Source organism: Paragemmobacter amnigenus (assembly GCF_009908265.2).
GTDB lineage: Bacteria > Pseudomonadota > Alphaproteobacteria > Rhodobacterales > Rhodobacteraceae > Paragemmobacter > Paragemmobacter amnigenus.
This window is the reverse complement of sequence record NZ_JAAATX020000004.1, coordinates 1-55,775: the sequence shown is the minus strand read 5'-3', so window position 1 is coordinate 55,775 and position 55,775 is coordinate 1. Positions and strand designations below refer to the sequence as shown.

The following is a 55,775-nucleotide window of genomic DNA, read 5'->3' as shown; positions in this document are numbered from 1 at the left end:
TGCCCTGCCGATGGGGTTCACCACTCCACCCTTTCGCCCTTCCAGTCAAAGAACAGCCCCGACTGCGCCGCGCCGATCCCGTCCAGCACGGCCAGCAGGTTCCGCGCCGCCACATCCGGCGTCACCGTCGGATACCCGCCCGCATAGGCCGCCGTCAGGGGCGTGGCCACGGTCCCCGGATGCAGCGCCACAAGTGCAGCCTGCGGATGGCTGCGCGCCAGTTCCACCGCGCAGGTCCGCACGATCTGGTTCAGCGCCGCCTTGGCCGCGCGATAGCCGTGCCAGCCGCCCAGTCGGTTATCCCCGATCGACCCCACCCGCGCCGACAGCACCGCAAGTTTCGCGGGGCGGTCCTTCGGGATCAGCCGCCAGACATGTTTCAAGACCAGCGCCGGCCCGATCGCGTTCAGCGCGAATTGCGCGGCCATCGCGCCCGCATCCAGCGCCTTCACGCTTTTCTCGGGGCGTGCGCCCCCGACCTCCAGCCCGCCGGTCGCCACGAAGACCAGATCGAAGGCCCCGTCCAGCCCGCCCAGCACCCGCGCGACCGATGCCTCGTCCGTCACATCCAGCCCGTCAGCCGACCGCGACAGGCCGACCACATCCCACGCCTGCGCCGACAATGCGGCGCCGACCGCCCCGCCGATCCCGCCCGATGCCCCGATCACAAGTGCCCGCATGTCCCCCCGCTTTCCGCGCCGTGACCTAAGGCGCGAAAAACCGCAGGCAAGGCGCGTTTTTCGGGGTTGCGCTGCGGCAATTCCTGCGTATCGTCGCGCCCCATGACAGGGAACCGGCATATCGCTTCGATTTCGGGTGCATTTCGCGCCCCCGCCGCCCTTGGCCTGCTTCTCCTTAGCCGCCTCTGAGCGTGCCCTTGGGCGCGACCGCTCGGAGGTGACCAGCGCCCGCAGGAAAAGCAGCAGACGGCACAAGGAACAGACCCATGACCGATACCAGCACGCAACCCCGCGTAATGATCTTCGACACCACGCTGCGCGACGGCGAACAGTCGCCCGGCGCGACCATGACGCATGACGAGAAGCTGGAGATCGCCGGACTCCTCGACGAGATGGGCGTGGACATCATCGAGGCGGGGTTTCCCATCGCCTCGGAAGGTGATTTCAACGCGGTGAGCGAGATCGCGAAGCGGTCGAGGAATTCCACCATCTGCGGGCTGGCGCGGGCGAATTACAAGGATATCGACCGCTGCTGGGAGGCGGTGCGCCACGCGAAATCGCCGCGCATCCACACCTTCATCGGCACCTCGCCGCTGCACCGCGCCATTCCCAATCTGGACATGGACCAGATGGCCGAACGCATCCACGACACGGTGACCCATGCCCGCAACCTGTGCGACAACGTGCAGTGGTCGCCCATGGACGCGACGCGGACCGAGGCCGACTATCTGTGCCGCGTGGTGGAAATCGCGATCAAGGCTGGCGCCACCACGATCAACATCCCCGACACGGTGGGCTATACCTACCCCTTCGAGAGCGCGAAGATCATCCGCATGCTGCTGGAGCGGGTGCCGGGGGCCGATACCATCACCTTCGCCACCCATTGCCATAACGACCTTGGCATGGCGACGGCCAATGCGCTGGCCGCGGTCGAGGCGGGCGCGCGGCAGATCGAATGCACGATCAACGGTCTGGGCGAACGCGCGGGCAATACCGCGCTGGAAGAGGTCGTCATGGCGATGAAGGTTCGCAATGACATCCTGCCGTACCGCACGGGCATCGACACGACGAAGATCATGAACCTGTCGCGCCGCGTGTCGACCGTGTCGGGCTTCCCCGTGCAGTTCAACAAGGCCATCGTGGGCAAGAACGCCTTTCTGCACGAATCCGGTATCCATCAGGACGGTGTGCTGAAGAACGTGGAGACGTTCGAGATCATGCGCCCCGAGGATATCGGCTTGACCGCGAAGAACATCGCGATGGGCAAGCATTCGGGCCGCGCCGCGCTGCGCGCGAAGCTGAAGGAGCTGGGCTATGAGCTGGCCGACAACCAGCTGAACGACGTCTTTGTCCGCTTCAAGGCTTTGGCCGACCGCAAGAAAGAGGTCTATGACGACGACATCCTCGCACTGGTGGCGGACGAGCAGACCAATGACGCCCATGACATCCTTGTCCTGAAGAAGCTGCGCGTGGTCTGCGGGACCGAGGGGCCGCAGGAGGCGGACATGGTCCTGTCCATCGACGGGGTGGACCACCACATCGACGCCACGGGCGACGGTCCGGTGGATGCGGCCTTCAACTGCATCAAGATGCTCTTCCCGCACAAGGCACGGCTGCAGGTCTATCAGGTGGCCGCCGTGACCGAAGGCACCGACGCGCAGGCGACCGTGTCGGTCAGGCTGGAGGAGGACGGGCGCATCGTCACGGGGCAGTCGGCGGATACCGATACCATCGTGGCGTCGGTGAAGGCCTATGTGAACGCGCTGAACCGTCTGATCGTGCGGCGGCAGAAGACCGCGCCGGGCGAGGATGTGAAGACCGTCACCTATCACGGCGAATAAGGGCCGGAGCGTCCGGCAGAGGGGGGGCGGCCCGTGCCGCCCCTTTCGCGTTCAGACCACCCCGAAGCGCGCCGTGACCGCCGCCGCATGGGCGGCAAGCGCGGGCGTCCCCGCCCATTGCGCCAGAAGGTCCGACCAGCGCAGGGGGGCGAAGACCACATCCGACCCCTTCACCCGTGCGGCGAAATCCGCGATCTCGGCCGCGTGGGCGCGGATCGCGCCCGCATCGACCGGCTTGCCGCTGGCCCATGCCGCGGGGGCGGCGTGCAGGTAGACCAGCACCGCACCGCGCCCGCGTTTCACCGCCTGCGTCCGCAGCGCATAGGCGTCGCGCAGCAGTTCGACCGCGTCCAGATGCCGGTAGCGGACTGCACCCGACACCAGCGCCGCCCGCAGCGCGTCGATCCGCGCCATGCCCGCGCCCCAGTCGCGGCTGTCCAGCGCGGCGTCAAAGGCCGTGGCCTTGCCCGGACGGAAGGGGTCATAGCGCTTGACCTCGATCCCCACGAGCGAGGTGGGGGTCGTCACCACGGCGTCGAGCCACGGATGCCGCCCGCCCTTCCACGGCAGGCGCAGCTCTTCCATGATCGCGACCGTTTCGGGGCGGCCCATGGGCACGGCGGGCAGCGGCGGCAGAAGGGCAGGGCGCGACAGGAAAAAGCCTATGGCATTGGCCGAGAGGGCCTGCGTGGATTCGGGGCTGTCGAAGCGGCCCGAGGACAGCTCGTTCCCCGGCGCGCGGGACAGGGCGGCACGGACGGCATCGGCGGGGAGTTCGGGCAGGAATTCAGGCACGGCGCACCCCTTGCGGTTCCGGATGGACCGCCCCCCTTACGCCGGTTCCGCGCCGGACGGAAGGCGGGACCGCCGCGCGCCCTGTGCTGCTGCGGGCCCGAGGGGGGCGATTTTTCTGCGAAAAATCCCCGCCCCGCCCCGACGATTGCGCGAAATGTCCAATCTTGTGGGACGGGGGGCCACGGAGCGCCCGATTTTTCGCAGAAAAATCGTAAGCCCCGCCCGCACACGCGGAATTGCGCGCCGCGCCTGCCTGCGGGCTTTCACTGGACTGTGGCTGTCTTTATATGGGGGCGCCCGCCTCGGCCGTGTCTGAGTCGCGGGTAAATTCCGTTTTGCGCTTCAATCAGGATCACCCCAGCATGTCGGTACTCTCGGGCATCTTCTCGTCGGACATGGCGATCGACCTCGGCACGGCGAATACGCTCGTCTATATCCGCGGCAAGGGGATCGTGCTGAACGAGCCTTCGGTCGTGGCCTATCACGTCAAGGACGGGAAAAAGCAGGTTCTGGCCGTGGGCGAGGATGCCAAGCTGATGCTGGGCCGCACGCCCGGCACGATCGAGGCGATCCGGCCCATGCGCGACGGGGTCATCGCGGATTTCGACAGCGCGGAAGAGATGATCAAGCATTTCATCCGCAAGGTGCACAAGCGCACGACCTTTTCGAAGCCCAAGATCATCGTCTGCGTGCCCCATGGCGCGACGCCTGTGGAAAAGCGCGCGATCCGGCAGTCGGTCCTGTCCGCCGGCGCCCGCCGCGCGGGGCTGATCGCGGAACCCATCGCGGCGGCGATCGGGGCGGGGATGCCCATCACCGACCCCACGGGGAACATGGTCGTCGATATCGGCGGCGGCACGACCGAGGTGGCGGTGCTGTCGCTGGGTGACATCGTCTATGCCCGTTCCGTCCGAGTGGGCGGCGACCGGATGGATGAGGCGATCATCTCCTACCTGCGCCGTCACCAGAACCTGCTGATCGGGGAATCGACGGCCGAACGTATCAAGACCTCCATCGGCACGGCGCGGATGCCCGATGACGGGCGCGGCGCGTCGATGCAGATCCGCGGGCGCGACCTGCTGAACGGCGTGCCGAAAGAGACCGAGATCAATCAGGCGCAAGTGGCCGAGGCCTTGGCCGAACCCGTGCAGCAGATTTGCGACGCGGTCATGCAGGCGCTGGAAGCCACCCCGCCGGACCTTGCCGCCGATATCGTGGACCGTGGCGTGATGCTGACGGGGGGCGGCGCGCTGCTGGGTGATCTGGACCTGTCCTTGCGCGAACAGACCGGGCTTTCGATCAGCGTCGCCAACGAGTCACTGAATTGTGTGGCGCTGGGCACCGGCAAGGCGCTGGAATATGAAAAGCAACTGCGGCATGTGATCGACTACGACAGCTGATCCCGTCGGACAGGCCATCGGAGAGGTTCGCCGTGGCGAAGGCGCGCAGCACAGGTCCGGAAGATTACGCCCGTCCCCTGCGGCGGCTGCTGGTGGGGCTGTTGGTCCTGCTGCTTCTTGGGCTGTTCCTGCTGTGGCGCATCGATTCCCCGCGCGTCGAACGGTTCCGCGCGGCGCTGGTGGATCGGGTGGTGCCGTCCTTTGACTGGGCGCTGCTGCCCGTGACGAAGGCCGCCGCGATGATCGACGAATTCCAGAGCTATGCGAGCCTTTACGAACAGAATCAGGAACTTCGCCGCGAATTGCAGCAGATGAAGGCGTGGCGCGAGGCGGCACTGCAACTGGAGCAGAAGAACGCGCGCCTCCTCGACCTCAATCAGGTGCGGCTGGACCCGAAACTGACGCATGTCACGGGCGTGGTGCTGGCCGATAGCGGGTCGCCCTTCCGGCAATCGGTGCTGCTGAACGTGGGCGCGCGGGACGGTATCCGCGACGGCTGGGCCACGATGGACGGGATCGGTCTGGTGGGCCGCATCTCGGGTGTGGGGGAGCGGACGGCGCGGGTGATCCTGCTCACCGACTCCAACAGCCGCGTGCCCGTCACCGTGCAGCCCTCGGGGCAGAAGGCGCTGCTGGCGGGGGACAATTCCGCGCTGCCGCCGCTGGAGTTTCTGGAGGATGCCGATCTGGTCCGCCCCGGCGACAGCGTGGTGACCAGCGGCGATGGCGGGATGCTGCCTGCGGGCCTGCCGGTGGGGCGGGTGGCGATGGGCACCGACCGCCGCCTGCGGGTGATCCTTGGCGCCGATTACGAGCGGCTGGAATTCCTGCGCGTCCTTCGCAGCCATGACCTGCAACCGATCACCGATCCCGGCGCGCTGGTCGCCCCGCCCCCCGCCCCGCCCGAACCCGAGGCCGAGACGGGCGAGGGCAGCACCCCGTCTGACGATCCCTCGGCCGGCGGGGGAACGGGGGATGTGACCGACGGCTCGCCGGGGGTGGAGGCGGGCGATGGTTGATCCCGTCCGCTCTTCGGTCTGGCTGTATCGGGGGGCCTTCGTCGGGCTGGCGCTGCTTCTTCTGTTCCTGCGGCTTTTGCCGCTGGGGTCGGTGGCGGGCGACTGGCCGGGGCCGGACCTGCTCTTGTGCCTGATCTTCGCCTGGGTGGTGCGGCGGCCAGATTACCTGCCCGTGGCCCTGATCGGTGCGGTGATCCTGCTGGAGGACCTGATCCTGATGCGCCCGCCGGGGCTGTGGTGCGCGCTGGTGATCCTTGCCACGGAATTCATCCGCGCCCGCGCGGTGCTGACGCGCGAGCTGGGCTTTCTGACCGAATGGCTGCTGGTGGGGGGGATGATGCTTGCGCTGCTTCTTGCCTATCGGCTGGCCTTCTCGCTGGCCTTCCTGCCGCAGCCGGGTTTCGGCTTTGCGCTGTTGCAGGTTTTGTGGTCCATCCTGTGCTATCCGCTGGTCGTGGCGGCGTCGCGCTTTGCCTTTGACCTGAGGAAGCCCGCGATGGGAGAGGTCGACGCCTACGGACGGCGCCTGTGAGGATGGCATGAGACGGACCGCCCGCGACACCGAGGAGAGCGCCCGCCGCGTGAACCGCCGCACCCTTCTGATGGGCGGGGCGATGGCGGCGATGTTCGCCGTCCTTGGCGCGAGGATGCGCTATCTGTCGGTGGAGCAGGCCGACGAATTCCGCCTGCTGGCCGAGGAAAACCGCATCAACATGAGCCTGATCCCGCCGGAGCGGGGGCTGATCCTTGACCGCAAGGGCGGGCTGATCGCGGGCAACGAACAGAATTACCGCGTGACCATGACGCGCGAGGGGGCGGGCGATACCGAGGCGGTGCTGGCCCGCCTGACCCGCCTGATCCCGCTGACGGCCGAGGATCTGGAGCGCATCGCGCGGGATCTGGACCGCAACTCGCCCTTCGTGCCGATCATCGTGGCGGACCGCCTGTCATGGGAGGATTTCTCGAAGGTCGCGCTGAACGCGCCCACCCTGCCCGGGGTGACGCCCGAGGTGGGGCTGTCGCGGCACTATCCGCTGGTCGAGGATTTTTCCCATGTCGTGGGCTATGTCGGCCCCGTGTCGGAGAAAGACCTTGCCGAACGCCCCGACCCCGACCCCGTGCTGCGCATCCCCGAATTCCAGATCGGCAAGATCGGGGTGGAGCGCTGGATGGAGGACACGCTGCGCGGCACGGCCGGCAACAAGCGGATCGAGGTCAACCATGTCGGCCGCGTCATGCGCGAGCTGGAGCGGATCGACGGCACGCCGGGGCAGGATGTGCAATTGACCATCGACGCCGATGTGCAGAACTTCATCCAGGCCCGTCTGGGCGAGGAAAGTGCCGCCTGCGTGGTGATGGATGTGCAGACGGGCGAGATCATCGCCTGCGCTTCGGCCCCCGGGTTTGACCCGAACCTTTTTGTGCGGGGGATCAGCCAGCGCGACTATTCCGCGCTGATGGAGGACGATCACCGTCCGCTGGCCAACAAGACGGTGCAGGGCGCCTATCCGCCGGGGTCCACCTTCAAGATGGTCACGGCGCTGGCCGCGTTGCAGGACGGGCTGATCACGCCGGAAACCACCCATTCCTGCCCGGGCTACATCGAATTCGGCGACCGCCGTTTCCATTGCTGGAAGCGTGGCGGGCACGGGCGGGTGGATCTTGCGCGTTCGCTGTCGGAAAGCTGCGACGTCTATTACTACGAGATCGCGCAGAAGGTCGGCATCGACAAGATCGCCGAGATGGGGCGCAAGCTGGGCCTTGGCATCCGCCACGACCTGCCGATGTCCGCCATCACCGATGGCATCATGCCCACCAAGGCCTGGAAGAAAGAGCGCTGGGATCAGGACTGGCGCATCGGGGATACGATCAACGCCTCGATCGGGCAGGGCTATGTGCTGGCCTCGCCGCTGCAACTGACGGTGATGACGGCGCGCATCGCCTCGGGGAGGGCGGTGCTGCCGCGTCTGGTGCGCGCCATCGGCGGCCAGCAGGTCGAATTCCCCGAGGCAGAGCCGCTGGACATTCCGGCAGAGGGGCTGCGCGCCGTGCAGTCGGGGATGTTCGAGGTGATGAACTCGCAGCGCGGCACGGCCTTCAGCTCGCGCATCGCGGACGAGACGATGGTGCTGGCAGGCAAGACGGGCACCAGCCAGGTCCGCAACATCAGCGCGGCAGAGCGGGCGCGGGGCGTGGTGTCTAACGACCAGTTGCCGTGGAACCGCCGCGACCATGCCCTGTTCGTGGGCTATGCGCCCTATGACAACCCGCGCTATGCGGTGACGGTGGTAGTGGAACATGGCGGCGGCGGATCGGCCGCGGCGGCCCCCATCGCGCGCGACGCCATCCTGCGCGTGCTGCATGGTGACATCCCGCCCCTGACCGCCTATCCCGCCAACCAGCGCGGCCGGATCGAGACCGACCTGAACGCCCTGCGCGAGAAGCTGCGCAGTGGCGGCGGCGCGGCCAAGTCGCGCGCATGACGGGGGCGGGGGCATGAGTTTTCTGGAATACCGCGTCAAGACGGTGCCGGGCGGGCTGCGCAAGGTGCTGTATCTGAACTGGCCGCTGGTCGTGCTGGTCTGCGCGGTGTCGGCGGTGGGGTTCCTGATCCTGTATTCCATCGCGGGCGGCAACATGGAGACATGGGCCGAGCCGCAGATGAAACGCTTTGGCGTCGGGCTGGTCCTGATGTTCGCCATCGCCTTCGTGCCGATCTGGTTCTGGCGCAACATGGCGGGGCTGGCCTTTGGCATCTCGATCCTGCTGCTGCTGGCGGTGGAATTCTTCGGCGTGGTCGGCATGGGCGCGCAGCGCTGGTTGGATATCGGGCCGCTTCGCATCCAGCCGTCCGAGCTGGCGAAGGTCACGATGGTGATGCTGCTGGCGGCCTATTACGATTGGCTGGACATCAAGCGGGTGTCGCGCCCGCTCTGGGTGCTGATCCCCGTCCTCATCATCCTGCTGCCGACCGCGCTGGTGGTGATCCAGCCGAACCTTGGCACCTCGCTGATGCTGCTGATGGGGGGGGCGGCGGTGATGTTCGCGGCCGGTGTGAGCATCTGGTATTTCGCCGCCGTGGCCGCGCTGGTCGTGGGCGTGGTGGTGGCCGTCTTCACCACGCGCGGCACGCCGTGGCAGTTCCTGCATGACTACCAGTACCGCCGGATCGACACGTTCCTCGACCCGTCTGCCGATCCGCTGGGGGCGGGTTACAACATCATGCAGGCCAAGATCGCGCTGGGGTCGGGCGGCTGGGGCGGCAAGGGGTTCATGCAGGGCACGCAGTCGCGGCTGAACTTCCTGCCGGAGAAACACACCGACTTCATCTTCACCACGCTGGGCGAGGAATTCGGTTTCGTGGGCGCCTTCTCGCTGCTGATCCTGTACGGGCTGATCCTGTTCTTCTGCTTCACCTCGTCGGTCCAGAACAAGGACCGTTTCAGCCAGTTGCTCATCATCGGGCTGGCTGCCAACTTCTTCTTCTATCTGGCCGTCAACCTGTCGATGGTGATGGGCATGGCCCCCGTCGTGGGGGTGCCGCTGCCCTTCCTCTCCTATGGCGGATCGGTGATGATGGTCCTTCTCGTGGCCTTCGGGCTGATCCAGAGCGCACATGTCCACAGGCCCCGCTAGATGACCCTGACCGTCCTTTTCGCCGCTTCCGACGCCAACTGGCAGGACTATGCCGCCCCCCTGCGCGCGGCGCTTGCAGATGCGGGGATCGACGCCACCCTGACGCGCGAGGCGGACCCTGCGGGGGTGGATTACATCGTCTATGCGCCGTCCTCGCCCGTGCAGGACTTCGCGCCCTTCACCCGCTGCAAGGCGGTGCTGTCGCTCTGGGCGGGGGTGGAGCGGATCGTGGGCAACCCGACGCTGACCCAGCCGCTGTGCCGCATGGTGGACCCTGCCCTGACCGAGGGGATGGTGGAATGGGTGGTGGGCCATGCGCTGCGCCACCATCTGGGAATGGACCGGCATATCGTGAATCCGGGCCGCGTCTGGGACCCGACCTGCCCGCCGCTGGCGCGCGAGCGGCCGGTCGCCATGCTGGGCATGGGCGAGCTGGGTACCGCCTGTGCGCGCGCGCTGGCCGCGCTGAACTTTCCTGTGACGGGGTGGAGCCGGACGCCAAAGGATGTGGCGGGCATCCCTTGCCTCTCAGGCGAGGCGGGGCTGGAACAGGCGCTGTGCGGGGCGGCGATCGTGGTGACGCTGCTGCCGAGAACGCCCGAGACGGAGAATACGCTGGACGCGCGCAGGCTGGCCCTGCTGCCGCAGGGCGCGGTGATCCTGAACCCCGGCCGCGGGGCGCTGATCGACGATGCGGCGCTGCTGGCCGCGCTGGATGCGGGGCGGGTGGGGCATGCGACGCTGGATGTGTTCCGCGTGGAGCCGCTGCCGCAGGACCACCCGTTCTGGACCCATCCCCGCGTGACCGTGACGCCCCATATCGCCGCCGATACCCGTGCGCCTTCGGCCAGCCGCGTGATCGTGGAAAACATCCGGCGGGCCGAGGCGGGCGAGCCGCTGTTGAACCGTGTCGACCGCCAGCGCGGCTACTGAGGCGGGCGCGCGTTCCGCCTGCCTTGCCTGCGGGGCGGGGGCGGCATAGCGTCCGGCGCAAGCCTGATGGAGTGTCCCATGCCCGACGACCGCCCGCTGATCCTGTCCTGCCCGCTGCCGCGCACGCTGCCGCTGATCTTTGCGCCCGACCGTCTGGAGGAGTTGCGCGCCCGCTACCGCATCGTCGAGACGACGGACGGGGACCTGCCCGCGCTGCCCGACGCGGTGCTGGCAGAGGCGCGCCACATCATCGGCCAGCCGCCGCTGGATATGGCGACGCTGGGGCGGCTGTCGTCGCTGCGCTGCATCTTCAACGTGGAATCGAACCTGCTGAACAACATGCCCTATGACGAGGTGTTCCGCCGCGGCATCCATGTCGTCACCACGGGCGCGGTCTTTGCCCAGCCGGTGGCCGAGATCGGGCTGGGCTTCGCGCTGTCGCTGTTGCGAAACATCCATGGCGCGGATGCCGATTTCCGCGCGGGGCGCGAGCTGTGGGGGGGCGAGGGGAACGCCACCGCGCGGCTGCTGACGGGGGCCGAGGTGGGGATACTGGGCTTTGGCGATCTGGGGCGGGCCTGCGCGCGGGTGCTGGCGGGGTTTGCGCCGCGCCTGCGGGTCTATGACCCGTGGCTGCCTGCGTCGCGCATCCGCGAGGCGGGCGCGGAACCCGCGACGCTGGATCAGGTGATGGCGCGGTCGGACGTGGTTTTCTGCACCGCCGCCGTCACGTCGGAAAATCGCGGCTTCCTTGGCGCGGCGGAATTCGCGGCGATGCGGCGGGGGGCGATCTTCCTGCTGTTGTCGCGCGCCGATGTGGTGGACTTCCCCGCGCTGATGGAGGCGGTCAGGTCGGGCCATATCCTTGCCGCTTCGGACGTCTTCCCGCAGGAGCCGCTGGCGCCCGACCATCCCGTCCGCTCCATCCCCGGCTTCCTTCTGTCGGCGCATCGGGCGGGGGCGCTGGACGTGGCTTTCCGGCGGATGGGCGAGATGGTGCTGGAGGATCTGGCGCTGGTCGACCGTGGCCTGCCCCCCATGGTCTGCAAAAGGGCCGAGCGCGAGACGGTCGCGCGCTTCCGGTCGAAACCCGTTTCGGTGAACTGACCCGCCTATCGGCTGCGGCCCGCCTTGCGGGCGCGGGGGGCGCGGGCGTAACCTTGGCGCGATGGCGGGCGGGGGGATGTGATGCGCTGGTTGTTCCGTGTCGTGGGGGGGCTGGTGGTGCTGGCGCTGCTGGGGATGGCGGCGCTGGTGCTGATCCCGTCGGATCGCGTGGCCGCGCTGGCCGTGGGCCAGTTCGAGAAGGTCACGGGGCGCAAGCTGGTGATCGAGGGCGCGGTGAAGCCCACGCTCTGGCCCGTGCTGGGGGTCGAGACGGGGCGCATCACCATCTCGAACGCCGACTGGTCCGACGAGGGCGCGATGCTGACCGCCGATGCGCTGGCGATCCGGATCGACGCGCAGGCGCTGTTCGGGGGGGCGGTGCGGATCACGGGGCTGGAACTGACCCGCCCCGAAATCCTGATCGAGAAGGCCGAGGAGGGGACCGGCAACTGGGTCTTTGGCGGCGATCAGGGCGGGACGGCCACAGCGGACATGGCGGGGGCGGATACGCCCTTCACGCTGGATCAGGGCGTGATCCGCGACGGCAGCATCGGTTATATCGACCATGCCACGGGGCGCACGGTCATGCTGACCGGCGTCGATCTGGAGATGCGGCTGGCCAGCTATGACGGCCCGCTGGAGATGTCGCTGACCGCCGAGACGGGGGGCGGGGAAATTGCCGCCGACCTGACCCTTGGCGCCTTCCGCACGGCCTATGAGGGGGGCGTGTCCCCTGTCACCCTGTCGGCGCGGGCGGGCAAGGCGCAGGTGGATTTTGACGGGCGGGCGGGGTTCATGCCGCTGGTGGCCGAAGGCACGCTGGACGCGGACCTTGCCGATCTGGCCGCCGTCTCGGCGCTTCTGGGGTTGGAGCGGCCCGCGCTGCCGCAGGGGTTCGGCGCGGAGAGCGTGCAGGTGGCGGGGGCGCTGACGCTGACCGCGGAAGGGTCGGCCCATCTGCGGGGCGGGCGGATCGTGCTGGATGGCACGGCGGTGACGGGCGATCTGGACCTGACGCAGGGCGAGGCGCGGCCGAAGCTTGTGGCGCGGCTGGAAACCGGCGATCTGGCCGTGGCGCGCAACGTGGCGGGGGGCAGCGGCGCGGGCGAAGGCGGCGGGGCGGTGGCGACGGCGGGCTGGTCGGACCGGCCGATCGACCTGTCGGGTCTGGGGGCGCTGGATGCCGATCTGGGCCTGCGCGCGGCCTCGCTGGCGCTGGGTCCGGTGACGATGGGCCCCGTGGCGGGGCGGGTGACGGTGGACCGCGCCCGCGCGGTGGTGACGCTGGACCGCGCGGGGGCCTATGGCGGCACGGTGACGGGCGACTTCGTGCTGAACGCGCGCAAGGGCCTGTCGGTGGGCGGCAATCTGGCCTTCCGCGAGATCAGCCTGCAACCGATGCTGACCGACCTGACCGGTTACGGGCGGCTGGTGGGATCGGGCGACCTGACGCTCGACTTCCTCGGCTCGGGCAATTCGGTCGATGCGATCATGCGCAGCCTGTCGGGATCAGGGGTGCTGAACCTTGGCGCGGGCGCGATCGAGGGGCTGGATATCGCGGGGATGATCCGCACGCTCGACACCGGCTATGTGGGCGAGGGGCAGCGGACGGTCTTCGACAGCCTCTCGGCCAGTTTCGACATGGACGGGGGCGACCTGTTCAACCGCGACCTGCTGATGGCGGGACCGGTGGTCAGCGCCGAGGGCGCGGGGCGCATCGGCCTTGGCGCGCGCGATCTGGAATACCGCATCCGCCCGACCGCCCTGCGCGGGGCCGATGGCACGGGCGGGATTTCCGTGCCGCTCTGGATCACCGGATCATGGGCCGCGCCGAACTTCGCGCTGGATCTGGAGGCGCTGGCGCAGGAAAATCTGGCCGACGAGGCGGCGGCGCTGGAGGACGGGCTGAAGGCCAAGGCGGCCGAGGAGCTGGACCAGCAGGAAGGCGAGTCGCTTGAGGATGCCGCCAGGCGCAAGTTGCAGGAGGAGCTGGGGCAGGAGGCGGGGGATCTGCTGCTGGACCTGCTGGGTGGCGGCGGGAACTGAGGGCGAAGGATTTTCTGGCGAAAATCCTTCGGCGCGATCCTTCTGGCGAAGGATCGGCACCACAGGACGGCACGGGGGGCTGGACATCTTTCGCCAGAAAGATGTGGGCAAGGAATTTCGCAGAAATTCCTTCCGCGCGGGCGGTCAGCGGCGGCGGTCGCGCCGTGCGCTCATCGGCTGGAAGGCCACGCCCACATGCGCCTCGCAATAGGGTTTGCCGGGCAGCGAGGGCAGGCCGCAGAACCAGAAATCATCCGTTGCGGGATCGCCGATCGGCCATTTGCAGGTCCGTTCCGTCAGTTCCATCAGCGTGAGCTTCCTCGCGCGCTTCTCCACCTCGCGCACCGAGGCCAGCGCCTCGGGGCTGATCTCGTTGGCGGAAGGCTGCGGCGGCAGGGGCTGGCCTGCGGGCACGATGGCCTTGCGGATGGGCAGGGGCGTGACGTTCGACGGCGCGGCTGCGGCGGCGGGCGCGGGGCGTTCCGGCGCGGGGCGCGCAGCGGCGGGTTCGGCGCGGGCGGCGGGTTCCGGCTTCGGCTCGGCGCGCGGGGCGGCGGCTGCGGCGGCGGTCGGGGCGGGGCTTGCCTCGTCCTCGTCCTCGCGCCCGCCGGCCACGCGGTTGGACAGGCCCAGACGGTGCACCTTGCCGATGACGGCATTGCGCGTCACACCGCCAAGTTCCTTGGCGATCTGGCTGGCGCTCTGGCCTTCGGCCCACATGCGCTTGAGCGTCTCGACGCGCTCGTCGGTCCAGGACATGGCAACCCCTTCGGTGGATTTCTCGCCGCCATTCTAGACGGGACGGTGCGGGATACAAGCGGGGGGCGCGAAGTTCAAGCGGGGAAGGGCAGGGCCGGGCCCGATCCGCCGCGCCCTCTCCGCTTGCCCCCGCCCCGCTTTCGCGATATGTCACGGGGCATGAGCACCCGCACCGCCCTCTTCGCGCTGCCCCGACGCCGACGCTGACCGCCGGCAGCTCTGCCATGACCTGCGCGCGCGGGTCGCCCCTTCCCTCGTTGACTCCCCCCGCCTGCCGCCTTTACGGCTAGGGCTTCGCATCCCAAGGACCCATGCCCATGATCCCCCATGTCCTGCCGACCTACAACCGCGCCCCCATCGCCTTTACCAAGGGCGAGGGTTCCTGGCTGACGGCCGAGGACGGGACGCGATACCTCGACCTTGGCGCGGGGATCGCGGTCAACGCGCTGGGCCATGCCCACCCCGCGCTGGTCGCCACGCTGACGGAACAGGCGGGCAAGCTGTGGCATGTCTCGAACCTCTACCGCATCCCCGAACAGGAACGGCTGGCCGACCTTCTGGTCGCCAACACTTTCGCCGACACCGTCTTTTTCACCAATTCGGGGACCGAGGCGGCGGAACTGGCCATCAAGATGGTCCGCAAATACTGGTCCGAAAAAGGCCAGCCGGAACGGGTGGAGATCATCTGCTTCGAGGGCGCCTTCCACGGCCGGTCGACCGGTGCCATCGCGGCGGCGGGGTCGGAGAAGATGGTCAAGGGCTTCGGCCCCCTGATGCCCGGCTTCACCCATCTGAAATTCGGCGACCACGACGCGCTCCGCGCCGCCGTCACGGACCGCACCGCCGCCATCATGATCGAACCCGTGCAGGGCGAGGGCGGCATCCGCACCCTGCCCGACGCCTGCCTGAAGGGGCTGCGCGATCTGGCCGACAGCGTGGGCGCGCTTCTGGTCTTTGACGAGGTGCAATGCGGCATGGGCCGGACGGGGCGGCTGTTCGCGCATGAATGGGCGGGTGTCACGCCCGACATCATGATGGTGGCCAAGGGCATCGGCGGGGGCTTCCCCCTTGGTGCGGTGCTGGCGACCGAAGGCGCGGCTGCGGGGATGACGGCGGGAACGCACGGGTCGACCTATGGCGGCAACCCGCTGGGCTGCGCCGTGGGGGCGCGGGTGGTGGAGATGGTGGCCGATGACGCCTTCCTCGACGCCGTCCGCCAGAAGGGCGCGCGCTTCCGGCAGGGGCTGGAGGGGCTGGTCGCCACCCACCCCGAGGTGTTCGAGGGCGTGCGCGGGCAGGGCCTGATGCTGGGCCTGAAATGCAAGGCCGCCAATACCGATGTGGTCAAGGCCGCCTATGCCGAACACCTGCTGACGGTTCCGGCGGCGGACAATGTCCTGCGCCTGCTGCCCGCGCTGAACATCGATGACGCCGACATCGCCGAGGCGCTGGCGCGGCTTGACCGGACCGCAAGCCGGGTGAAGGCCGATGCCGCATGAGGGCTACACCTTCCCGCGCCTGACCCGCGCGGATTACCCGCTGATGCGGGGTTGGCTGGCACAGCCCCATGTCCGCGCCTGGTGGGGCGATCCCGACGAGGAGATCGCCATGATCGACGAGGATCTCGGGACCGGCCCGACCGACATGCGCCTTGTTGCGCTGGACGGCCAGCCCTTCGCCTATGTGCAGGATTACCCCGCCCATCACTGGCCCATGCCGCATTACGCGGCCTTTCCGCCGGGCACACGGGCGGTGGACACTTTCCTGGGCGATCCTGCCTTCCTCGGTCAGGGCCACGCGCCGCGCTACCTGCGCCAGCGCTGCACCGACCTTGTCGCGCAGGGTGCGACGGCTGTGGTCATGGACCCCGACCCCGACAACGAACGCGCCGTGCGCGCCTATCGACGAGCGGGCTTCGTCCCGCGCGGCATCGCCCCGAACGAAGGGGGCGCGCCCGCGCTGGTGATGGAATTCGACCCCGCCTCTTCATCTTGGTGAAAATACTCTCAGGGGGGTGCGGGGGGCAGAATGCCCCCCGGCTCCGCCAGCAAAGCGAAATGACATGAAACACTTCCTTGATATCCACAAGACCGACGCCGCCGACCTGCGCGCCATGATCGACAGCGCGCATGCCATGAAATCCGCCCGCAACGGCCGCCCGCGCGGCGCGCCGGATGATGACCAGCCGCTCAAGGGCCGCATGGTCGCGCTGATCTTCGAAAAGCCCTCGACCCGCACGCGCGTCTCTTTCGACGTGGGCGTGCGCCAGATGGGCGGCGAGACGATGGTGCTGTCGGGCAAGGAGATGCAGCTCGGCCATGGCGAAACCATTGCCGACACCGCGCGCGTGTTGTCGCGCTATGTCGACCTCATCATGATCCGCACCTTCGAGGAGGCGACGCTTCTGGAGATGGCCGAACACGCCACCGTGCCGGTGATCAACGGGCTGACCAACCGCACCCATCCCTGCCAGATCATGGCCGATGTGATGACCTACGAGGAACATCGCGGCCCGATCGCGGGGCGCAAGGTGGTCTGGTGCGGGGATGGCAACAACGTCTGCGCGTCCTTCCTGCATGCGGCGGGGCAGTTCGGTTTCGACTTCACCTTCACAGGGCCCGAAACGCTCGACCCCGAGGATCGCTTCGTCCAGTTCGCCCGCGAGAAGGGGTCGAAGGTCACGATCCAGCGCGACCCCTTCACGGCGGTCGAAGGGGCTGACCTTGTGGTGACGGATACATGGGTGTCGATGCACGACCCCGAATCCGCCAAGGAACGCCGCCACAACCAGTTGCGCCCCTATCAGGTCAACGAACAGCTCATGTCCCGCGCCAAGCCGGACAGCCTGTTCATGCACTGCCTGCCCGCGCACCGGAATGACGAGGCGACGAGCGCCGTGATGGACGGCCCCCATTCGGTCATCTTCGACGAGGCCGAGAACCGCTTGCACGCGCAGAAGGCCGTCATGCGCTGGTGTCTGGGGGTCTGACGGGCAGGCGCCCACCGCCCGGACAATGCGACGGGCCGCGCATGATCCGCCGGGCGGGTTCTGCACGGCCCGCCTTTCTCCGCCCCCCCGTTGACACCCTGTGCGAACCTGTCAAACCTGCGGCCCTTGGTAAGGGGTTGCCTGCATGTATCACCGTTCCGTCACCGTCTATGACCGTTTCCTCGGCAACCTGTCGACCCTGTTGGCCAAGGCCGAGGCGCATTGCACGGCGCGCAACATCAAGCCCGACGCGCTGCTGGGTTTCCGCCTTTACCCCGACATGTTCCCGCTGATCCGGCAGGTGCAGCTTGCCTGCGACTTCGCCGCCCGCGCCTCGGCCCGTCTGGCGGGAGAGGAGCCCAAGACCTTTGTCGACACCGAAACCGGATTTGTCGAATTGCAGGCGCGCATCCGGTCGGTCCGCACCTATATCGCGGGCTTCGATCCGGCGGTGATCGAAGGGGCAGGCGCGCGCATGGTCAAGCTGCGCATCAGGGGCGAGGAGGTGGCGCTGAACGGCGAGACCTTCCTGAACTACTACTCGCTGCCGCAGTTCTATTTCCACATCACCACGGCCTACAACATCCTGCGCCATAACGGGGTGGAGGTCGGCAAGGGTGATTACATGGGCGGCTGAGGGCAGGGGACGGGACCGACGCGCCGCCCCCTCTGCCCGCCCCTCACTCCGCCGGTTTCGCCGTCCCGCCGCGCAAGGGACGCAGCCCGTCCGCCGCCGCCGTCCGCCCCGCCAGCGCCGCCACCACCAGCAGCACCAGCGCCAGCGCGCCATAGGTCCAGCGGAAGCCCACATGTTCGGCCACGAAGCCGATGGTCGATGGCGCGACGAGGATGCCGGAATAGCCGAACATCGTCACCGCCGCGATCCCCGCCCCCGGCGCAAGACCCGGATGGTTTCCGGCGGCCGAGAACATGATGGGCACCATGTTCGCCACCCCCAGCCCCGACACCGCGAAAGACGCCACCGCGATCAGGTCTGTGGGCGCCAGCGCGCCCCCCAGCATCCCCGCCGCCGCGATCACCCCCGACCAGCGCAGCGTCCTGACCGCGCCAAAGCGGTTCCGCACCCCGTCGCCCGCAAAGCGCATCACCGCCATCGCGCCGGAAAAGAAGGCGAAGGCCAGCCCCGACCGCGCCACATCCGACCCCAGCTCCTGCTGCAGGTAGAGCGCGGCCCAGTCCAGCACCGCCCCCTCGGGCACCATGGAAAACAGCGCCAGCACCCCCAGCAGCCAGATCGCCGGATCGTGCGGGACCAGCGCGGTCTTGGGTGCCGCCTCGCCCGCGGCGCGCGGGGCGGGCGTGTCCTCCATCACATGGGGCATCGCCACGATCACCATCACAGCCGCCACGGTGGCCGCCCAGAGCGCCTGCCCCCCGGCGCCCCAATGCGCGATGATCCATCCCCCCAGCGCCCCGCCGAAGAAACCGCCGAGGCTCCAGAACCCGTGGGAGGAGGACATGATCGCCCGCCCCAGCCGCCGCTCCACCTCGACCGCGCTGGCATTCATCGCCACATCCATGCAGCCGATCAGTGCGCCCAGCAGCATCATCGCGGGTGTGAGCAGCCAGAGCGAGGGCGAGAAGACCACGGCGGGCAGCACCGGCACGATGGACAGCGCGAAGGCCCGTAGCACTTTCTGCGACCCGAAGCGGGCGATCAGCCGCCCCGCGAAGAGCATCGCCCCCACCGCGCCAAGCCCCAGCGCGAGGATCAGCAGCCCCAGCGTGAATTCGCTGATGTCATGGCGCGGCAGCAGGAGCGGAATCTGCGGCGCCCATGCGCCCATGGTAAAGCCGTTGGCAAGGAACATCGCCGCCACGGCCCAGCGGCCCCGGCGCGCGGCGCGAAGATCGGTCATCAGACGGGCTCCGTAAACGTTACAGATGCATAAGGCTTTGCCCGCAAACTGGAAAGGGGGGCGCGTTTCAAGGGGGCACGAATTTCTGCGAAATTCGTGGGCGCGATCTTTCTGGCGAAAGATCGGATCAGCGCGTCCGAATACCGTCCCGCCGCGATCCTTCGCCAGAAGGATCGTTGCGAAGATTTTTCGCCAGAAAAATCTTGCCCCCTCAGGTTCCGCGCGGTTTGGCGCGCAGCGTGGGTTCCGCCTGCGTCGGGTCTTCGGGCCATGGATGGCGCGGATACTGCCCGCGCATGTCCTTGCGGACATCCGTATAGGAGGTCGCCCAGAATCGCGGCAGGTCCATCGTCACCTGCACCGGCCGCTGCCCGGGCGACAGCAACGCGATCCGCAGCGGCCGCCGCTCGGCCCCCACCACGGGATGGACGGTCACCCCGAACATCTCTTGCAACCGCACCTCGATGGACGGGGCCTCGCCCTCGTAATCGATGGGCACGCGGCGGCCCAGCGGGGTTTCGAAATGGGCAGGTGCCACGCGGTCCAGCGCCTGCATCTGGTCCCATGACAGCATCGCGCGCAGCGCCTCGGTCACGTCCAGCGCGCGCAACTCCGCTTCGGTCCGCGCGCGGCCCATATGCGGCAAAAGCCAGTCCTCCAGCCCCTCCATCAGCGCGCCATCCCCCATGTCGGGAAAGCCGTCGCCTGTCCCCCGCGCCAGCATCACCCGCGCGCGGAAGCGGCGGGCGGAGGCGCTCCACGGCAGGCCGATCTGACGGATGCCGTCCAGCGCGGCGCGCGCCACGGCTTCCTCCGGCGCGTCGGGCCATGTGCGGTCATCCAGCACCAGCGCGCCCAGCCGTTCCTGCCGCCGCGCCAGCACCCGCCCCTCGCGCCGCGACCATTCGCAGACATCCTGCCAGCGGATGCGATCCGCAAACAGCGCCCGAACCTCGGCCTCGGTGATCGCCACCGCCTGCCGCACCTGCGCCTCGCGCGGGTCGCCGTCCAGATCGGTCGCCACGATCAGCCGCGCGCCCGACAGCGGCAGCCCCGCCGCCATCGCCGCCCCCTTGCCCCCCGACAGCACCCAGCGCGGCGCATCGCCCTTGCGGCGCAGCCCGATCCGGTCGGGATAGGCCAGCGCCGCCATCTGCGCGGGTGACAGGTCGTCCCGCTCTCCCTTTGTCACGGCGCGGGCCAGACGCCGCGCCTCGTCGCGGATGCGTTCGATGGTCGGGCGGTGCGCCTGCGGCGGGGGGCGGTCCACCGCCTTCTGCCGCTGGATCAGGTCCGCAGGCTCCCCGCGCAGCGGGTCGCGTTCCGCCAGCAGCGCGGCAAGGGCTGCTGCCCCCGGCCCCGCCACGGCCAGCATATGCCCCAGACGCGGATGCAGGGGCAAGGCGGCCAGCCTGCGCCCGTGATCGGTGATCCGCCCCCCCGCATCCAGCGCGCCCAGATCGGCCAAGAGCGCCCGCGCCTCGGCCAGCACGCCCGCATGCGGTGGCGTCAGGAAGGGCAGGTCCGCCGACCCCCACAGTGCCAGTTCCAGCGCAAGGGGCGTCAGGTCCGCCGCCTCGATCTCGGCGGGGGGGAAGGGGGCCAGACCGCCCTCCTCGCCCTTCGTCCACAGCCGGTAGCACAGCCCCGCTGCCACCCGCCCCGCGCGGCCGCGCCGCTGTTCCGCCTCGGCCTTCGTCACGCGTTCGGTCACCAGACGCGACATGCCCGACGGCGCATCGAACCGCGCCCGCCGCGCGCGGCCGCCATCCACCACCACCCGCACATCGGGAATGGTCAGCGAGGTTTCGGCAATCGACGTCGCCAGCACGATCTTGCGACCTGCCGCCACGGGGGCCAGCGCCGCGCGCTGGGCGGCGAAGTCCATCGCGCCGAAGAGGGGCCGCACCACCCCCCCCGCAGGCAGCGACCCCAGCGCCGCCTCCACCCGCCGGATCTCTCCCTCGCCGGGCAGGAAGCACAGGATGCCGCCTTCCGTGGTCTCCTCCAGCGCCTGCCGGATCAGGTTCGCCACCGCCGCCTCGTACCGCAGCGACGCATCGGGCGGGCGCGGCAGCCAGCGGGTTTCCACCGGAAAGGCGCGCCCCTCGGACGTGACCAGCGGCGCATCCCCCATCAGCCGCGCCACGGGGGCGGCAGCCAGCGTGGCCGACATCGCCAGAAGGATCAGGTCCTCGCGCAGCGCGCCGCGGATTTCCAGACACAGCGCAAGGCCCAGATCGGCATTCAGGCTGCGTTCGTGGAATTCGTCGAAGATCACCGCCCCCACGCCCTCCAGTGACGGGTCGGACTGGATCATGCGGGTCAGGATGCCTTCGGTCACCACCTCGATCCGCGTGGCGCGGCTGACCTTCGCCTCGCCCCTGATGCGATAGCCGACGGTTTCCCCCACGGGCTGGCCCAGCGTCTCGGCCATCCGCTCGGCCGCTGCGCGCGCGGCCAGACGGCGGGGTTCCAGCATGACGATGCGCCCCGCGACCAGCCCCGCCGCCAGCAGGTCCAGCGGCACCCGCGTCGTCTTGCCCGCGCCGGGGGGGGCCTGCAACACCGCCATGCCCCGCGCGGCGATGGCGGCGCGCAGCGCGGGCAGGGCGTCGTCGATGGGCAGACGGGCGGGGAAGGGCGAGTCGGTCATGCCTCCCTTATCGGGGGGGCGGTTGGGATGGGCAATATTGCCCATCCGACGGGTGGCATCCCCCGTGCGGGTCGGTCTAGATAGGGCAGGACGACCGGAGGCGGGCATGACGGCACGGGAAACGGATGTGGCGGCACTGGCCGCAGGGGTCGCGGCGGGCGAAAGGCGGGCGCTGGCCCGCGCGATCACGCTGGTGGAAAGCGGCCGCGCCGACCACCGCGCACAGGCGCTGGACCTGCTGGAACGCCTGCGCGCCGATGGCAGCCCCGCGCGGGGGCGGCAGGCGCTGCGCCTTGGCCTGTCGGGCACGCCGGGGGTGGGCAAATCCACCTTCATCGAAAGCTTCGGCCTGATGCTGACGGCCAGGGGCCTGCGCGTGGCGGTCCTTGCCGTCGACCCTTCCTCGGCCCGCTCCGGCGGGTCGATCCTTGGCGACAAGACGCGGATGGAGCAGCTTTCGCGCGATCCCCGCGCCTTCATCCGCCCCTCGCCCTCGCAGGCGCAGATGGGCGGCGTCGCCCGCCGCACGCGCGAGGCGGTGGCGCTCTGCGAGGCGGCGGGGTTCGACATCATCCTGATCGAGACGGTGGGCGTGGGCCAGTCCGAAACCGTGGTGGCCGAGCTTTGCGACATCTTCCTCCTCCTCCTCGCCCCCGCCGGCGGGGATGAATTGCAGGGCGTGAAACGCGGGATCATGGAGATGGCGGACCTGATCCTCGTGAACAAGGCCGATGGCGACCTGAAACCCGCCGCGCTGCGGACCATGGCCGATTACGCGGGGGCGCTGCGCCTTTTGCGCCGCCGCCCGCAGGACCCCGAGGGGTTTCCCAAGGCGATGTGCGTCTCGGCCCTTGCGACCGAAGGGCTGGCCGTGGCCTGGGACGAGATGCAGGCGCTGACCGCGTGGCGGCGGCAGAACGGTCACTGGGAGGCCCGCCGCGCCGCGCAGGCCCGCCACTGGTTCGAGGAAGAAGTGCGGCAGGGACTGCTAGCCGCGCTGGGGCGCGATCCGGCGCGGGGGATGCTCGAGGATCTGGGGCAGGCCGTCACCGCAGGCAGCCTGACGCCCGAGGCGGCGGCGGTGCGGCTTCTGGCGTCGCTGGCCTGATGCCCCGCGCGCCGCTGCGGTCAGGGGGGAATCGCCGGTGCGGGCGGCAGGGCAGGACAGCATCGCCCCGTCCCGCGGCGCGGACCCGACAAAGGGGCCAGAGGCGCCCCCGCGGGGGAGGGCGCGGATTTTTCGCAGAAAAATCGCCTGTTCCGGCCCCGATTTTTCTGCGAAAAATCGCCCCCCATCCCCGCCGTCGCGCCCAAGGGTCGCTTGACGCGGCCCGGCTTTGCGCTTACACGCCCCCAATCGAATTCGGACTCCCCGGGGTGACTCGGGCCTTGTCCCGTATACACACGAAGGAACACGACGATGTCGCGCGTCTGCGAACTGACGGGCAAGGGCCCGATGACCGGCAACACCGTGAGCCACGCGAACAACAAGTCGCGTCGCCGCTTCCTGCCGAACCTGAACGAGGTCACGCTGATCTCGGACGTTCTCGGCCAGTCGTTCAAGCTGCGTATCTCGGCCGCTGCCCTGCGGACCGTGGACCATCGCGGCGGTCTGGACGCCTTCCTCGCCAAGGCGAAGGATGACGAACTGTCGGCGGCCGCGCTGAAGATCAAGAAAGAGATCGCCAAGGCCCAGGCTGCCGCCTGATCCCTTGCGTCCTTGCCGAAAGGGCCCCGCAGCGCGCGCCGCAGCGGGGCCTTTTCGCTTGTCCGGCCGGTGCCACCGGCCAAGGGACTGTGGGGCAGCGACCTTTGGCCCCCTTCCGCCCGCGCGCCGGACCGCCTAGATATCGGTGCATGACCCTGCGTGTGCTCTGTGGCCTTCTCCTTGCGCTTGTCCTGTCGCTGACCTCGGTCACGATGGCGGTGGCGCGCGGCCAGATGACGGGTGCCATGACGCTGGAGCTTTGCGACGGGCATGGCGGCACCGCGACCGTCACGCTGGATGCAGACGGCAACCCTGTCGACAGCGCGCAGCACTGCCCCGACTGCCTTATCGCCACACCCGCGCCTGCGGGCGACCCCGTCATGGCCCCCGCCCGCCCGCTGACCCGCAGCGAGCCGCATGTCTGCGCCCTGCCGCTGGACGCGGACCAGCCCGCCGCCCCCGAACCTGCCGCGCGCGGCCCCCCGCCCTTGCTCTGATCCGGACGAAGCCTTCTTCCAACCTGACAGACAAGGACATGATCATGTCGTTCCAATCGAAACTTGCCGCCACGGCGGCTGCCCTGTTCCTCTGCGCCCTGCCCGCCATGGCCGAAGAGCATCCCGATGGGATGCATATCCACGATGTCTATGCCCGTTCGAACGGCGCCGAGGGCGGTTCCGGCGCGGTGTTCTTCATGCTGCACAACAACACCGGCACCGATGACGTGCTGGTCGGCGCGGCGGCGGATGTGGCGGCCAAGGTCGAGTTGCACACCCACAAGGAAAGCGCCGATGGCGTGATGCAGATGATGAAGATCGAGGGCGGTATCGCCCTGCCGGCGGGCGAGATGCACGAACTGGCCCGTGGCGGCGACCATGTCATGCTGATGGGCCTGACCCGCGCGCTGAAGGATGGCGATACCTTCCCGCTGACCCTGACCTTCGAACAGGCAGGCGAGATCACGGTCGAGGCCGTGGTGGACAATGCCCGCAAGCCGGGCGCGGGGATGATGGACCATTCCGCCCATGGCAGCATGGACCATTCCCAGCACATGGACCACGGCGCGGGCGACTGATCCGCCGTGCCTCTCGGGGCGCAGGGGGCTTGCGCCCCCGCCCCCATCGCCGCTACCCAAGGCGCATGACAACCCGCATCCTCTTTGTCTGCCTTGGCAATATCTGCCGCTCTCCCACGGCCGAGGGCGTGTTCCGCGCCATGGCGCAGGCGGCGGGCCTGCAGGTCGAGGTCGACAGTTGCGGCACCGGGCGCTGGCACGCGGGCGCGCCGCCCAATCCCCCCGCCGTCGCCGCCGCCCGCAAACGCGGCTATGACCTGAGCGCCTTGCGCGCGCGGCAGATCACGGTGGCCGATTTCACCCGCTTCGACCGCATCCTCGTGATGGACCGCGCCAACCTGCGCGATGTCCGCGCCCTGTGCCCCGCAGGCGGGACCGAACCGGAGCTTTTCCTGACCCATGCCCCACAGCATGGCGAAGAGGTGCCCGACCCGTGGTATACGGGCGAATATGACCGCACGCTCGACCTTATCGAGGATGCGGCGCGCGGTCTGGTTGCCGCGCTGGCCGTGCGGGGATAGCGGCGGGTCAGCCCGCGCAATAGGCCTCGGCCGTGGCGCCGAAGTTCTTGTAACGCTCCCAGAAGGCGTCGTCGCTGGCGCGCTTGGACATCCAGGTTTCATGCGCGCGGTCGGGATCGGCAAAGAATTTCGCCGCGCGGCGCTGGTCGCCGCCGCGCAGGGTCATGTCCGCCACCTGCTGGATGCAGGAACAGACCCGCCGGTTCGCCGCGTCGCGGTCCGACCGCAGACAGGCGCGTTCGATGGGGCCGGCCAGGGCCAGCGTGGGGATCGCGGAAAGGACGAGCGTGGCAAGCGCCGCGCCGAACAGGGTGGTTTTCATGTCTCTGCCTCTTGCCGCGCCGCCGTGGCGCGCGGTCGTCTTTTGGCGCGCAGTATGCCGATTGCCCGCGTTTTTTCAACCATCCGAAGCGGCAGGTCCGATCACATTTCGCCCCCCGTGGCCCGCAGGGCGGGGCTTGCCGTGCGGCGGGCCTTTGGGGAAGGATGCAGCAGGATCAGGGACAGGGAAGGGGACGGAAGATGCAGGAACGCTATTGGCCGGCCTCCTCGTCCCATCTGCCGCGCTATGCGGGGGCGGTCAGCTTCTTCCGCCTGCCCATGCTGGCGGATCCGGCGGCGGTGGATATCGCGCTGCTCGGTCTGCCCTATGACGGCGGGACCACCAACCGCGCCGGAACGCGCCATGGCCCGCGCGCCATGCGCGAGATGAGCATGTTCATCCGCCCCTTCCATCACGTGACGCGCCGCTCGCCCTATCAGGTGGCGCGGGTGGCGGACCTTGGCGACGCGCCGATGAACCCGATCGACGTGCCCGAGGCGCTGTCGCTCATCACCGCGCATTATGCGGGGCTCCATGCGGCGGGGGCGGTGCCGCTGACGGCGGGGGGCGACCACCTGATCACGCTGCCCATCCTGCGGGCCATCGCCAAGGACGGCCCCGTGGGGCTGATCCAGTTCGACGCCCATTCCGACACGAATGACAGCTATTTCGGCGGCCACCGCTATACCCACGGCACCCATGTCCGGCGCGCGATCGAAGAGGGGCTGATCGACCCGAAACGGACGGTGCAGATCGGCATCCGCGGCACGCGCTATGCGCCGGACGGGACCGATTTCGCGGAAACGGCGGGGGTGACCACGCTTTACATCGAGGATGTCTACCGTCTGGGCATCGCCGGGGTGGTGGAGAGGGCGCGGCAGGTGGCGGGGCAGGGGCCGACCTACCTGACCTTCGACGTGGACGGGATCGACCCCGCCTTCTGCCCCGGCACCGGCACGCCCGAGGTGGGCGGCTTCACCGTGCACGAGGCGCAGGCAATGGTGCGGGGGCTGGCGGGGCTGAACCTGATCGGCGCGGATGTGGTCGAGGTGGCGCCGCCCTTCGACCCTTCGGGCAACACCGCGCTTGTCGGGGCCACGATGATGTTCGAGATCCTGTGCCTTCTGGCCGATGCCCATGCCGCGCGGGCGGCTGCCTGAACCCGGATACGGGCTGGCATCGGCCCCCCCCCCCCCCCCCCCCCCCCCCGATTCCCCGGCTTTTGACCTGTGCGCGGGGCGGTTTTCCCCGCATGGGTCTCCGGGCCGGTGCGAAGGGGCAGGGCGCGGCTCCGCAGGGGCTTTCCGACCCAACTGGGACAGGCTATATGGCGCGGCATGACCCAGCTTGACCTCATCCGCAATTTCTCGATCGTGGCCCATATCGACCACGGCAAATCCACCCTCGCCGACCGTCTGATCCAGATGACGGGCACGGTCGCCGCGCGGGATATGAAGGCGCAGATGCTCGACAGCATGGATATCGAGCGTGAGCGGGGCATCACCATCAAGGCCAATACCGTGCGGATCGAATATCCGGCCAAGGACGGGCGGACCTATATCCTCAACCTGATCGACACCCCCGGCCACGTCGACTTCGCCTACGAAGTCTCCCGCTCCATGCGCGCCGTCGAAGGCTCGCTGCTGGTCGTCGACGCAAGCCAGGGGGTGGAGGCGCAGACGCTCGCCAACGTCTATCAGGCCATCGATGCGGGGCACGAGATCGTGCCGGTGTTGAACAAGATCGACCTGCCCGCCGCCGACCCCGACCGCGTGAAGGAAAATATCGAGGACGTGATCGGCCTCGACGCCTCGGACGCCATTCCGATTTCGGCCAAGACAGGCCTCGGCATCCCCGACGTGCTGGAGGCGATCGTGACCCGCCTTCCCGCCCCCAAGGGCGACCGCGACGCGCCGCTCAAGGCCATGCTGGTGGACAGCTGGTATGACGCCTATCTCGGCGTCGTCGTCATGATCCGCGTCATGGACGGCGTCATCCGCAAGGGCGACCGCGTGAAGATGATGCAGACCGGCGCCGTCTACGGCATCGACAAGCTGGCGGTCCTGAAACCGCAGATGGTCGACATCGCCGAACTCGGCCCGGGCGAGATCGGGGTGCTCACCGCCTCGATCAAGCAGGTCCGCGACACCCGCGTGGGCGACACCATCACCCATGAACGCAAGGGCTGCGACACGCCCCTGCCGGGCTTCAAACCCGCGCAGCCCGTGGTCTTCTGCGGCCTCTTCCCCGTCGATGCCAACGATTTCGAGGCGCTGCGGGACGCGATCGAGAAACTCGCCCTCAATGACGCGAGTTTCAGCTACGAGATGGAAACCTCCGCCGCCCTCGGCTTCGGCTTTCGCTGCGGTTTCCTTGGCCTTCTGCACCTCGAGGTGATCCGCGACCGGCTGGAGCGGGAATATGACCTCGACCTCATCACCACTGCGCCTTCGGTGGTGTTCAAGCTGCACATGAAGGATGGCGAGGTGCGCGACCTGCACAACCCCGCCGACATGCCCGACCTGACCTATATCGACCACATCACCGAACCGCGCATCAAGGCCACGATCATGGTGCCGGACGAATATCTGGGCGACATCCTGAAGCTGTGCCAGGACCGCCGCGGCATCCAGCTCAACCTCACCTATGCCGGCAACCGCGCCATGGTGGAATATGACCTGCCGCTGGCCGAGGTGGTGTTCGACTTCTACGACCGCCTGAAATCGGTGACCAAGGGCTATGCCTCTTTCGACTACCAGATTTCCGAATACCGCGAAGATTTCCTCGTCAAGATGTCCATCCTCGTGAACGAGGAACCGGTCGACGCGCTCTCGATGATGGTCCACCGCGACCGCGCCGAAATGCGCGGCCGCGCCATGGTGGAAAAGCTGAAGGAACTGATCCCCCGCCACATGTTCAAGATCCCGATCCAGGCCGCCATCGGCGGCCGCGTGATCGCGCGCGAGACGCTGTCTGCGATGAGGAAGGACGTGACGGCCAAGTGCTATGGCGGCGACGCGACGCGGAAGCGGAAACTCTTGGACAAGCAGAAGGCCGGCAAGAAGCGGATGCGCCAGTTCGGCAAGGTGGAGATCCCGCAGGAGGCGTTTATTTCGGCGTTGAAGATGGATTCTTGACGGGGAATTGTCCTTGCCGTCAGTCTTGTGCCATGAGGTCGTTACAGTCGGAAACGACACGCGACAGCTCATCAGCGTTCCCAATTTCAATGCTTTTGGGCACAAGCATGCTTAAAGTCGCCGGGGATTTCATTTCGATCAGATCGCCATCACATTTAAGCATAGTTTTACGGAATTTTACTGCTGAACCCTTTGGGGCGAAGATCATGTATGTCTGATCCTCAAAGACACGCAGTATAACATGGGAAACCGAAGTTAAATCAGCTTCAATTCGCAGTGTACGATATCTCGCACCAGGTGGGCATCCGTGCGTAAAGTGCTCTTCAATGCTCAGCATGCACTGATCGAGAGATGCGTGTGTCGTTACCTTTGGTTCACTTGATTCAATGAATTCGACGAGTGCGTTGCCGCGCTTAACTGCAGTTAAATCGGGCGCAGGCTGTTTCCATGCCAAAAGGCCCGCAAACAAGCAAACGACAACTGCTACCATGATCAATAAGAAACGTTTCAAAGGCACACCATTTAGATGTTTGAGTCACCACTCAAGTAACGCGTAGGGCGGGGTTCACCCCGCCGCTGTCGTACAGTGTCAGGGGTCTTTGTCAAACCATTCGCAAGCGTGGATGTATATGGCACCAGCCGCTACGGATGACACCATGATGTAGGAGTCAGATGGTTAGCTGGCGATACCAATTCTTTCGAGCAACATTCCAAGGATAGATCCAGCGATTATGGGGATAATGATCGCAAACAACGCATAGTGTAGTGAGACGAAGGCACTCGGTTGGTTCGCAGACCTCTGCTTCATTCGCTTGTAGACTCGATAGTAGAGCACGTAACGCCTCACGGGAACGAGTTACGATAACATTTTGTGCAAGCAGGGTAATATTGCGCACCCTGCCAATCATCCCTGCTTTTGATTCAGGTCACCCCGTCACACCCCCTTCGAAGGCGGGGTGAACCCCGCCCTACAGCTTCGCCCGAACTCGCCGATACTGCTTCGGTGCGGCCTGCGCATGGCGTGGAAGGCTAGCACGCAGGACGAACGCCGATAGCGCACGGTGACGCACAGATGACGCCTCTGTTTCGGTTGCAGCCTTGGCCGCCTGCTCTTCCGCCAGACGCGCCCGCGCGTCCAGCAGCGCCTTGCGTTCGCGCGAGATGGATATGTGGCTGACCCCGGCGAGCAGCAGGCCGAAGGTGCCTATGGCAAGGATCGTCAGGAAAGCCATTACTCACTCCACCATCTGGTCCAGCCGGTTGTTCCCCAAAAGATAGAAGATCATCCCGAAGGCGCAAGAGAGGACGATCACCGGCGGGTGCAGGGTCGGTGCCTGACTGATCAGGTTCGCCACAGGACCGGCCGTGATGATCGCCACGCCGAGGTTGTAACAGAACCCGCTCTGCGCCTTGCACTTCTCGTTCAGGATCAGCCTGCGCCGTTCCGTCCTGTCGAGACCGGGCGCGGCGGGGTCGGGCTTTGCAGACATGTCTCACTCGTCACGAACAACCTCTGCGCGAAAGCGTAGCGACGGCTGGCGCAATTGCAAGCCTGCCAACACCCCCCTCAGAACAACCCATCCCCCCCATCCTCATCCTCCGCGATCTCATCCGCCCCCACGGCCACGCCGGCGCCGACCAGCGGGCCGCAGGAGGCGAGGAGGAGGAGGGCGATCAGCACCGCGAGGGGGGTCTTGGGAATCGTCTGCATGGGGTATCCTTTCAGGGTAGGGCGGGGTTCACCCCGCCGTGGTCGGAACCGGCACGCGCGCGGCGGGGTGAACCCCGCCCTACGGTGGCCAGGAGGCGACGGCGCGCGGGCTACATCCCGGCCTGCGTTTCGACGCTTTCCTCGGTGATCTCCTCGCCCGCCTGTTCGACATCGCGGCCGAAGCCTTCCATCGTCTCGCAGGCGGCCAGTGTCAGCAGGGCAAGTAGCAGGGTGATCGGTTTCATCGGGCGTCTCCGCTATGGATGGCTTTCCCCCCGAACGCGGCCGCAGCGCCGCGGGTTCCGTCGGGCGCTGCGCTGCGCTTGTAGCCGTCCGGTGGAACGAAGCCCGCCCTGCGCCCTGTCTGTACAGCCTGCGGTACGGCTGTCGGCACAGCCTGCGGACAGACCGCATTGGTCGCATTGACGCCTCGCCCCATTCATGCTGCGGTGCAGCATAGGCAAGGACGGAGGGTCCGATGGGCCATGTCATCACCATCGCGCAGCAGAAGGGCGGGGCGGGCAAGACGACGCTGGCCGTCACACTGGCCGTGGAATTCCTGCAACGCGGTCAAAGGGTTGCGCTTTTGGACACCGATCCGCAGGGCAGTCTTGGCCGCTGGTTCATGGCCCGGCGCGACCGCAACCGGACCGAGGGGCTGGACTTTTCGACCGCCAGTGCCTGGGGCGTCAGCTACGAATGCGAAAAACTGCGCAAGACCAATGATTTGGTCATCGTGGACACCCCGCCCAAGGTTGATGCCGACCTTCGCCCCGCCCTGCGCGAGGCTGATCTGGTGCTGATCCCCGTCGCCTCCAGCCATGTCGATCTCTGGGCGGTGGACGGGATGCTGGACCTGATCGCCCGCGAGGGGCGGCAGGCGATGATCGTCCTCAACCGCTGGAAGGCGGGAACACGTCTGGCACAGGATGTTGCGTCAGCAGCGGGTGACAAGGCCCGCGTGGCGACGTCGCGGCTGGGCAACCGCGTGGTCTATGCCGAAACGCTGGGTCTGGGGCTGGCTGCCACCGAATCGGCCCGCGGCGCCACGCGCGGCGAGGTGGCGGCACTGGCCGACGAGGTGGCCGCCGCTCTGCCTTAACCCTTTGGTTTGGCGATCAGAATCCAGCCGGCATACAGCCCTGCCGCGGCAAAGAGGACCGCCCAGAACGGATTGCCCAGCCAGAGTTCGAACGCCCCCCAGCCAAGCGGGACAAGCGCCGTCACCCAGCGCACCCAGGCGCGGCGGAACATCGGATGGTCGGGGTCGAGAAAGGGTTTCATGGCATCCCGTGCAACTGTCCGTTTCCATATGGGCCGCGCCGCGCCATTTGGCAAAGGGAAAGGCATTGCCCAGTCTTTCCCGACACTTGCAGGGCGTATCGCGGTGGGCTTTGCCCATGCGCTGCCACGCTTGCGCCTTGATTGCGGGCGATACTGTGCGGGAATCGTGAAACAATGCGTGCGCCTCCCATGTTCTCGCCCTTCCACCTTCTGATCCTCGCCTTCGCCGGGATGGTGGCGGGCCTGCCCATGCCGGACGAGGCATTCGGGCCGCTCTTCCTCGGTTCGGCGGCGGCTTGGGTGGTGGCGCTCTGCCTCTGGCTCAGGGCCAAGTGGCGCGCGCGGCGGCGGACGAAGGCGCGGGCCGAACAGCGGGCGCGCAGCGCCGAGCGGCGCCGCGCGGCCAAGGCGGCACCGCGGCGCTGGGTCGTCATCGACGGGTCCAACGTGATGTACTGGCAGGACGAGGTGCCCTCGCTGCAATCCGTTTCGGCCGTGGTCGGAGAGGTGCAGCGCGCGGGGCTGACGCCGGTGGTCTGGTTCGACGCCAATGTGGGATACAAGGTTGGCGGGGGCTATATGAACCCCGCCGATCTGGCGCGCGTCCTTGGCGTGTCGCGCAAGCAGGTGAAGGTCGCGCCCAAGGGATCGCCCGCCGATCCGCTGCTGCTGGAAGAGGCGGCGAAGCTGGGCACGGGCGTCGTCACGAATGACCGCTACCGCGACTGGGCCGAGGCGTTTCCCGCCGTCTCCGAACCGGGGATTCTGGTGCGGGGCCGGGTCGAGGGCGGGACCGCGCAACTGGACTGGCCGCAGGGCGCGGCGGCGGCCTAGCGGCGGCGCTTGTTCCCGCCGCGCTGGCCCGCCCGTCCCGCCGTGCTGCGGCCCGAGGATTTGACGGCGGCCTCGGCCGCCTCTTCCACCGCCGATTGCCTCGCCAGCGGATCGTCGGCCACGGCAAGCTCGACCGCTTCCAGCCGCTTCACCTCGTCCCGCAGGCGGGCGGCTTCCTCGAATTCCAGATTCTCGGCAGCCTTGCGCATCTGGGCGCGCAGCGCGTCCAGATGGGCGGCAAGGTTCTGGCCCACCATCGGCTTGTCGACCTTGGCCGTGACGCGGGACTGGTCGGTATCGCCCTGCCAGAGACCTGCCAGCACATCCTCGACGTTCTTCTTCACCGTCTGGGGCGTGATCCCGTGTTCCAGGTTATAGGCCACCTGCTTGTCACGGCGGCGGTTGGTTTCGGCTATCGCGCGTTCCATCGACCCCGTGATGCGGTCGGCATACATGATCACGCGGCCTTCGGCATTGCGCGCCGCCCGCCCGATGGTCTGGATGAGCGAGGTTTCCGACCGCAGGAAGCCTTCCTTGTCGGCATCGAGGATGGCGACAAGGCCGCATTCGGGAATGTCCAACCCCTCGCGCAGCAGGTTGATGCCCACCAGGACGTCAAAGGCGCCCAGCCGCAGGTCGCGCAGGATTTCGATGCGTTCGATCGTGTCGATGTCGCTGTGCATATAGCGGATGCGGATGCCCTGTTCGTGGAAATACTCGGTCAGGTCCTCGGCCATCCGCTTGGTCAGGGTCGTGACCAGCACGCGCAGGCCCTTTTGCGCGACGATGCGGATTTCGGACAGCAGGTCGTCCACCTGCATCTCGACCGGGCGGATTTCCACCTGCGGGTCGATCAGGCCGGTGGGGCGGATGACCTGTTCGGTGAAGACGCCGCCGGTCTGTTCCAGCTCCCACGCGGCGGGGGTGGCGCTGACGAAGACGGATTGGGGGCGCATGGCGTCCCATTCCTCGAATTTCAGGGGGCGGTTGTCCATGCAGGAGGGCAGGCGGAACCCGTGTTCGGCCAAGGTGAACTTGCGCCGGTAGTCGCCGCGATACATGCCGCCGATCTGTGGGACCGAGACGTGGGATTCATCGGCAAAGACGATGGCATTGTCGGGGATGAATTCGAACAGGGTGGGCGGCGGTTCGCCCGGGGCGCGGCCCGTCAGGTAGCGGGAATAATTCTCGATCCCGTTGCAGACGCCGGTGGCTTCCAGCATTTCCAGATCGAACTGGGTGCGCTGTTCCAGACGCTGCGCCTCCAACAACTTGCCTTCCTTCACGAGCTGGTCGAGACGGAGGGCGAGTTCCGCTTTGATCCCCTTGATCGCCTGCTGCATCGTCGGGCGGGGGGTGACGTAGTGGCTGTTGGCATAGATGCGGATCTGCTGGAACGTGTCGGTCTTGGCGCCGGTCAGCGGGTCGAATTCGGTGATGCTCTCCAGCTCCTCGCCAAAGAAGGAAAACCGCCATGCGCGGTCTTCGAGGTGGGCGGGCCAGACTTCCAGACTGTCGCCGCGCACGCGGAAGGAGCCGCGGGCGAAGGCCTGATCGTTGCGGCGGTATTGCTGCGCGACGAGTTCGGCCATGACCTTGCGCTGGTCGTACATCTGGCCGGTGATCAGGTCCTGCGTCATGGCGGAATAGGTCTCCACCGACCCGATGCCGTAGATGCAACTGACAGAGGCCACGATGATGACGTCATCGCGTTCCAGAAGCGCACGGGTGGCCGAGTGGCGCATCCGGTCGATCTGTTCGTTGATCTGGGATTCCTTCTCGATATAGGTGTCCGTGCGGGCGACATAGGCCTCGGGCTGGTAGTAGTCGTAGTAGGACACGAAGTATTCGACCGAGTTTTCGGGGAAGAACCCCTTGAATTCCCCGTATAATTGCGCGGCCAGCGTCTTGTTCGGCGCAAGGATGATGGCGGGGCGCTGGGTTTCTTCGATCACCTTGGCCATGGTGAAGGTCTTACCCGTGCCGGTGGCCCCCAGAAGCACCTGATCGCGTTCGCCCGCCAGAACCCCCGCCGTCAGTTCGGCAATCGCCGTGGGCTGGTCACCGGCAGGCTGAAAGGGGCTGTGCATGACGAATCGCCGCCCGCCTTCCAGCTTGGGGCGCGTCAGGACGTCGGGGCGTTCGCTCAGGGCGTTCGCGTTGTTGTGGGGCATCGTGATTCCCTCGGGGCCGGCATGGCCCGACAGATTTGATCCGTTTTTGTTCCCCTGCAAGCGGGGCGGGGCGGCCATGGTCGGGTGATTGCCGATCTATGAAGGAAATGGCGTCAATTTTAGGATATATTTCGCCGTTGATTGCATCCTTGGGTTGCATTCTACGCATTGCTGGGGCACGATGATCGGGCAAGCAGCAAGACTGCCGGCCGGTCGCACCACACACCCCACCCACACTCCCGCGACCGGTCGGCAGTTCTTTTCGAAGAAGGCCCGCGTGGCATCCTGCCGCTTGCATCCTTTCCCCACATTCGCCAAAACACCCCTGCACGATCAGGAGGTTTCCCATGCGCGCCCGCATCTACCAACCCGCCCGGAACGCCATGCAATCCGGCACGGCCAAGGCCAAGGGCTGGGTGCTGGAATTCGCCCCCGCCTCGGCGCGCGAGGTGGACCCGCTGATGGGCTGGACCTCGAGCGACGACACGCAGGCGCAGGTCAAGCTCCGCTTCGACACGCGCGAGGCGGCGGAAGCCTATGCCGCATCGAAGGGGATCGAGTTCGACGTGATCGAACCCAAGGGCCGCAAGCCGGTGATCCGCCCGCGCGGTTATGGCGAGAATTTCGCGACCGACCGTCGGGGTGCGTGGACGCATTGACGGGGCGATGATGGACATCACCATCACCGAGGAAAGCCCGCTCGGGTCCGACCTGAAGCTGCTGTTCGAACGGCATACGGCGGATATGCATGCCGACACGCCGCCCGAATCGATCCACATGATGGATGCGTCCGGACTGGCCATCCCCGAGGTGCGCTTCTTCGTGATGCGCGACGTAGGGATGCCGGTGGGCATGGGGGCCTTCAAGCGGATCGACGACGGCCATGCCGAGATCAAGTCGATGCATGTGCTGGCCGAGATGCGCGGGCGTGGCCTGTCGCGCCGGATGCTGGACCATCTGGTGGACGAGGCGAAGGCGACGGGCTATCGTCGGCTGAGCCTTGAAACCGGCGTGCAGCCCACCTTCATCGCGGCCCGCGCGCTCTATGCCAAGGCGGGCTTCACCGAATGCCCGCCCTTCGAGGGATATTGGGACGATCCCAATTCCGTCTTCATGACCCGCGCGCTGTAGGGGCCTTGCCTGAAACGGCAGGGTCGGCCAAAAGGGGGACAACGGTCCCGTAGCTCAGCTGGATAGAGCAGCCGCCTTCTAAGCGGCGGGTCGGGGGTTCGAGTCCTCCCGGGATCGCCAGTGTCTTTGCCGATGAGCCGGATTGCGCGGACGATAACAATGGACGGCCCGTGATGCCGCGCTGCGTTGTAGGACAAGGACTCTGGGGATGTTTCGGGCAATTCTGGCTGCGGCGGCAGTCTGCATCGCAACCGCACAGGCCGCGCAGGCCATGCAGATCTTTGTCAAGACACTGACCGGCAAGACCATCACGCTCGACGTGGAGCCGTCCGACACCATCGAAAACGTCAAGCAGAAGATACAGGACAAGGAGGGCATCCCGCCCGACCAGCAGCGCCTTATCTTTGCGGGCAAGCAGCTGGAGGACGGGCGGACCCTGTCCGATTACAACATCCAGAAGGAATCCACCCTGCATCTGGTGCTGCGCCTGCGCGGCCCTGCCACCAGCGCGCTGACAGGGGCCGAGGCGGTGGTTCAGGTGCAGACCGTCACGGACCTTGTCGCCGGACGGGTGCAGGCGGGGCTGGCCGGTGCGATGGCGTCGGGGCCGGTGGTCCTGTCGACATCCGGCACGGGGCAGGAGATGGCTGTCTGGGCCTCGGTGTCGGGGATCGGGCTTTCAGGCGGCGACGGGTCGGGCGGCAGTCTGACGCTGGGCGCGGACATCCTGCTGGATACGGGCGGGCTGGCGGGTCTCTATCTGGCGCAGGACTGGATCGAGGTGACGCAGGGCGCGACGGTGATGAAGGCGCGGACCCCTGCGATCGGGCTCTACCTCGGCCTGCCCTTGCAGGGGGGGCTGATGCTGGACGGGCATGTCGGGCTGGCAAGGCCGGACTACGCCACGGGAGACGCCGCCTTTGACGGCAAGCGCATGATGGTGGCGGCGGGGCTGGGCGGGACGTGGCAGGCGGGGCCGGCCGTGCTGATGCCTGCCATCCGCGCCATGGGCTATCGCGAAAGGGTGGGGGCGCACCGGTCGGGCACGGCGGATGTGGCAGAGGAAATCCGCGATTTCTGGTCGGTTTCGGCCGTTCTGCGGGCCGAGGCCGCATCCCCGCTGGCGGGGGGCTGGGTTCCCTACGGATCGCTTGCGACGGGCCGGGTGCGGATGGCATCCAGCCTTGACGGTGTCGCAAGCCATGCCGCGCCGCAGGCCGAACTGGGCGTCACGGGCAGCGTGGGCGCGGGCCATCTGTCGGTGGCCCTTGCCGGTGGTGCCGTGACCGAGACGGAACGCGGCTATCGCCTGACGCTGTCCTACGCGCTGGCCTTCTGACCCCGCCGGTCGGCGCCGGTCAGGTCTTGTGCGGCAGGGTGCTGGGCGCGCCCCCCTCGAAGCGGTTGCCGTGGCGGTAGTCGCAGGGCGCTTCCTGCATCTGCAGGTGCAGGCCGGTTCCGGTGAAGGGATGGGCGCGGGCGACATCCTCGTCGAACTCGATCCCCAGACCCGGGCCTTCGGGCGGGATGATGTAGCCGTCTTCCCATTTGATCGAATTGCGGATGAGCTTCTGGTGGAAGGCGCCGCCGGTTTCGATGGTTTCGGCGATCAGCAGATTGGGGATCGAGGCGGCAAAGTGGACATTGGCCGCCCATTCGACGGGGCCCGCGTAAAGATGCGGTGCCATCTCGGCGTTGAAGATTTCGGCCATGGCCGCGATCTTCTTGGCCTCCCAGATGCCACCCACGCGGCCGAGTGCCGGTTGCAGGATCTTTACCCCGCCCGCGCGCAAGAGCGTGCCGAATTCGGCCTTGGTCGTCATCCGTTCGCCTGTCGCCAGCGGCACACGGACGGATTTCGCCACTTCGGCAAATTCCAGCAGGTTGTCCGGCGGGATCGGTTCCTCGTACCAGAGCGGGTTGTAGGGTTCGAGTTCCCGCCCCATGCGGATGGCGCCCGGCGTGGTGAATTGTCCGTGCGTGCCGAAGAGGAGGTCGGCGCGGTCCCCCACCGCCGCGCGGATCGCCTTGCAGAAGGCGACAGAGCGGGTGATGTCGGACATGGCCGGTTCATGGCCGCCGCGGATCGTGTAGGGACCGGCGGGATCGAACTTCACCGCCGTGAAGCCCATGCCGACGAAGCGCAGCGCGGCCTCGGCGGCGGCGTCGGGGTCCACCCAGAATTCGGCGCTTTCCTTGCCCGGTTCGGGGTAGAGGTAGGTATAACTGCGGATGCGGTCATTCATCCGGCCGCCCAGCAGGGCATGGACAGGCCGGTTGCGGGCCTTGCCCAGGATGTCCCAGCAGGCGATTTCAAGGCCGGAAAAGGCCCCCATCACGGTGGGGTCGGGACGCTGGGTGAAGCCTGCGGAATAGGCGCGGCGAAACATCAGTTCGATATTCTCGGGGTTCTCGCCCTGCATGTGGCGCTCGAAGACGTCCTCGATCACCGCCTTCATCGCGGTGGGCCCGACCGTGGAGGCATAGCATTCGCCATAGCCCGTGATGCCGGTGTCGGTCGTCAGTTTCGGAAAGATCCAGTAGCGCCCGCCCCAGCCGGGGAAGGGAGGGGCCACGACGAAGATTTCGAGATCCTTGAGCTTCATGTCCGGCCTCCTGCCTGTGGCTGACCGGGGCCGGGGGTTTTGCACCCCCGGACCCCCGCAGAGTATTTGGGCCAAGATGAAGGGGGCTGCCGCGGGTTGCCCAATGGTTTGCGACGCGCAGGTGACGCTTTCAGCCCTTGGCCTTGCCTGTCACATGCAGGACCAGACAGAGCAGCATGAGTGCCGAGGCCAGCAGGAAGGGCGCGCCGGGAGAGTAGACGGGGGCATCGGGCGCGGTGAAGGCGGCGAAGGTGTTGGTCATGATGAGCGGCGAGGTGATCATGGCGATGGCGTTGAGCGAGGCGAGGACGCCTTGGAGTTCCCCTTGCGCATCGGCGGGGGCGGCGCGGCTGGCCAGTGCCTGCAGCGCGGGGGTGACGACGCCGCCCAGGGCGGTGATCGGGGTTATGATGAGGGCGTGGGTGCCCTGGGTGACAAGGCCGAGCGCGGCGAGGGTCACCACATCCACCCACATGCCGTAATGCACCGCACGGAGTTCGCCGAAGCGGCGGATCAACGGGCCGACCAGCACCGCCTGTCCCACGGCGAAGCTGATGCCGTAAAGCGCCAGCGACATCCCCACCATCGTGCTGTCCCAGCCGAAGCGGGCCTGACCGTAATAGGCCCAGATCGCCGGATAGACGTTCATCGCGATGCCGAGGATCAGGAAGCAGGTCAGCACGCGCTTGAGGCCGGGCAACTTCGACACTGCCCGCAGCGCGCCCAGCGGGTTGGCGCGGGCAAGGCTGAAGGGGCGGCGGGTGGCGTCGGTTACCGTCTCGGGCAGGACGAAGAAGCCGAAGGCCATGTTGGCAAGGGCCAGCGCGGCGGCGGCGTAGAAGGGGGCGTGCAGGTCGACGGCTGCCAGCAGCCCGCCGATCAGCGGCCCCGCGACGAAGCCCACGCCGAAACAGGCCCCGATCAGGCCGAAGCGGGCGCCGCGTTTCTCGGGCGGGGTGATGTCGGCGATATAGGCTGTGGCGGTGGAATAGGTCGCCGCCGTGATGCCTGCCACCACGCGGGCCGCCAGCAGCAGCCAGATCGTCGGCGCCATGGCCATGACGAGGTAGTCGAGCGACATGACGAGGAGCGAGATCAGCAGGATCGGGCGGCGGCCATAGCGGTCGGACAGCGACCCTATCACGGGGCCGAACAGGAACTGCATCACCGCGTATGAGGTGGACAGGATCCCGCCCCAGACCGCCGCCTGCGACAGCGACCCGCCCGTCACGCTTTCGATCAGGTCGGGCATGACGGGGAAGATCAGGCCGATGCCGATGGCGTCGATGGTGATGGTGATCAGGATGAAGGCGAGGGCGAGCTTTTCGCGGCGGTCGGACATGGGGCTTCCCGTTGGGTTGGCGGGGAAGCTAGCGCCTGTCAGGCGCGCTTGACAGAGGGCGCGCGCGAAATTGCGTCGATGTGGCGGGCCAGTGCATCGGGTGCCGCGAAGAAGGGGGAATGGCCGCAGGGCAGCGAAAGGACATGGTCGCGGGGCAGGGCGGCGGACATGGTGGTCTGGTAGCCCGGCGGGATGGCGCGGTCATCGGCGCAGCGGATGTAGAAGCGCGGCAGGGTTTCGGCGCGCGACGTGTCGGGAAGGGCGGTTTCCTGCGGGCGGATCGGTTGGGGGCACAGGCGGCGCGCGGCCAGCGCGACATCTTCGGGCGGGCAGTCGTGATAGAACAGCGCGGGCGCGCGGGCGGGGTCGAAGGTGAAGGTGGTGCGGCTGTCGTCGAGGAGGAAGGAACCGGCAAGCGGCTGGCTTGGCCCCGCGCGGCGCATCCCGGCAAGGCTCTGCCCCGCCACGGGAAGATAGGCGCAGAGATAGACCAGCGCCGCGAAGCGGTCCGGCGCGCGCTGGGCGGCGGCGGTGATGGGAAAGCCGCCCATGGAATGGCCGACAAGGATCGTGGGGCCGCGCGTCGCGTTCAGGATGGCGTCGGCGTACAGGTCCAGCGTCACCTCCGACGGATCGGTCGGATCGTCCCCGTGCGCGGGCAGGTCGATCGCGCGCGCCGTGTGCCCCATCGCGCGCAGGAGCGGCAGGACGCGGTGCCAGCACCACGCCCCATGCGCCGCGCCATGGACCAGCAGGATGTCAGACATGCCCGATCTCCGTCAGGAACTGCGTCAGCAGGGCGGCATATTCCGCGGGCTTTTCCACCGGCGGGATATGGCCCGCGCCGCGGATCAGGGCGAAGCGGTGGCCTTTGACCAGCTCGGCCGTCTCGCGCACTAGATCGGGCGGGGTCGAGGCGTCATTGGCCCCTGCGATGGCAAGGGTGGGCAGGGTCAGGGTGGCCGTCGTCTCGTAAAAGTCGGTTCCGGCGATGGCGGCGGCACAGCCACACCAGCCTTCGGGGTCGGTGGCAAGGAACAGCCGCGACAGGCGGGGCAGGGCGGGGCTGTCGCGCCATTTCCGCCCCAGCCAGCGTTCCATCGTGGCGTCATGCAGCGCGGCCATGCCGCCCGCGCGGATGGCGGCGATGCGGTCGGCCCATTGTTCCGGCCGCCCGATCTTGGCCGCCGTGTTCGACAGCACCATCCCGCGGATCAGGTCCAGCCGTTTGACCGCCAGCCCCTGCGCCACCAGCCCGCCGATGGACAGGCCAAGGATCACCGCATCCTTCAGCGCGAAATGGTCCATCAGCCGTTCGGTATCGCGTATCAGCGCGCCCATGGCATAGGGCGCGGCGGGCACGTCCGACGCGCCATGCCCGCGCAGATCAAGGCGCAGGACGCGCAGGGTGGCGGGCAAAAGCGGCAGCAGATCGTCCCAGATCGCGGCAGAGGTGCCGAGCGCGTGGACAAGGACGAGGGGCGCGCCCCCCTCCGGTCCGGTCAGGTCGGCATTCAGGCGCAGGTCGGGCAGGAAGACGGGGGCCATGTTCGGAAGGTGACTCTCTGGGTGGTGCGGATGGGGCGGCGGCGGTGCGAAATGTTCGAAAGGGGCGGTCAGGCGGGGTAACGCTCCAACGCCATGCGGAAGGTCGCGGGGTCCACATTCCCGCCCGAGGCGGTGCAGATCACCGTATCGGGCAAGTCGTCGTGGAAGAGCGCCGCGGCCAGCGCCACCGCCCCGCCGGGTTCCAGCACGATCCGCAGATGGGCAAATGCCAGCGCCATGGCGCGCAGCGCCTGATCGTCCGTGACGGTCAGGCCCGCGCCGCAAAGGCGGCGCAGGATGGGAAAGGTCAGCGCACCGGGGGCGGGGGTCAGGATCGCGTCGCAGATCGACCCCGTCGCCGCCGCGTTCCGCTCGATCCGGCCCGATGCCAGCGAGCGCGCGGTGTCGTCGAAACCCGCAGGCTCCACCGGCCGCACGGTCAGCGCGGGGGCGCGCGATTCCAGCGCCAGCGCGATGCCTGCGGTCAGCCCGCCACCGCCGCAGCAGGTCAGCACCGTGGCCTCTGTCACGCCCGCGGTCTGCGCCTGTTCCGCAATCTCCAGCCCGCAGGTACCCTGACCCGCGATCACCTGCGCGTCGTCAAAGGGTTTGACCAGCGTCAGCCCGCGTTCCGCCGTCAGGGCCGCGCCAAGGGCATCGCGGTCCTCGGTCGCTCGGTCGTAAAGGATCACCTCTGCCCCGTAGGCGCGGGTGTTGGCGATCTTCACCTGCGGCGCGTCGGCGGGCATCAGGATCACCGCAGGCACCCCGTGGCGCTGTGCCGCCAGCGCCACCCCCTGCGCGTGGTTGCCGCTGGAATAGGCCATCACCCCCCGCGCCCGCGTGGCGGGATCGAGAGCCGAGACGGCGGACCAGCCGCCGCGGAACTTGAACGATCCGGTCAGTTGCAGGCACTCGGCCTTCACGAACACCCGCCGCCCTGCCAGCGCATCCAGCAGCGGCGCGTTCAGAAGCGGGGTCACGCGGGCATGTCCGGCAAGGCGGGCGGCGGCGGACTGGATCAGCGCGATGTCGGTCATGCGCAGGCCGCAAGAAAGGCACGGATGGCCGCCACGCTTTCGGCTTCGTCCAGAAAGGGGATATGGGCGCGATCGGGCACTTCGGCAAAGATCATGTCGGGGCGGCGGCGGCGCATCTCGGCCGCGGTTTCCGCCGTCAGCAGGTCGGAATTCGCCCCCCGGATCAGCGCCAGCGGCAGCCCTGCGCAGGCATCGAACAGCGGCCACAGGTCGGCAGGCGGCCCGTCGAAGGCGGCAAGGAAGGCATCGCGCAGGGCGGGGTCATAGGTGATCTTCAGCCCCGTCTCCGTCGCCGTGTAATGCAGCCGCGCCTCCTCCAGCCAGCGGGCGGGGGGGACATTGGCGAAACCGGGCATGTTGCGCGGCATGGCATCGGCCAGAACCTGATGCGTCTTCGATGCCGGATTGCGCCCGACATAGTCGAAGATCCGCACCAGCCCCGCGCGGTGGATCTCTGGCCCGATGTCGTTCAGGCACAGCCCCATGAGGCGCGGTTTCGCCAGCGCCGCCAGCAGCATCCCGATCAGCCCCCCGCGCGAGGTGCCAAGCACCGCCGCGCGGTCCACCCCCAGATGGTCCATGAGCGCCAGCGCATCCTGCGCCTCTTGCGGGACGGTATAGGTCGCGGCCCCCGTCCAGTCGCTGGCCCCGCGGCCGCGGTAATCCATCCGGATCAGGCGGCAGGGCGGCAGGTGCGGGCGCAGATAGTCGAAATCGCCCATCGTGCGGGTCAGTCCGGCAAGGCAGAGCAGGGCAAGCCCCTCTCCCTCGTCCTTATAGGCAAGGCGGGCGCCGTCGGGGGCGGTGAAGAAACGGGTCATGCGATCAGCCGTGGCAGATGGGTCAGGTCGGGGATTTCATGCATCGGGCGCTGGGGCAGGCGGTCGACGGGCAGGCCCGCGCGGTTCACCCAAGCGGTCCGGAACCCGAAGCGCGCCGCCCCCGCGATGTCCCAGCCGTTTGACGACACGAACAGCACCTGTTGCGGTGACGCGCCAAGGTGGCGTTCGACCAGCGCATAGACGCTGGCATGGGGTTTGTAGATGCGGACCTCCTCGACCGACAGGACGGCGTCGAACAGCCCCGTGATCCCCGCCGCGCGGGTGGCGGCGGCCAGCATGGCGGGCGTGCCGTTCGACAGGATGCCAAGGCGGAAGCCGCTGTCCTTCAGGTGGCCAAGCACCTCTGCCGTCTCGGGGAAGGGGTCGAGTTCGTCGTAAAGCGCCAGCAGACGCGCGCGCAGGGCGGGATCGGACAGCCCCGCCGCCTCCATCGCCCAGTCCAGCGCGTCGGCGGTCACGGCAGCGAAATCGGCATGCGCCCCCGTGATGGCGCGCAGCCATGTGTATTCCAGCTGCTTCCTGCGCCATTCCCCCGCCAGCGTGGGCCAGACCTGCGCCAGAGCGGGCGTGTCGGCCCCCGCACGGCGGGCGGCGGCGGTGACGTCGAACAGCGTGCCATAGGCATCGAAGACGAGCGTGGTGACGGACATGTGATCCCCTTTCGTCCAGTCTGGCACAGCAACGGGGCAAGCGACAGGGGTCGAACGGGGGGTACGCATCCAACGCGCCCTTGCCGCCTGCGGGTGACTTGCCTAAACCCCTGAACGCGGAACGGGGATGCATGATGGCCAGAGACGACAAGGCATTGGATCGCGCGGCGTCGAAACGGGTGGGCGCGCTCAGGGGGTTGGCACCCTTCCTGCGGCCCTATCGGGCGATGACCGGTCTGGCGCTGGGCGCGCTTGTGGTGACGGCGGGGATGAGCCTGCTTCTGCCCCTCGCCGTGCGGCGCGTGGTGGACGGGTTCAATCAGGATGTGGCCATCCTCGACCAGTATTTCGGCGCGGCCCTGCTGATCGCCGCCCTGTTGGCGATCGGGACGGGCATCCGCTACTACTTCGTCACCAAGCTGGGCGAACGGGTCGTGGCCGATATCCGCCGCGCGGTGTTCGACCGCGTGATGGGCATGAGCCCCGCCTTCTTCGAGCGCCTGCTGACGGGCGAGGTGCTGAGCCGCATCACCACCGACACCACGCTGATCCTGTCGCTGATCGGATCGTCCATCTCGGTCGCGCTGCGCAACGTGCTGATGCTGCTGGGCGGGCTGGTCCTGCTGATGCTGACCTCGGCCAAGCTGACGGGGCTGGTCCTTTTGATCGTGCCTGCGGTGGTGGTGCCCATCGTGATCCTCGGCCGCCGCCTGCGCGGTCTCAGCCGCGAGGCGCAGGACTGGATCGCCAATTCCTCCGGTTCGGCCTCCGAGGCGCTGTCCTCGGTCCAGACCGTGCAGGCCTTCACGCATGAAGGTTTGACCCGCGCCGCCTTTGCCGAGGTGACCGAGAAATCCTTTGACGTCGCGCGCATCCGCACGCGGGTGCGGGCGCTGATGACCGTCATCGTCATCTTCCTGACCTTCACCGGCATCGTGGGCGTCCTCTGGATCGGTGCGCGCGACGTGCGCGCCGGCGTGATGAGCGCGGGCGAACTGGTGCAATTCGTCATCTATGCGGTGATGGTGGCGGGCGCCGTGGGTGCCCTGTCGGAAATCTGGGGCGAGGTGCAGCGCGCGGCGGGCGCGACCGAACGGCTGGTCGAACTCTTGAACGCCGAGGATACGGTGGCCGATCCCGCCACGCCCCGCGCGCTGCCGCGCCCCGTGCGGGGCGAGATCGTCTTCGACGACGTGACCTTCCGCTATCCCGCGCGGCCCGAGGTTTCGGCGCTGAACGGTGTTTCCCTGCGCGTCTCGCCGGGGGAAACGGTGGCGCTGGTGGGGCCGTCGGGGGCGGGCAAGACGACGATCCTGCAACTCCTGATGCGGTTCTACGACCCGCAGGCGGGGGTGGTGCGTTTCGACGGGATCGACCTGCGCGACATGGCCCGCGCCGATTTCCGCCGCGCCATCGCCATGGTGCCGCAAGACCCCGTGATCTTCGCCGCCTCTGCGCGGGAAAACATCCGCTTCGGCCGCCCCGACGCCACCGATGCCGAGGTGGAGGCCGCCGCCCGCGCCGCCGCCGCGCATGACTTCCTGACCGCGCTGCCGCAGGGGTACGATTCGTGGCTGGGCGAACGCGGCGTGATGCTGTCGGGCGGGCAGAAGCAGCGCATCGCCATCGCCCGCGCCATCCTGCGCGATGCCCGCGTGCTGCTTCTGGACGAGGCGACCTCGGCGCTGGATGCGGAATCCGAACGCGCGGTGCAGGCGGCGGTGGAAAGTCTGGCCGAAGGGCGGACCGTCCTTGTCGTGGCGCACCGTCTGGCCACGGTCAAACGCGCCGACCGCATCGTCGTCTTCGACGGTGGCCGCATCGTCGCGACCGGCACGCATGAGGCGCTGGTGGCCGAAGGCGGGCTTTACGCCCGTCTGGCGCGGCTGCAATTCACCGACGGGCAGGCCTGATCCGTCTGACGTTGCGTTTCGCCTGCCTTGCAGGGTTGCAGGGCGCGGCCCGAGCCATCACATTCGCTTGAAAGTCCCCGGGAGGAACAAGGGGGCCGCCAAGGGGAGGAATGACATGGGTGAATTCGCAAATCTTGCGGATGTGAAGGCGATCGAATCCGAAATGCCGTGGGAGGCGCGCGGTGCCGCCCGCACGATGCACGAATTCCTGACCCGCGCGAAGACCGCGCATGGCACGCGCCCCGCGATCAGCTACCAGATCCTGTCGGGGCCCGCGACCAAGTCCGAAACGCTGACCTGGAACGCCCTGCACGCGCAGGTGACGCAGGCGGCAAACCTGTTCCGCAGCCTTGGCGTCGGGGAAAAGGACGTCGTCGCCTATGTCCTGCCCAACAGCCTTGAAACGGCCGTCACCCTGCTGGGCGGTGCGGTGGCGGGGATCGTCAACCCGATCAACCCCCTGCTGGAACCCGAACAGATCAGCGCCATCCTGCGCGAGACGAAGGCGAAGGTCGTCGTCACGCTGAAGGCCTTTCCCAAGACCGACGTGCCCCAGAAGGTGGCCGAGGCGGTCAAGCACGCGCCTTCGGTCAAGACGGTTCTGGAGGTGGACCTTGCGCGCTACCTCTCGCCGCCCAAATCCTGGATCGTGCCGCTGGTGCGCCCGAAGAACCCCGTCAGCCACACGGCCAACGTGTTGAACTTCACCGCAGAGCTGGCGAAACACCCTGCCGACCGCCTGACCTTCGAGGACCACAAGGAGGACCGCGTCGCCGCCTATTTCCACACCGGCGGCACCACGGGGATGCCCAAGGTCGCGCAGCACAAGCTGTCGGGGATGGTCTATAACGGCTGGCTGGGGCATCGCCTGCTGTTTCGGGAAACCGACACGGTCATGTGCCCGCTGCCGCTGTTCCACGTCTTTGCGGCCTATCCGATCCTGATGTCCATGATCGCCTCCGGCGCGCATGTGGTCTTTCCCACCCCTGCGGGCTATCGCGGGGAAGGGGTATTCGACAACCTGTGGAAGCTGATCGAACGCTGGCGATGCACCTATCTGATCACGGTGCCCACGGCCCTTGCCGCCCTGATGCAGCGGCCCATCGACGCCGACATCTCCACCCTGAAGAACGCCTTTTCCGGCTCCGCCCCTCTGCCCGTCGAACTCTACAACCGCTTCTTCAAGGCGACGGGGGTCGAGATCGTCGAAGGCTACGGCCTGACGGAATGCACCTGCCTCGTGTCGGTCAACCCGCCGGGGGGGACCAAGAAGATCGGCTCGGTCGGCCTGCCCTTCCCGCATACCCATGTGCGCATCCTGCAAAAGACGGGCGAGACGTTCCGCGAATGCGCCACGGATGAGGTGGGCGAGATCTGCGTCGCCAATCCCGGCGTCTTCGAAGGGTCGACCTATACCGAAGTGGACAAGAACCACGACCTCTTTGCCGAGGGCCGCTTCCTGCGCACGGGCGATCTGGGCCGGATCGACGCGGACGGCTACCTGTATATCACCGGCCGCGCCAAGGACCTGATCATCCGCGGCGGTCACAACATCGACCCCGCCGTGATCGAGGAAGGGCTGATGAGGCACGAGGCCGTAGCCTTCGTCGGCGCCATCGGCCAGCCCGACGCCCATTCGGGCGAGTTGCCCTGCGCCTATGTCGAACTGGTCAAGGGCAAGGAGGTGGGGGTGGACGACCTGATGGCCTATGCCCAGACCCATATCCACGAACGCGCCGCCCAGCCCAAGCATATCGAGATCCTGCCCGAACTGCCGAAAACCGCGGTGGGCAAGGTGTTCAAGCCGGACCTGCGCCGCATGGCGATCACCCGCGTCTATGATGCGGCACTTGCCGAGGCCGGCATCGGCGCCCATGTGGCCGAGGTGGTGGAGGACAAGAAGCGCGGTCTGGTGGCCCGCCTCGTCCGCACCGCGCCGGTGGACGAGGCGAAGGTGGCGGCCCTGCTGGGCGGCTTCACCCGCCCGTGGGAATGGACAGACTGACCGCACCCGGCGCGCGCCCGACGGGCGCGCGCGTCAGACATCCATCCAGATCGTCACGGGGCCGTCATTGTTCAGGCTGACATCCATGTCGGCCCCGAAGATGCCGTTGGCGGTCGGCACGCCCTCGGCCTGCATCCGCGCGGTGAAGTATTCGTACAGCCGCTTGCCCTCGTCCGGCTTGGCGGCGGTGGAAAAGCCGGGGCGGTTGCCGCGCAGGTCGGCGGCCAAGGTGAATTGCGACACGATCAGCGCCGCCCCGCCCACATCGCGCAGCGACAGGTTCATCTTGCCCTGATCGTCCTTGAAGATCCGCATCTTGGCGATCTTGGCGGCCAACTGGTCCGCCTTGGCGTCGGTGTCGCCCTCCATCGCGCAGATAAGGATCATCAGGCCCTGCCCGATTTCCCCCGTCACCACCCCGTCGACCGTGACCGAGGCGCGGCTGACCCGTTGCAGGACGGCCCTCACAGCTCGTCCCTCCACGGTGGGTTGGCGCCGGCGCGGCTGACCGTGACCGCCGCCGCACGGGTGCCAAGGGTCAGGGCGGCATCCAGCACGTCATCCGCCAGCGCGGCGATGCCCCGCTTGGTCAGCACCCCCGCCTCGTGCAGCGCGGCCAGCGCGCCCGCGTTGAAGGTGTCGCCCGCACCCACGGTATCGGCCACCGTCACCCGCGTGGCGGGGACAAAGCGGTTCTGCGTCGCGGTGATGGCGCGCGCCCCTTCGGCCCCTTCGGTGACGAAGACGACCTTCGGCCCCTTGGCCAGCACCGCCCGCGCCAGCGTGGACACGTCGCCCGCGCCCATCAGCCAGTGCAGATCCTCGTCCGACAGCTTCACGACATCGGCCCGCGCGATCATCCGCTCGATCCGCGCGCGATACTGCGCCTCTTTCCCGGCGATGAAGCCGGGGCGGATGTTGGGGTCGATCATCGTCACCCGCGTCGCCGCCTCGCGCGCCTGAAGCGCCTCGTAGGTACCGGCGGCGGGGTCGTTCACCAGGGAGATGCCGCCGAAGAACAGGGTGGACACATTGGCGGGCAGGTCCGGCATCTGGTCCTGCGACAGCAGGCGCCCCGCCGTGTTCTCGTCATAGAAGGCATAGGTGGCCTGACCGTCCACCAGCTTGACGAAGGCCACGGTGGTGGGCCGGTCCGACCGCGCGCAGAAGCGGGTGTCGACCTTCGACGCCTCCAGCGTTTCGGTCAGGATCTGGCCCAGCATGTCGGTCGAGATGCCCGAGAAAAAGGCCGAAGGCGCGCCCAGACGGCCAAGGGCGATGGCCGTGTTGAACACCGCACCCCCCGCATAGGGGGCAAAGGCCGCTTCGCCCGTGGTGGCGGTGCGCGGCAGCATGTCGATCAGGGCTTCGCCACAGGACAGAATCATCGGGGCCTCCATTCACATCGGCGCGGACCATAGCGGATCGCGCCATGTTAGCGCAAACAGTCAGGCGGTGAACCACGGTGCCAGATTGGCCCGCACCCGCTCCAGCGGGCTGGCCCCGCTGGTGTCGGGCACGAAGGTCTGGCCCGTGATCGCCTCGTAGGCGTCGATATAGACCTGGGCGGTATGGCGGATCATGTCGGCGGGAATCTCGGGGATCGGGTCGGCATAGGGATCGCAGCGCGCCACGACCCATGACCGGATCACATCCTTGTCGAAACTCGGCGGGCGGCCGCCGGTGCGGAACGCCTCGTCATAGCCCGACGCGATCCAGTAGCGCGAGGAATCGGGGGTGTGGATTTCGTCCGCCAGCAGGATGTTGCCCGCCGCGTCCGTGCCGAATTCGTATTTCGTATCGACAAGGATCAGCCCGCGTTCCGCCGCCATCTTCTGCCCCCGCGCGAACAGCGCCAGCGCCTTGGCCGACACCTCGTCCCATTGTCTTTGGGTCAGCAGCCCCTGCGCCACGATCTCCTCTGCCGTCAGCGGCTCGTCATGGCCGCCGTCAAAGGCCTTGGAGGTGGGCGTGATGATCGGCGCGGGCAGGGCCTGATTGTCGCGCAACCCGTCGGGCAGGGTATGGCCGTACATCGTCCGGATGCCCTGCTTGTACAGCGTCAGGATGGATGTCCCCGTCGTCCCCGCCAGATAGCCGCGCACCACGATCTCGACCGGCAGGATGGTCAGCCGCTTGCCGATCACCACGTTGGGGTCGGGATAGGCGATCACATGGTTGGCGCAGATGTCGGCGGTGTGGTCGAACCAGAACCGCGCGGTCTGGGTCAGGACCTGCCCCTTGAACGGGATCGCGGCAAGGATGCGGTCGAAGGCCGAGATGCGGTCCGAGCTGATCAGGATGCGCGTGCCGTCGGGCAGGTCATAGCAGTCGCGGACCTTGCCGAAATAGGGGTTCGGCAGTTCCGGAATGCGGGCCTCGGACAGGATGCGGGAAAGGTCGGTCATTCTGGCCCCCTTGGCATGGCTGGCCGCGTCATGCGGCGGGGCGGTGGGCATGTCAAGCACCCGCGCCGCGCCCCGCATTTCTCGCCTTGTGGTTTAAAACCGCTCTGGAAAATCCCGCCGGTCTGTCGCAGGCTGGCGCGGCACGGGGGCCATCCCCATATGCCCAGTTCCACCCAGCCCGCGCGGCATCCCGCCGCCAGAACCGGAGTGCCGTTTGCCATGTCCGAATCCGTCCGCGAAGCCGCCGCACAGGCCCTGTCCGAGGTCGAGGCGCTCAGCGCCGCACTGCTGCCCGTCCCCGCCGAGGCGGTGGTTCCTCTGGCCGAAGCGGCCCCCGACCGCGCCGCCGAGATCCGCCAGCGCATGGCCGAGATCGACCTGACCAACACGCAGTCCATCATCTCCTTCGGATCGGGCGCGCAGGCCGAGTTGCAGACCATCTCGCAGGACATGCTTGCGGGCGTGAAGAACAAGGATGTCGGCCCCGCCGGCGACGCCCTGCGCGAGATCGTCACCACCCTGCGCGGTTTCTCCTCCGAGGAACTCGACCTCACCCGCGAGCGCAGCTGGTGGGACAAGCTGACGGGGCAGGCCGCGCCCATCGCCAAATTCGTCGCCCGCTATGAAGAGGTGCAGGGCCAGATCGACAAGATCACCGAAAACCTGCTGCAACACGAACATACCCTGCTCAAGGACATCCGCGCGCTGGACATGCTCTATGACCGGACGCTGAAATTCTATGACGAGCTAGCGGTCTACATCGCCGCAGGCGTGGCCAAGCTGGAAGAGGCGGACAAGACTCTCATCCCCGCGCGCGAGGCCGAGATGAATGCTGCCCCCGAGGAAGACAAGGTCCGCATCGCCCAGTCCCTGCGCGACCTGCGCGCGGCGCGCGACGATCTGGAACGGCGCGTGCACGACCTGCGCCTGACGCGGCAGGTGACGATGCAATCCCTGCCCTCGATCCGGCTTGTGCAGGAAAATGACAAGAGTTTGGTGACCAAGATTAACTCCACTCTGGTCAACACGGTGCCCTTGTGGGAAACCCAACTGGCGCAGGCGGTGACGATCCAGCGCAGCAAGGATGCGGCCGAGGCCGTGCGCGAGGCGAACGATTTGACCAACGAGCTTCTCAAATCCAATGCCGACAATCTGCGCGAGGCCAACAGCATCGTGCGCGAGGAGATGGAGCGCGGGGTGTTTGACATCGAATCCGTCCGCGCCGCCAATGAAACCCTCATCGCCACGATCGAGGACAGCCTGCGGATCGCGGACGAGGGCAAGGCCCGCCGTGCCGCCGCCGAGACCGAACTGCAGAAACTGGAAGGCGACCTGCGCGACAGCCTTGCCGCCGCCCGCGCCCGCCCGCAGCCTTCCGCCGCCCCCCCGACCTGAGGACCTGTCCTGAATATCCTGCCCCTCCCCACCGCACAGTCCCTTGCCCCGCACCGCCCGTCCCGCCTTCTGGCGGGGCTGGCACTGGCGATCCTGACGGGCTGCACCCCTGCGCTCGGCCCCGCTCCGGTCGCACCGGCGCAGCGGCCGGTCGATGTGGCGGCCCCCGTGCCGCAGACCGTCAGCCCCGCTTCGGCCGCCGCGCGGGCGCATTACGCGCGGGTGCAGGCGCAGCTTCTGTCGCAGGGGCTGTTGCGGACCGATGGCGGCGGGCCGGATACCCCCTTCACCGACCGGATGCTGGCCGAGAACTTCATCCGCATCGCGCTCTATGACGAATATGCCCGCACCGCAGGCGGCCCCGTCCAGCGCATGACGCAAAGCCGCATCCGCAAATGGGAGGCACCGGTCCGCGTCGGCCTGCGTTTTGGCGCCTCGACCCCGCCCGACCGGCGCGCGGCGGATACGGCGCGCGTGGCGTCCTTCCTGCAACGCCTGTCGCGGGTGACGGGCCATCCCATCGCGCTGGATGACAACGCCCCCAACTTCTTCATCCAGATCGTGTCCGAGGATGAACGCCGCGCGCTGGGCCCGCAGATCCGCGCGGCCCTGCCGGGACTGTCGGAGTCGGAAGTCGCCGCCATCACCGACATGCCGCGATCGACCTATTGCCTCGTCTACGCCATGTCTTCGGGCAACGGCGCCACCTATACCCGCGCCTTCGCGGTGATCCGGTCCGAACACCCCGACCTTCTGCGCCTGTCCTGCCTGCACGAGGAAATCGCCCAAGGGCTCGGTCTGGCCAATGACAGCCCCTCGGCCCGCCCCTCGATCTTCAACGATGACGAGGAATTCGCCCTGCTCACGCGGCAGGACGAGCTGATGCTGAAGATGCTCTACAATCCGGCCCTGCGCCCCGGCATGGACGAAACGCAGGCCCGCCCCATCGTGGAATCGCTTGCAGCGCGGCTTACGGGCGGAGAAGGATAAAGACGCCGCTCCGGCGGCTTCGGGTGGAAGGAACGGGTGGTATGGTCTTCGATTTTCTCAAGGGCGAATTCATCGATGTCATCGACTGGACCGATGACACGCGCGACACGATGGTCTGGCGCTTTGAACGGCGCGGCAACGCGATCAAATACGGCGCCAAGCTGACCGTGCGCGAGGGGCAGGCGGCGGTCTTCATCCACGAAGGGCAGCTTGCCGATGTCTTCGGCCCCGGTCTCTACATGCTCGAGACCAACAACATGCCGGTGATGACCACGCTGCAGCACTGGGATCACGGCTTCAACTCGCCCTTCAAGGCCGAGGTCTATTTCGTCTCGACCACGCGCTTCAACGACCAGAAATGGGGGACCAAGAACCCCATCATGTGCCGCGATCCGGAATTCGGCCCCGTCCGCATCCGCGCCTTCGGCACCTATGCGCTGCGCGTGGGCGATCCGGCAAAGTTCATGAAAGAAATCGTCGGCACCGACGGCGAATTCACCGCGGACGAGGTCAGCAACCAGGTCCGCAACATCATCGTGCAGGAATTCAGCCGCGTCATCGCGGGGGCGGGCATCCCCGTGCTGGACATGGCCGCCAACACCGCCGATCTGGGCCGTCTGGTAACGGGCGCCATCGCGCCGCTGGTCGATGCCTATGGCCTGACCCTGCCGGAATTCTACATCGAGAACATCTCGCTGCCCGAAGAGGTGGAAAAGGCGCTGGACAAGCGCACCTCGGTCGGGATCGCGGGCGATCTGAACAAATACATGCAATTCTCCGCGGCCGAGGCGATGGGCAAACCCGGATCGGCGGGCGATGCCATGACCGCCGGCATGGGCGCGGCCATGGGCATGGCCATGGCCCAGAACATGACGCAGGGGGGGCCATGGGGGGGCGCTGGCAGCGCCGGTGCTGCCCCGCCACCGCCACCGCCGCCTGCGGGCAAGGCATGGCATCTGGCCGAGAACGGCGCGACCAAGGGCCCCTTTGCCGAGAGCGACCTGCCTGGCCTCGTCGCCTCAGGCGCGCTGAAACGGACGACCCATGTCTGGGCGGCCGGAATGGACGGCTGGAAACCCGCGGCCGAGACGGAACTTGCCCGCCTCTTCGCCGACATGCCGCCGCCGCCTCCACCGGGGGTCTGATCCATGCTGGACGAACGCCGGAACTGGCCCTGCAACGCCTGCGGGGCCGATCTCCGCTATGAACCGGGCGCGACGGAACTGGTCTGCGACCATTGCGGCGCGCGGCAGGCGATCCCCGACGCGCCCAAGGCCCGCACCCGCGCGCTGAACGAGATCGACCTTGACCGCGGTCTGGCCGACGACCTGCCCGCCGCGCAGATGGAAGAGGTGCGGATCACCCCCTGTCCGTCCTGCGGGGCGCAGGTGGAATTCCACGGCGCGACCCATGCCACCGAATGCCCCTTCTGCGCCACCCCCGTCGCCATCGGCACGGGCGAAGAGCGCCGGATCAAGCCGCAGGCCGTGCTGCCCTTCGTGCTGAACGAATCGCAGGCGCGCGAGGCGATGACGAATTGGCTGGGCAGCCTGTGGTTCGCCCCGAACGGCCTGCAGGACTATGCCCGCAAGGGCCGCGCCCTGACCGGCATCTATGTGCCCTTCTGGACCTTCGACGCCGCCACGCGGTCGCATTACGCCGGTGCGCGGGGGGACCATTATTACGAAACCCGCACCGTCACCCGCAATGGCCGGACCGAGACCGAGCAGGTCCGCCGCACCCGCTGGTCCGCGCGCTCGGGCTGGGTCAGCCGCCGCTTTGACGACGTCGTCATCCTCGCCTCGACCAGCCTGCCGCGCAACTACACCGACGGCTTGCAGCCATGGGACCTGTCGCAACTGCAACCGTGGCGTGACGACTGGCTGGCGGGTTTCATCGCCGAAGGTTACACCGTCCCGCTGGCCGACGGCCACGGCATGGCGCGCGAGGTGATGGCGGATGCGATCCGCGACGACGTGCGGCAGGATATCGGCGGCGACGAACAGCGCATCGACCACATCGACACGGATTGGAGCGGCGAGACCTTCAAGCACATCCTGCTGCCGGTCTGGATGGCGGCCTATAAATACAACGGAAAAAGCTATCGCTTCGTCGTGAACGGCCAGACCGGCAAGGTGCAGGGCGAACGGCCGTGGAGCGCGTGGAAGATCGCCTTCGCGGTGATCCTCGCGCTGGTCGTCGCGGGCGCCATCTTCGCCTTCACGCAGGGGCGGTGACCTACCGCTCCTGCTGCAACCTTTCGCGCAGGACCGAGATTTCCACGTCAAGATCGGTCCTGCTGCCGCCCAGCAGGTTCTGCGTCCGCGTGGCGAAGGTGGTTTCAAGGTCGGCCAGCAGCGCCTCGTAATCCCCCCGCGCCTTGGCGTCGCGGTTCTGGCGGTAGAGGTCTGCGAACTTCACCGTCGCATCGCGCGCGCCCTGCAGATAGACCGACAGGTACTTGCGCGCCGCCGTCAGGTCGCGCGGGTCGCCCTCCACCGTGCGGAAGAGCGCGCGGGCCGTGTCGGCAAAGCGGTCCACCCGCGCCTCCAGCGCGCGGTCGCCTGCGCGCTGGATGGCATCGCGCATCTCGACCAGCACCTTTTCCGCCTCGTCCACGGCGCGGGCCACGCGGTCGGTCTGGAAATCGTCCATCCCCGCCGCGCCCTTGTCGCGCAGCGGATCGGGGCCAAAGGCCACCAGATGCAGCACCGCCCCCGCCAGCCCGACACCTGCGGGGATCAGCCCCTCCATCCCGATCGTCGCGGCCAGCGCCAGCCCCGCCCCCGTCAGGACCGCGGCAAAGATCTTGCGCGGGATGGCCGGACGGCGCGCGATGCGGCGGTCGTCATAGTCCTGATGCGCCCGCATCCCCTCGCGCGTCAGCCATGCGGCAGAGAGGAGCAGCGCAGTCGCGCCAAGCCCCGGCAGCAAGGCCGCCTCGCCCCCCAGAAAGGCAGGGGCCAGCATCGAGAGCGCCGCGATGAACAGGAAATTGGTCCGCGCCCCCGCCCGCCGCGGGCGGCGCGCGTCAAAGGGCTGCGTGGCGGGCGGGGCAGGGGTGTCGGCCCCGTCCTTGCGCGCCGGATCGGGGCTGTATTTGCCGCCAAAGCGTTGGGCCATGTCACTGCACCCCGCTGGTCGCGGTATAGAGGATCAGTGCGATCAGGACGAAATAGGACAGGGTCTGAAGACCTTCGCCCGCCATGTGCCACCCTTTACCCATCTGTCACAGTCATGGCCGATCATAGCCGAAGGTCTGGGGTCGGGGAAGTGGCGGTGGCACCGTCAGCCCTTTCCCGTGGGGCGGCGCGGGCCGGGCTTGCCCCCCGTGGGCCGTGTCGGCGCAGGTCCGCGCGGCTTGCCCGCCGCAGGCCGCGCGCCGCCCGCCCCCTCGC

At 67.9% G+C, this 55,775-nt stretch carries 55 protein-coding genes and 1 tRNA gene; 32 read left to right on the top strand and 24 right to left on the bottom strand.

Annotated features, from left to right (window positions below; all coding sequences use genetic code 11):
* Positions 1-17 precede the first annotated feature (17 nt).
* On the bottom strand, positions 18-680 hold the full coding sequence (locus GU927_RS06350) for an SDR family NAD(P)-dependent oxidoreductase (protein WP_161761517.1): 663 nt from the start codon (positions 678-680) through the stop codon (positions 18-20).
* A gap of 266 nt (positions 681-946) precedes the next feature.
* Here GU927_RS06350 and GU927_RS06345 point away from each other — a divergent pair, with 266 nt between their 5' ends.
* Positions 947-2,521, top strand: a complete 1,575-nt coding sequence (locus GU927_RS06345) for a 2-isopropylmalate synthase (protein ID WP_161761516.1) — start codon at positions 947-949, stop codon at positions 2,519-2,521.
* Positions 2,522-2,572: 51 nt separating this feature from the next.
* Here the strand turns inward: GU927_RS06345 and GU927_RS06340 are convergent, their stop codons facing one another.
* On the bottom strand, positions 2,573-3,316 hold the full coding sequence (locus tag GU927_RS06340) for a hypothetical protein (RefSeq protein WP_161761515.1): 744 nt from the start codon (positions 3,314-3,316) through the stop codon (positions 2,573-2,575).
* A 362-nt stretch (positions 3,317-3,678) separates the two neighbouring features.
* Here GU927_RS06340 and GU927_RS06335 point away from each other — a divergent pair, with 362 nt between their 5' ends.
* The 8 genes from GU927_RS06335 to GU927_RS06300 all read left to right on the top strand — a co-directional run bounded on the left by GU927_RS06335 (position 3,679) and on the right by GU927_RS06300 (position 13,457).
* Entirely contained in the window at positions 3,679-4,716 is a 1,038-nt protein-coding gene (locus GU927_RS06335) for a rod shape-determining protein (RefSeq protein ID WP_023664066.1), read from the top strand.
* Positions 4,717-4,748: 32 nt separating this feature from the next.
* Positions 4,749-5,735 (top strand): rod shape-determining protein MreC, encoded by a 987-nt coding sequence (gene mreC, locus GU927_RS06330; RefSeq protein ID WP_161761514.1) that lies wholly within the window; start codon positions 4,749-4,751, stop codon positions 5,733-5,735.
* Positions 5,728-6,267, top strand: coding sequence for a rod shape-determining protein MreD (locus tag GU927_RS06325; protein WP_161761513.1), 540 nt, complete (start codon positions 5,728-5,730; stop codon positions 6,265-6,267). The genes mreC and GU927_RS06325 overlap by 8 nt, the downstream gene beginning before the upstream one ends.
* 7 nt (positions 6,268-6,274) lie before the next feature.
* Positions 6,275-8,218 carry a penicillin-binding protein 2 gene (gene mrdA / locus GU927_RS06320; RefSeq protein WP_161761512.1) on the top strand — a complete coding sequence of 648 codons (1,944 nt, stop codon included), beginning with the start codon at positions 6,275-6,277 and terminating at the stop codon, positions 8,216-8,218.
* A gap of 13 nt (positions 8,219-8,231) precedes the next feature.
* Complete coding sequence (gene rodA, locus GU927_RS06315) at positions 8,232-9,371, top strand: rod shape-determining protein RodA (RefSeq protein WP_161761511.1); 1,140 nt, start codon at positions 8,232-8,234, stop codon at positions 9,369-9,371.
* A complete protein-coding gene (locus GU927_RS06310; RefSeq protein WP_161761510.1) occupies positions 9,372-10,304 on the top strand; it encodes a 2-hydroxyacid dehydrogenase in 933 nt (310 codons plus the stop codon).
* Between the two features lie 78 nt (positions 10,305-10,382).
* Complete coding sequence (locus tag GU927_RS06305; RefSeq protein WP_161761509.1) at positions 10,383-11,411, top strand: hydroxyacid dehydrogenase; 1,029 nt, start codon at positions 10,383-10,385, stop codon at positions 11,409-11,411.
* Between the two features lie 81 nt (positions 11,412-11,492).
* Complete coding sequence (locus tag GU927_RS06300) at positions 11,493-13,457, top strand: AsmA family protein (RefSeq protein WP_161761508.1); 1,965 nt, start codon at positions 11,493-11,495, stop codon at positions 13,455-13,457.
* 144 nt (positions 13,458-13,601) lie between these two features.
* Here the strand turns inward: GU927_RS06300 and GU927_RS06295 are convergent, their stop codons facing one another.
* On the bottom strand, positions 13,602-14,216 hold the full coding sequence (locus GU927_RS06295) for a GcrA family cell cycle regulator (protein WP_161761507.1): 615 nt from the start codon (positions 14,214-14,216) through the stop codon (positions 13,602-13,604).
* 317 nt (positions 14,217-14,533) lie between these two features.
* On the opposite strand from GU927_RS06295, the gene GU927_RS06290 reads away from it, so the two are divergent.
* The 4 genes from GU927_RS06290 to GU927_RS06275 all read left to right on the top strand — a co-directional run bounded on the left by GU927_RS06290 (position 14,534) and on the right by GU927_RS06275 (position 17,842).
* Entirely contained in the window at positions 14,534-15,715 is a 1,182-nt protein-coding gene (locus GU927_RS06290) for an aspartate aminotransferase family protein (protein ID WP_161761506.1), read from the top strand.
* The gene (locus tag GU927_RS06285) at positions 15,705-16,214 is read left to right on the top strand and encodes a GNAT family N-acetyltransferase (RefSeq protein ID WP_161761505.1); all 510 of its coding nucleotides are present in this window, start codon (positions 15,705-15,707) and stop codon (positions 16,212-16,214) included. The genes GU927_RS06290 and GU927_RS06285 overlap by 11 nt, the downstream gene beginning before the upstream one ends.
* 64 nt (positions 16,215-16,278) lie before the next feature.
* On the top strand, positions 16,279-17,205 hold the full coding sequence (gene argF / locus GU927_RS06280) for an ornithine carbamoyltransferase (RefSeq protein ID WP_161761504.1): 927 nt from the start codon (positions 16,279-16,281) through the stop codon (positions 17,203-17,205).
* A 145-nt stretch (positions 17,206-17,350) separates the two neighbouring features.
* The gene (locus GU927_RS06275) at positions 17,351-17,842 is read left to right on the top strand and encodes a DUF1993 domain-containing protein (RefSeq protein WP_161761503.1); all 492 of its coding nucleotides are present in this window, start codon (positions 17,351-17,353) and stop codon (positions 17,840-17,842) included.
* 43 nt (positions 17,843-17,885) lie between these two features.
* On the opposite strand, the gene GU927_RS06270 is transcribed toward GU927_RS06275, so the two are convergent.
* Positions 17,886-19,085, bottom strand: a complete 1,200-nt coding sequence (locus GU927_RS06270) for an MFS transporter (protein WP_161761502.1) — start codon at positions 19,083-19,085, stop codon at positions 17,886-17,888.
* A 211-nt stretch (positions 19,086-19,296) separates the two neighbouring features.
* Entirely contained in the window at positions 19,297-21,741 is a 2,445-nt protein-coding gene (hrpB, locus tag GU927_RS06265) for an ATP-dependent helicase HrpB (protein WP_161761501.1), read from the bottom strand.
* 106 nt (positions 21,742-21,847) lie between these two features.
* Here hrpB and meaB point away from each other — a divergent pair, with 106 nt between their 5' ends.
* The 5 genes from meaB (at position 21,848) to GU927_RS06240 (ending at position 25,045) form a co-directional block, all read left to right on the top strand.
* Positions 21,848-22,849 carry a methylmalonyl Co-A mutase-associated GTPase MeaB gene (meaB, locus tag GU927_RS06260; RefSeq protein WP_161761500.1) on the top strand — a complete coding sequence of 334 codons (1,002 nt, stop codon included), beginning with the start codon at positions 21,848-21,850 and terminating at the stop codon, positions 22,847-22,849.
* Between the two features lie 312 nt (positions 22,850-23,161).
* On the top strand, positions 23,162-23,449 hold the full coding sequence (gene rpmB / locus GU927_RS06255) for a 50S ribosomal protein L28 (RefSeq protein ID WP_161761499.1): 288 nt from the start codon (positions 23,162-23,164) through the stop codon (positions 23,447-23,449).
* A gap of 149 nt (positions 23,450-23,598) precedes the next feature.
* Positions 23,599-23,946, top strand: a complete 348-nt coding sequence (locus tag GU927_RS06250) for a hypothetical protein (protein WP_161761498.1) — start codon at positions 23,599-23,601, stop codon at positions 23,944-23,946.
* A gap of 44 nt (positions 23,947-23,990) precedes the next feature.
* Complete coding sequence (locus GU927_RS06245; RefSeq protein ID WP_161761497.1) at positions 23,991-24,524, top strand: copper chaperone PCu(A)C; 534 nt, start codon at positions 23,991-23,993, stop codon at positions 24,522-24,524.
* Between the two features lie 65 nt (positions 24,525-24,589).
* Positions 24,590-25,045, top strand: coding sequence for a low molecular weight protein-tyrosine-phosphatase (locus GU927_RS06240; RefSeq protein WP_161761496.1), 456 nt, complete (start codon positions 24,590-24,592; stop codon positions 25,043-25,045).
* A 7-nt stretch (positions 25,046-25,052) separates the two neighbouring features.
* Here GU927_RS06240 and GU927_RS06235 read toward each other — a convergent pair whose 3' ends face one another.
* Positions 25,053-25,367, bottom strand: a complete 315-nt coding sequence (locus tag GU927_RS06235; RefSeq protein WP_161761495.1) for a hypothetical protein — start codon at positions 25,365-25,367, stop codon at positions 25,053-25,055.
* A gap of 200 nt (positions 25,368-25,567) precedes the next feature.
* Here GU927_RS06235 and speB point away from each other — a divergent pair, with 200 nt between their 5' ends.
* Both speB and lepA read left to right on the top strand, forming a co-directional pair.
* Positions 25,568-26,527, top strand: coding sequence for an agmatinase (gene speB, locus GU927_RS06230; RefSeq protein ID WP_161761494.1), 960 nt, complete (start codon positions 25,568-25,570; stop codon positions 26,525-26,527).
* Between the two features lie 177 nt (positions 26,528-26,704).
* Positions 26,705-28,504, top strand: a complete 1,800-nt coding sequence (gene lepA, locus GU927_RS06225; protein ID WP_161761493.1) for a translation elongation factor 4 — start codon at positions 26,705-26,707, stop codon at positions 28,502-28,504.
* 19 nt (positions 28,505-28,523) lie between these two features.
* Here lepA and GU927_RS06220 read toward each other — a convergent pair whose 3' ends face one another.
* The 5 genes from GU927_RS06220 to GU927_RS06200 all read right to left on the bottom strand — a co-directional run bounded on the left by GU927_RS06220 (position 28,524) and on the right by GU927_RS06200 (position 30,460).
* Positions 28,524-29,015, bottom strand: coding sequence for a hypothetical protein (locus GU927_RS06220; RefSeq protein WP_161761492.1), 492 nt, complete (start codon positions 29,013-29,015; stop codon positions 28,524-28,526).
* A 457-nt stretch (positions 29,016-29,472) separates the two neighbouring features.
* Positions 29,473-29,736 (bottom strand): hypothetical protein, encoded by a 264-nt coding sequence (locus tag GU927_RS06215; RefSeq protein ID WP_161761491.1) that lies wholly within the window; start codon positions 29,734-29,736, stop codon positions 29,473-29,475.
* A 3-nt stretch (positions 29,737-29,739) separates the two neighbouring features.
* Positions 29,740-29,994 (bottom strand): hypothetical protein, encoded by a 255-nt coding sequence (locus tag GU927_RS06210; protein ID WP_161761490.1) that lies wholly within the window; start codon positions 29,992-29,994, stop codon positions 29,740-29,742.
* A 77-nt stretch (positions 29,995-30,071) separates the two neighbouring features.
* Complete coding sequence (locus GU927_RS06205; protein WP_161761489.1) at positions 30,072-30,215, bottom strand: hypothetical protein; 144 nt, start codon at positions 30,213-30,215, stop codon at positions 30,072-30,074.
* A gap of 110 nt (positions 30,216-30,325) precedes the next feature.
* Positions 30,326-30,460, bottom strand: a complete 135-nt coding sequence (locus GU927_RS06200) for an entericidin A/B family lipoprotein (protein WP_161761488.1) — start codon at positions 30,458-30,460, stop codon at positions 30,326-30,328.
* Positions 30,461-30,693: 233 nt separating this feature from the next.
* Between GU927_RS06200 and parA the strand changes: the two genes are divergently transcribed.
* On the top strand, positions 30,694-31,317 hold the full coding sequence (gene parA / locus GU927_RS06195) for a ParA family partition ATPase (RefSeq protein WP_161761487.1): 624 nt from the start codon (positions 30,694-30,696) through the stop codon (positions 31,315-31,317).
* Here parA and GU927_RS06190 read toward each other — a convergent pair.
* Positions 31,314-31,499 (bottom strand): hypothetical protein, encoded by a 186-nt coding sequence (locus GU927_RS06190; protein ID WP_161761486.1) that lies wholly within the window; start codon positions 31,497-31,499, stop codon positions 31,314-31,316. The two genes, parA and GU927_RS06190, sit on opposite strands and share 4 nt — an antisense overlap.
* A gap of 174 nt (positions 31,500-31,673) precedes the next feature.
* Between GU927_RS06190 and GU927_RS06185 the strand changes: the two genes are divergently transcribed.
* Positions 31,674-32,333, top strand: a complete 660-nt coding sequence (locus GU927_RS06185; RefSeq protein WP_161761485.1) for an NYN domain-containing protein — start codon at positions 31,674-31,676, stop codon at positions 32,331-32,333.
* Here GU927_RS06185 and uvrB read toward each other — a convergent pair.
* Entirely contained in the window at positions 32,330-34,507 is a 2,178-nt protein-coding gene (uvrB, locus tag GU927_RS06180) for an excinuclease ABC subunit UvrB (protein ID WP_161761484.1), read from the bottom strand. The genes GU927_RS06185 and uvrB overlap by 4 nt on opposite strands.
* 347 nt (positions 34,508-34,854) lie before the next feature.
* On the opposite strand from uvrB, the gene GU927_RS06175 reads away from it, so the two are divergent.
* From GU927_RS06175 to GU927_RS06160, 4 genes are all read left to right on the top strand, one after another.
* Positions 34,855-35,166 carry an ETC complex I subunit gene (locus tag GU927_RS06175; RefSeq protein ID WP_161761483.1) on the top strand — a complete coding sequence of 104 codons (312 nt, stop codon included), beginning with the start codon at positions 34,855-34,857 and terminating at the stop codon, positions 35,164-35,166.
* Between the two features lie 7 nt (positions 35,167-35,173).
* The gene (locus GU927_RS06170; protein WP_161761768.1) at positions 35,174-35,638 is read left to right on the top strand and encodes a GNAT family N-acetyltransferase; all 465 of its coding nucleotides are present in this window, start codon (positions 35,174-35,176) and stop codon (positions 35,636-35,638) included.
* 43 nt (positions 35,639-35,681) lie between these two features.
* Positions 35,682-35,758 (top strand) — tRNA-Arg (locus GU927_RS06165).
* Between the two features lie 88 nt (positions 35,759-35,846).
* Entirely contained in the window at positions 35,847-36,977 is a 1,131-nt protein-coding gene (locus tag GU927_RS06160) for a ubiquitin family protein (RefSeq protein ID WP_217765549.1), read from the top strand.
* Between the two features lie 19 nt (positions 36,978-36,996).
* Here the strand turns inward: GU927_RS06160 and GU927_RS06155 are convergent, their stop codons facing one another.
* From GU927_RS06155 to GU927_RS06125, 7 genes are all read right to left on the bottom strand, one after another.
* Entirely contained in the window at positions 36,997-38,244 is a 1,248-nt protein-coding gene (locus GU927_RS06155; protein WP_161761482.1) for a mandelate racemase/muconate lactonizing enzyme family protein, read from the bottom strand.
* Positions 38,245-38,374: 130 nt separating this feature from the next.
* Positions 38,375-39,586, bottom strand: coding sequence for a TCR/Tet family MFS transporter (locus GU927_RS06150; protein WP_161761481.1), 1,212 nt, complete (start codon positions 39,584-39,586; stop codon positions 38,375-38,377).
* A gap of 38 nt (positions 39,587-39,624) precedes the next feature.
* Positions 39,625-40,353 carry an alpha/beta fold hydrolase gene (locus tag GU927_RS06145; protein WP_161761480.1) on the bottom strand — a complete coding sequence of 243 codons (729 nt, stop codon included), beginning with the start codon at positions 40,351-40,353 and terminating at the stop codon, positions 39,625-39,627.
* Positions 40,346-41,134 carry a 3-oxoadipate enol-lactonase gene (gene pcaD / locus GU927_RS06140; protein ID WP_161761479.1) on the bottom strand — a complete coding sequence of 263 codons (789 nt, stop codon included), beginning with the start codon at positions 41,132-41,134 and terminating at the stop codon, positions 40,346-40,348. Before pcaD ends, GU927_RS06145 begins: the two co-directional genes overlap by 8 nt.
* 68 nt (positions 41,135-41,202) lie before the next feature.
* Positions 41,203-42,174 carry a threonine ammonia-lyase gene (locus GU927_RS06135; protein WP_161761478.1) on the bottom strand — a complete coding sequence of 324 codons (972 nt, stop codon included), beginning with the start codon at positions 42,172-42,174 and terminating at the stop codon, positions 41,203-41,205.
* Complete coding sequence (locus tag GU927_RS06130) at positions 42,171-42,995, bottom strand: alpha/beta fold hydrolase (protein WP_161761477.1); 825 nt, start codon at positions 42,993-42,995, stop codon at positions 42,171-42,173. The genes GU927_RS06135 and GU927_RS06130 overlap by 4 nt, the downstream gene beginning before the upstream one ends.
* Positions 42,992-43,666 (bottom strand): haloacid dehalogenase type II, encoded by a 675-nt coding sequence (locus tag GU927_RS06125; protein ID WP_161761476.1) that lies wholly within the window; start codon positions 43,664-43,666, stop codon positions 42,992-42,994. Before GU927_RS06125 ends, GU927_RS06130 begins: the two co-directional genes overlap by 4 nt.
* Positions 43,667-43,800: 134 nt before the next feature.
* On the opposite strand from GU927_RS06125, the gene GU927_RS06120 reads away from it, so the two are divergent.
* The gene (locus GU927_RS06120; RefSeq protein ID WP_217765548.1) at positions 43,801-45,579 is read left to right on the top strand and encodes an ABC transporter transmembrane domain-containing protein; all 1,779 of its coding nucleotides are present in this window, start codon (positions 43,801-43,803) and stop codon (positions 45,577-45,579) included.
* Positions 45,580-45,694: 115 nt separating this feature from the next.
* Positions 45,695-47,584, top strand: coding sequence for an acyl-CoA synthetase (locus tag GU927_RS06115; protein WP_161761475.1), 1,890 nt, complete (start codon positions 45,695-45,697; stop codon positions 47,582-47,584).
* A 33-nt stretch (positions 47,585-47,617) separates the two neighbouring features.
* Here GU927_RS06115 and dtd read toward each other — a convergent pair whose 3' ends face one another.
* Genes dtd through GU927_RS06100 form a run of 3 tightly spaced genes read right to left on the bottom strand, consistent with a single transcriptional unit; the run spans position 47,618 to position 49,992 of the window.
* Positions 47,618-48,052, bottom strand: coding sequence for a D-aminoacyl-tRNA deacylase (dtd, locus tag GU927_RS06110; RefSeq protein WP_161761474.1), 435 nt, complete (start codon positions 48,050-48,052; stop codon positions 47,618-47,620).
* Positions 48,049-48,972: a carbohydrate kinase family protein gene (locus GU927_RS06105; RefSeq protein WP_161761473.1), complete on the bottom strand. Its 924-nt coding sequence runs from the start codon at positions 48,970-48,972 to the stop codon at positions 48,049-48,051. Before GU927_RS06105 ends, dtd begins: the two co-directional genes overlap by 4 nt.
* Before the next feature lie 60 nt (positions 48,973-49,032).
* A complete protein-coding gene (locus GU927_RS06100; protein ID WP_161761472.1) occupies positions 49,033-49,992 on the bottom strand; it encodes a phosphoribosylaminoimidazolesuccinocarboxamide synthase in 960 nt (319 codons plus the stop codon).
* Between the two features lie 219 nt (positions 49,993-50,211).
* Between GU927_RS06100 and GU927_RS06095 the strand changes: the two genes are divergently transcribed.
* Genes GU927_RS06095 through GU927_RS06080 form a run of 4 tightly spaced genes read left to right on the top strand, consistent with a single transcriptional unit; the run spans position 50,212 to position 54,614 of the window.
* A complete protein-coding gene (locus tag GU927_RS06095) occupies positions 50,212-51,387 on the top strand; it encodes a toxic anion resistance protein (protein WP_161761471.1) in 1,176 nt (391 codons plus the stop codon).
* An 18-nt stretch (positions 51,388-51,405) separates the two neighbouring features.
* Positions 51,406-52,377, top strand: a complete 972-nt coding sequence (locus GU927_RS06090) for a DUF2927 domain-containing protein (RefSeq protein WP_232843709.1) — start codon at positions 51,406-51,408, stop codon at positions 52,375-52,377.
* Between the two features lie 41 nt (positions 52,378-52,418).
* The gene (locus tag GU927_RS06085; RefSeq protein ID WP_161761470.1) at positions 52,419-53,522 is read left to right on the top strand and encodes an SPFH domain-containing protein; all 1,104 of its coding nucleotides are present in this window, start codon (positions 52,419-52,421) and stop codon (positions 53,520-53,522) included.
* A gap of 6 nt (positions 53,523-53,528) precedes the next feature.
* Positions 53,529-54,614, top strand: a complete 1,086-nt coding sequence (locus tag GU927_RS06080) for a primosomal protein N' (replication factor Y) - superfamily II helicase (RefSeq protein WP_161761765.1) — start codon at positions 53,529-53,531, stop codon at positions 54,612-54,614.
* Between the two features lies 1 nt (position 54,615).
* Here GU927_RS06080 and GU927_RS06075 read toward each other — a convergent pair whose 3' ends face one another.
* The gene (locus GU927_RS06075) at positions 54,616-55,500 is read right to left on the bottom strand and encodes a 5-bromo-4-chloroindolyl phosphate hydrolysis family protein (RefSeq protein WP_161761469.1); all 885 of its coding nucleotides are present in this window, start codon (positions 55,498-55,500) and stop codon (positions 54,616-54,618) included.
* Positions 55,501-55,775 lie beyond the last annotated feature (275 nt).

Excerpts from the sequence above, each read along its gene's own strand:
- GU927_RS06100 (WP_161761472.1), bottom strand. The coding sequence starts at position 49,992 with ATGACCGACCTTTCCCGCATCCTGTCCGAGGCCCGCATTCCGGAACTG.
- GU927_RS06075 (WP_161761469.1), bottom strand. The coding sequence starts at position 55,500 with ATGGCCCAACGCTTTGGCGGCAAATACAGCCCCGATCCGGCGCGCAAG.
- GU927_RS06290 (WP_161761506.1), top strand. The coding sequence starts at position 14,534 with ATGATCCCCCATGTCCTGCCGACCTACAACCGCGCCCCCATCGCCTTT.
- speB (WP_161761494.1), top strand. The coding sequence starts at position 25,568 with ATGCAGGAACGCTATTGGCCGGCCTCCTCGTCCCATCTGCCGCGCTAT.
- GU927_RS06345 (WP_161761516.1), top strand. The coding sequence starts at position 947 with ATGACCGATACCAGCACGCAACCCCGCGTAATGATCTTCGACACCACG.
- GU927_RS06240 (WP_161761496.1), top strand. The coding sequence starts at position 24,590 with ATGACAACCCGCATCCTCTTTGTCTGCCTTGGCAATATCTGCCGCTCT.
- GU927_RS06160 (WP_217765549.1), top strand. The coding sequence starts at position 35,847 with ATGTTTCGGGCAATTCTGGCTGCGGCGGCAGTCTGCATCGCAACCGCA.
- GU927_RS06190 (WP_161761486.1), bottom strand. The coding sequence starts at position 31,499 with ATGAAACCCTTTCTCGACCCCGACCATCCGATGTTCCGCCGCGCCTGG.
- GU927_RS06325 (WP_161761513.1), top strand. The coding sequence starts at position 5,728 with ATGGTTGATCCCGTCCGCTCTTCGGTCTGGCTGTATCGGGGGGCCTTC.
- meaB (WP_161761500.1), top strand. The coding sequence starts at position 21,848 with ATGACGGCACGGGAAACGGATGTGGCGGCACTGGCCGCAGGGGTCGCG.
- rodA (WP_161761511.1), top strand. The coding sequence starts at position 8,232 with ATGAGTTTTCTGGAATACCGCGTCAAGACGGTGCCGGGCGGGCTGCGC.
- GU927_RS06215 (WP_161761491.1), bottom strand. The coding sequence starts at position 29,736 with ATGGCTTTCCTGACGATCCTTGCCATAGGCACCTTCGGCCTGCTGCTC.
- GU927_RS06210 (WP_161761490.1), bottom strand. The coding sequence starts at position 29,994 with ATGTCTGCAAAGCCCGACCCCGCCGCGCCCGGTCTCGACAGGACGGAA.
- argF (WP_161761504.1), top strand. The coding sequence starts at position 16,279 with ATGAAACACTTCCTTGATATCCACAAGACCGACGCCGCCGACCTGCGC.
- GU927_RS06095 (WP_161761471.1), top strand. The coding sequence starts at position 50,212 with ATGTCCGAATCCGTCCGCGAAGCCGCCGCACAGGCCCTGTCCGAGGTC.
- rpmB (WP_161761499.1), top strand. The coding sequence starts at position 23,162 with ATGTCGCGCGTCTGCGAACTGACGGGCAAGGGCCCGATGACCGGCAAC.
- GU927_RS06275 (WP_161761503.1), top strand. The coding sequence starts at position 17,351 with ATGTATCACCGTTCCGTCACCGTCTATGACCGTTTCCTCGGCAACCTG.
- GU927_RS06335 (WP_023664066.1), top strand. The coding sequence starts at position 3,679 with ATGTCGGTACTCTCGGGCATCTTCTCGTCGGACATGGCGATCGACCTC.
- GU927_RS06305 (WP_161761509.1), top strand. The coding sequence starts at position 10,383 with ATGCCCGACGACCGCCCGCTGATCCTGTCCTGCCCGCTGCCGCGCACG.
- GU927_RS06145 (WP_161761480.1), bottom strand. The coding sequence starts at position 40,353 with ATGTCTGACATCCTGCTGGTCCATGGCGCGGCGCATGGGGCGTGGTGC.
- GU927_RS06120 (WP_217765548.1), top strand. The coding sequence starts at position 43,801 with ATGGCCAGAGACGACAAGGCATTGGATCGCGCGGCGTCGAAACGGGTG.
- pcaD (WP_161761479.1), bottom strand. The coding sequence starts at position 41,134 with ATGGCCCCCGTCTTCCTGCCCGACCTGCGCCTGAATGCCGACCTGACC.
- uvrB (WP_161761484.1), bottom strand. The coding sequence starts at position 34,507 with ATGCCCCACAACAACGCGAACGCCCTGAGCGAACGCCCCGACGTCCTG.
- GU927_RS06350 (WP_161761517.1), bottom strand. The coding sequence starts at position 680 with ATGCGGGCACTTGTGATCGGGGCATCGGGCGGGATCGGCGGGGCGGTC.
- GU927_RS06155 (WP_161761482.1), bottom strand. The coding sequence starts at position 38,244 with ATGAAGCTCAAGGATCTCGAAATCTTCGTCGTGGCCCCTCCCTTCCCC.
- parA (WP_161761487.1), top strand. The coding sequence starts at position 30,694 with ATGGGCCATGTCATCACCATCGCGCAGCAGAAGGGCGGGGCGGGCAAG.
- GU927_RS06150 (WP_161761481.1), bottom strand. The coding sequence starts at position 39,586 with ATGTCCGACCGCCGCGAAAAGCTCGCCCTCGCCTTCATCCTGATCACC.
- hrpB (WP_161761501.1), bottom strand. The coding sequence starts at position 21,741 with ATGACCGACTCGCCCTTCCCCGCCCGTCTGCCCATCGACGACGCCCTG.
- GU927_RS06310 (WP_161761510.1), top strand. The coding sequence starts at position 9,372 with ATGACCCTGACCGTCCTTTTCGCCGCTTCCGACGCCAACTGGCAGGAC.
- GU927_RS06300 (WP_161761508.1), top strand. The coding sequence starts at position 11,493 with ATGCGCTGGTTGTTCCGTGTCGTGGGGGGGCTGGTGGTGCTGGCGCTG.
- GU927_RS06085 (WP_161761470.1), top strand. The coding sequence starts at position 52,419 with ATGGTCTTCGATTTTCTCAAGGGCGAATTCATCGATGTCATCGACTGG.
- GU927_RS06245 (WP_161761497.1), top strand. The coding sequence starts at position 23,991 with ATGTCGTTCCAATCGAAACTTGCCGCCACGGCGGCTGCCCTGTTCCTC.
- GU927_RS06295 (WP_161761507.1), bottom strand. The coding sequence starts at position 14,216 with ATGTCCTGGACCGACGAGCGCGTCGAGACGCTCAAGCGCATGTGGGCC.
- lepA (WP_161761493.1), top strand. The coding sequence starts at position 26,705 with ATGACCCAGCTTGACCTCATCCGCAATTTCTCGATCGTGGCCCATATC.
- GU927_RS06235 (WP_161761495.1), bottom strand. The coding sequence starts at position 25,367 with ATGAAAACCACCCTGTTCGGCGCGGCGCTTGCCACGCTCGTCCTTTCC.
- GU927_RS06250 (WP_161761498.1), top strand. The coding sequence starts at position 23,599 with ATGACCCTGCGTGTGCTCTGTGGCCTTCTCCTTGCGCTTGTCCTGTCG.
- GU927_RS06135 (WP_161761478.1), bottom strand. The coding sequence starts at position 42,174 with ATGACCGACATCGCGCTGATCCAGTCCGCCGCCGCCCGCCTTGCCGGA.
- GU927_RS06270 (WP_161761502.1), bottom strand. The coding sequence starts at position 19,085 with ATGACCGATCTTCGCGCCGCGCGCCGGGGCCGCTGGGCCGTGGCGGCG.
- GU927_RS06105 (WP_161761473.1), bottom strand. The coding sequence starts at position 48,972 with ATGATTCTGTCCTGTGGCGAAGCCCTGATCGACATGCTGCCGCGCACC.
- GU927_RS06115 (WP_161761475.1), top strand. The coding sequence starts at position 45,695 with ATGGGTGAATTCGCAAATCTTGCGGATGTGAAGGCGATCGAATCCGAA.
- GU927_RS06130 (WP_161761477.1), bottom strand. The coding sequence starts at position 42,995 with ATGACCCGTTTCTTCACCGCCCCCGACGGCGCCCGCCTTGCCTATAAG.
- GU927_RS06175 (WP_161761483.1), top strand. The coding sequence starts at position 34,855 with ATGCGCGCCCGCATCTACCAACCCGCCCGGAACGCCATGCAATCCGGC.
- GU927_RS06170 (WP_161761768.1), top strand. The coding sequence starts at position 35,174 with ATGATGGACATCACCATCACCGAGGAAAGCCCGCTCGGGTCCGACCTG.
- mrdA (WP_161761512.1), top strand. The coding sequence starts at position 6,275 with ATGAGACGGACCGCCCGCGACACCGAGGAGAGCGCCCGCCGCGTGAAC.
- GU927_RS06285 (WP_161761505.1), top strand. The coding sequence starts at position 15,705 with ATGCCGCATGAGGGCTACACCTTCCCGCGCCTGACCCGCGCGGATTAC.
- GU927_RS06185 (WP_161761485.1), top strand. The coding sequence starts at position 31,674 with ATGCGTGCGCCTCCCATGTTCTCGCCCTTCCACCTTCTGATCCTCGCC.
- GU927_RS06125 (WP_161761476.1), bottom strand. The coding sequence starts at position 43,666 with ATGTCCGTCACCACGCTCGTCTTCGATGCCTATGGCACGCTGTTCGAC.
- GU927_RS06205 (WP_161761489.1), bottom strand. The coding sequence starts at position 30,215 with ATGCAGACGATTCCCAAGACCCCCCTCGCGGTGCTGATCGCCCTCCTC.
- GU927_RS06200 (WP_161761488.1), bottom strand. The coding sequence starts at position 30,460 with ATGAAACCGATCACCCTGCTACTTGCCCTGCTGACACTGGCCGCCTGC.